This window comes from Asticcacaulis benevestitus DSM 16100 = ATCC BAA-896 (assembly GCF_000376105.1).
In the GTDB taxonomy this organism is placed as follows: domain Bacteria; phylum Pseudomonadota; class Alphaproteobacteria; order Caulobacterales; family Caulobacteraceae; genus Asticcacaulis; species Asticcacaulis benevestitus.
Genome location: NZ_AQWM01000012.1, coordinates 1 through 57671 on the forward strand (window position 1 = coordinate 1; position 57671 = coordinate 57671).

Annotated in this window: 40 protein-coding genes and 1 pseudogene (1 of these 41 running past the window's edge); 23 read left to right on the forward strand and 18 right to left on the reverse strand. The window is 56.9% G+C overall.

Translation table 11 applies throughout. From position 1 onward, the window contains the following. The 4 genes and pseudogenes from B060_RS0113040 to B060_RS24475 form a co-directional block, all read left to right on the forward strand. A pseudogene (locus tag B060_RS0113040) lies at window positions 1-269 on the forward strand (hypothetical protein); the annotation flags it as partial. A 17-nt stretch (window positions 270-286) separates the two neighbouring features. Next, on the forward strand, window positions 287-952 hold the full coding sequence (locus B060_RS0113045) for a response regulator (protein WP_244874632.1): 666 nt from the start codon (window positions 287-289) through the stop codon (window positions 950-952). Beyond that, window positions 949-1446: a response regulator transcription factor gene (locus tag B060_RS24470; RefSeq protein ID WP_018082236.1), complete on the forward strand. Its 498-nt coding sequence runs from the start codon at window positions 949-951 to the stop codon at window positions 1444-1446. Before B060_RS0113045 ends, B060_RS24470 begins: the two co-directional genes overlap by 4 nt. A gap of 50 nt (window positions 1447-1496) precedes the next feature. Further along, on the forward strand, window positions 1497-3086 hold the full coding sequence (locus B060_RS24475) for a putative bifunctional diguanylate cyclase/phosphodiesterase (protein WP_018082237.1): 1590 nt from the start codon (window positions 1497-1499) through the stop codon (window positions 3084-3086). Window positions 3087-3417: 331 nt separating this feature from the next. On the opposite strand, the gene B060_RS0113060 is transcribed toward B060_RS24475, so the two are convergent. Further along, on the reverse strand, window positions 3418-5532 hold the full coding sequence (locus B060_RS0113060; protein ID WP_081606849.1) for a TonB-dependent receptor: 2115 nt from the start codon (window positions 5530-5532) through the stop codon (window positions 3418-3420). Window positions 5533-5729: 197 nt separating this feature from the next. Here B060_RS0113060 and B060_RS0113065 point away from each other — a divergent pair, with 197 nt between their 5' ends. Then, the gene (locus B060_RS0113065; RefSeq protein WP_018082239.1) at window positions 5730-6650 is read left to right on the forward strand and encodes a LysR family transcriptional regulator; all 921 of its coding nucleotides are present in this window, start codon (window positions 5730-5732) and stop codon (window positions 6648-6650) included. A gap of 182 nt (window positions 6651-6832) precedes the next feature. On the opposite strand, the gene B060_RS0113070 is transcribed toward B060_RS0113065, so the two are convergent. From B060_RS0113070 to bufA2, 3 genes are read right to left on the reverse strand one after another with little or no spacing between them, the layout of a single operon-like run. Beyond that, the gene (locus B060_RS0113070) at window positions 6833-7558 is read right to left on the reverse strand and encodes an HvfC/BufC N-terminal domain-containing protein (protein WP_018082240.1); all 726 of its coding nucleotides are present in this window, start codon (window positions 7556-7558) and stop codon (window positions 6833-6835) included. Beyond that, window positions 7555-8418: an MNIO family bufferin maturase gene (bufB, locus tag B060_RS0113075; protein WP_018082241.1), complete on the reverse strand. Its 864-nt coding sequence runs from the start codon at window positions 8416-8418 to the stop codon at window positions 7555-7557. Before bufB (B060_RS0113075) ends, B060_RS0113070 begins: the two co-directional genes overlap by 4 nt. A gap of 55 nt (window positions 8419-8473) precedes the next feature. Beyond that, the gene (gene bufA2, locus B060_RS0113080) at window positions 8474-8758 is read right to left on the reverse strand and encodes a BufA2 family periplasmic bufferin-type metallophore (RefSeq protein WP_018082242.1); all 285 of its coding nucleotides are present in this window, start codon (window positions 8756-8758) and stop codon (window positions 8474-8476) included. Between the two features lie 260 nt (window positions 8759-9018). Here bufA2 and B060_RS0113085 point away from each other — a divergent pair, with 260 nt between their 5' ends. From B060_RS0113085 to B060_RS0113100, 4 genes are read left to right on the forward strand one after another with little or no spacing between them, the layout of a single operon-like run. After that, window positions 9019-9291, forward strand: coding sequence for a BufA1 family periplasmic bufferin-type metallophore (locus B060_RS0113085; protein ID WP_018082243.1), 273 nt, complete (start codon window positions 9019-9021; stop codon window positions 9289-9291). A 22-nt stretch (window positions 9292-9313) separates the two neighbouring features. Further along, on the forward strand, window positions 9314-10168 hold the full coding sequence (gene bufB / locus B060_RS0113090; protein ID WP_018082244.1) for an MNIO family bufferin maturase: 855 nt from the start codon (window positions 9314-9316) through the stop codon (window positions 10166-10168). After that, window positions 10161-10967 carry an HvfC/BufC N-terminal domain-containing protein gene (locus B060_RS24480; protein ID WP_018082245.1) on the forward strand — a complete coding sequence of 269 codons (807 nt, stop codon included), beginning with the start codon at window positions 10161-10163 and terminating at the stop codon, window positions 10965-10967. Before bufB (B060_RS0113090) ends, B060_RS24480 begins: the two co-directional genes overlap by 8 nt. Next, a complete protein-coding gene (locus tag B060_RS0113100) occupies window positions 10948-11409 on the forward strand; it encodes a DoxX family protein (RefSeq protein WP_026172815.1) in 462 nt (153 codons plus the stop codon). Before B060_RS24480 ends, B060_RS0113100 begins: the two co-directional genes overlap by 20 nt. Before the next feature lie 625 nt (window positions 11410-12034). Here B060_RS0113100 and B060_RS0113110 read toward each other — a convergent pair. Beyond that, entirely contained in the window at window positions 12035-12934 is a 900-nt protein-coding gene (locus B060_RS0113110; RefSeq protein ID WP_018082248.1) for a LysR family transcriptional regulator, read from the reverse strand. A 118-nt stretch (window positions 12935-13052) separates the two neighbouring features. Here B060_RS0113110 and B060_RS0113115 point away from each other — a divergent pair, with 118 nt between their 5' ends. Genes B060_RS0113115 through B060_RS0113125 form a run of 3 tightly spaced genes read left to right on the forward strand, consistent with a single transcriptional unit; the run spans window position 13053 to window position 14771 of the window. Beyond that, entirely contained in the window at window positions 13053-13604 is a 552-nt protein-coding gene (locus B060_RS0113115; RefSeq protein WP_018082249.1) for a carboxymuconolactone decarboxylase family protein, read from the forward strand. A gap of 57 nt (window positions 13605-13661) precedes the next feature. Then, the gene (locus B060_RS0113120; protein WP_018082250.1) at window positions 13662-14135 is read left to right on the forward strand and encodes a nuclear transport factor 2 family protein; all 474 of its coding nucleotides are present in this window, start codon (window positions 13662-13664) and stop codon (window positions 14133-14135) included. Between the two features lie 18 nt (window positions 14136-14153). Continuing rightward, the gene (locus B060_RS0113125) at window positions 14154-14771 is read left to right on the forward strand and encodes a pyridoxamine 5'-phosphate oxidase family protein (protein WP_018082251.1); all 618 of its coding nucleotides are present in this window, start codon (window positions 14154-14156) and stop codon (window positions 14769-14771) included. Between the two features lie 109 nt (window positions 14772-14880). On the opposite strand, the gene B060_RS0113130 is transcribed toward B060_RS0113125, so the two are convergent. Then, window positions 14881-16386, reverse strand: a complete 1506-nt coding sequence (locus tag B060_RS0113130) for a tryptophan halogenase family protein (protein ID WP_031220566.1) — start codon at window positions 16384-16386, stop codon at window positions 14881-14883. A 193-nt stretch (window positions 16387-16579) separates the two neighbouring features. Continuing rightward, window positions 16580-19429, reverse strand: coding sequence for a beta-galactosidase GalA (galA, locus tag B060_RS0113135; protein ID WP_035423164.1), 2850 nt, complete (start codon window positions 19427-19429; stop codon window positions 16580-16582). A 404-nt stretch (window positions 19430-19833) separates the two neighbouring features. Here galA (B060_RS0113135) and B060_RS24485 point away from each other — a divergent pair, with 404 nt between their 5' ends. After that, window positions 19834-20730 (forward strand): DMT family transporter, encoded by an 897-nt coding sequence (locus B060_RS24485; protein WP_018082254.1) that lies wholly within the window; start codon window positions 19834-19836, stop codon window positions 20728-20730. 15 nt (window positions 20731-20745) lie between these two features. On the opposite strand, the gene B060_RS0113145 is transcribed toward B060_RS24485, so the two are convergent. The 6 genes from B060_RS0113145 to iolG form a co-directional block, all read right to left on the reverse strand. Next, complete coding sequence (locus tag B060_RS0113145) at window positions 20746-23049, reverse strand: GH92 family glycosyl hydrolase (protein WP_018082255.1); 2304 nt, start codon at window positions 23047-23049, stop codon at window positions 20746-20748. A 109-nt stretch (window positions 23050-23158) separates the two neighbouring features. Then, entirely contained in the window at window positions 23159-26077 is a 2919-nt protein-coding gene (locus tag B060_RS0113150; RefSeq protein ID WP_018082256.1) for a TonB-dependent receptor, read from the reverse strand. Window positions 26078-26544: 467 nt separating this feature from the next. Then, entirely contained in the window at window positions 26545-27930 is a 1386-nt protein-coding gene (locus tag B060_RS0113155) for a family 4 glycosyl hydrolase (protein WP_201768089.1), read from the reverse strand. 13 nt (window positions 27931-27943) lie between these two features. Beyond that, a complete protein-coding gene (locus B060_RS0113160; protein ID WP_018082258.1) occupies window positions 27944-28876 on the reverse strand; it encodes a carbohydrate kinase family protein in 933 nt (310 codons plus the stop codon). Next, window positions 28873-30279 carry an APC family permease gene (locus B060_RS0113165; RefSeq protein WP_201768088.1) on the reverse strand — a complete coding sequence of 469 codons (1407 nt, stop codon included), beginning with the start codon at window positions 30277-30279 and terminating at the stop codon, window positions 28873-28875. The genes B060_RS0113160 and B060_RS0113165 overlap by 4 nt, the downstream gene beginning before the upstream one ends. Window positions 30280-30311: 32 nt before the next feature. Next, window positions 30312-31298, reverse strand: a complete 987-nt coding sequence (gene iolG / locus B060_RS0113170; protein ID WP_026172818.1) for an inositol 2-dehydrogenase — start codon at window positions 31296-31298, stop codon at window positions 30312-30314. A 248-nt stretch (window positions 31299-31546) separates the two neighbouring features. Between iolG and B060_RS0113175 the strand changes: the two genes are divergently transcribed. The 5 genes from B060_RS0113175 (at window position 31547) to iolB (ending at window position 38139) form a co-directional block, all read left to right on the forward strand. Then, window positions 31547-32434: a MurR/RpiR family transcriptional regulator gene (locus tag B060_RS0113175; RefSeq protein WP_018082261.1), complete on the forward strand. Its 888-nt coding sequence runs from the start codon at window positions 31547-31549 to the stop codon at window positions 32432-32434. 197 nt (window positions 32435-32631) lie between these two features. After that, the gene (locus B060_RS0113180) at window positions 32632-34572 is read left to right on the forward strand and encodes a bifunctional 5-dehydro-2-deoxygluconokinase/5-dehydro-2-deoxyphosphogluconate aldolase (protein ID WP_018082262.1); all 1941 of its coding nucleotides are present in this window, start codon (window positions 32632-32634) and stop codon (window positions 34570-34572) included. Continuing rightward, entirely contained in the window at window positions 34569-36413 is a 1845-nt protein-coding gene (gene iolD / locus B060_RS0113185; protein WP_018082263.1) for a 3D-(3,5/4)-trihydroxycyclohexane-1,2-dione acylhydrolase (decyclizing), read from the forward strand. Before B060_RS0113180 ends, iolD begins: the two co-directional genes overlap by 4 nt. After that, window positions 36410-37318, forward strand: a complete 909-nt coding sequence (gene iolE / locus B060_RS0113190; protein WP_018082264.1) for a myo-inosose-2 dehydratase — start codon at window positions 36410-36412, stop codon at window positions 37316-37318. The genes iolD and iolE overlap by 4 nt, the downstream gene beginning before the upstream one ends. After that, complete coding sequence (gene iolB, locus B060_RS0113195) at window positions 37315-38139, forward strand: 5-deoxy-glucuronate isomerase (RefSeq protein WP_018082265.1); 825 nt, start codon at window positions 37315-37317, stop codon at window positions 38137-38139. Before iolE ends, iolB begins: the two co-directional genes overlap by 4 nt. 679 nt (window positions 38140-38818) lie before the next feature. Here the strand turns inward: iolB and B060_RS0113200 are convergent. Both B060_RS0113200 and B060_RS0113205 read right to left on the reverse strand, forming a co-directional pair. Continuing rightward, on the reverse strand, window positions 38819-39604 hold the full coding sequence (locus B060_RS0113200; protein WP_018082266.1) for an FCD domain-containing protein: 786 nt from the start codon (window positions 39602-39604) through the stop codon (window positions 38819-38821). 55 nt (window positions 39605-39659) lie between these two features. Next, entirely contained in the window at window positions 39660-42377 is a 2718-nt protein-coding gene (locus B060_RS0113205; protein ID WP_018082267.1) for a glycosyl hydrolase 115 family protein, read from the reverse strand. A gap of 445 nt (window positions 42378-42822) precedes the next feature. Here B060_RS0113205 and B060_RS0113210 point away from each other — a divergent pair, with 445 nt between their 5' ends. Continuing rightward, window positions 42823-44337, forward strand: coding sequence for a tryptophan halogenase family protein (locus B060_RS0113210; RefSeq protein WP_018082268.1), 1515 nt, complete (start codon window positions 42823-42825; stop codon window positions 44335-44337). 225 nt (window positions 44338-44562) lie between these two features. On the opposite strand, the gene B060_RS0113215 is transcribed toward B060_RS0113210, so the two are convergent. Then, window positions 44563-47667 carry a TonB-dependent receptor gene (locus tag B060_RS0113215; protein ID WP_026172821.1) on the reverse strand — a complete coding sequence of 1035 codons (3105 nt, stop codon included), beginning with the start codon at window positions 47665-47667 and terminating at the stop codon, window positions 44563-44565. A gap of 847 nt (window positions 47668-48514) precedes the next feature. Between B060_RS0113215 and B060_RS24490 the strand changes: the two genes are divergently transcribed. From B060_RS24490 to B060_RS0113235, 4 genes are all read left to right on the forward strand, one after another. Continuing rightward, window positions 48515-49297: a GntR family transcriptional regulator gene (locus B060_RS24490; RefSeq protein WP_018082270.1), complete on the forward strand. Its 783-nt coding sequence runs from the start codon at window positions 48515-48517 to the stop codon at window positions 49295-49297. A gap of 198 nt (window positions 49298-49495) precedes the next feature. Beyond that, entirely contained in the window at window positions 49496-51787 is a 2292-nt protein-coding gene (locus B060_RS0113225) for an alpha-N-acetylglucosaminidase (protein ID WP_018082271.1), read from the forward strand. After that, window positions 51784-52896: an acyltransferase family protein gene (locus B060_RS0113230; RefSeq protein WP_018082272.1), complete on the forward strand. Its 1113-nt coding sequence runs from the start codon at window positions 51784-51786 to the stop codon at window positions 52894-52896. The genes B060_RS0113225 and B060_RS0113230 overlap by 4 nt, the downstream gene beginning before the upstream one ends. A gap of 132 nt (window positions 52897-53028) precedes the next feature. Then, on the forward strand, window positions 53029-53937 hold the full coding sequence (locus B060_RS0113235; protein ID WP_018082273.1) for a glucosamine kinase nucleotide-binding domain-containing protein: 909 nt from the start codon (window positions 53029-53031) through the stop codon (window positions 53935-53937). A 75-nt stretch (window positions 53938-54012) separates the two neighbouring features. Here B060_RS0113235 and B060_RS0113240 read toward each other — a convergent pair whose 3' ends face one another. After that, window positions 54013-55644: an alpha-L-fucosidase gene (locus B060_RS0113240; RefSeq protein WP_031220556.1), complete on the reverse strand. Its 1632-nt coding sequence runs from the start codon at window positions 55642-55644 to the stop codon at window positions 54013-54015. 105 nt (window positions 55645-55749) lie between these two features. Next, window positions 55750-57671: the 3' portion of a beta-galactosidase GalA gene (gene galA / locus B060_RS0113245; RefSeq protein ID WP_023447316.1), read on the reverse strand. It continues 583 nt past the right edge of the window; only the last 1922 of its 2505 coding nucleotides appear in the window; its start codon lies off the right edge, out of view — the gene reads right to left on this strand; its stop codon occupies window positions 55750-55752.

The window sequence follows — 57671 nt, forward strand, 5'->3', positions numbered from 1 at the left end:
CATGGCTGGCCAAACATCCTCGCTTCCACATGCATTTCACCCCCACTTCGGCGTCCTGGCTCAATCAGGTCGAACGCTTTTTCGGCTTGATAACAGGCGATCGCATCCGCTGCGGCGTGTTCAAGAGTGTCGCCGAACTCGAAGGCGCAATTCAAGACTATCTCGATCATCACAACGCCGATCCAAAGCCCTTCGTTTGGACCAAATCCGCTACAGACATTCTTGAAAAGGTCGCCAGGGGGCGACAGGCGTTAGAGTCACAACACTAGATCTCATCCGGCGGTGGCTGTCGAAGCTTGACTACACGGTAACATGCGCGAACTCTGGCCCCAGAGCGATGGAAATTGCCCGCCAGCAAAGACCGGATATCATTATCCTTGATATCTATATGCCGGGTCAGTCGGGCTACGAAGTCTTGGCGGAAATCAGGGCGGACGATGACCTGTGCTCGACACCCGTGATTCTCGCCTCCAGCGACGATAATCGACTACTCGGGCTGGAGGCTGGTGCCAGTGAGGTTCTGGTGAAGCCTCTGCAACGCGATCATCTGCGCCGAATTCTTGAGGTTTTCTCCGCGACCGTCGAAAGTGACATTCTGCTCGTTGACGACGACCCGGTTGCGGGAGACATCGTTCAGCGTTTTGCCGCTCGCGCTGGTCTTCGCGTGCAGCAGGCTTTGGACGCAACCGAGGCGCTTTCGCTGGCGCGCGCGCGTCGCCCAAAAGCCATCATACTTGATCTGTGCATGCCCGGCACGGATGGTTTTGAAATGATGGAGACCTTGTCGAAAGACGCAGCGCTGAAGCTGGTTCCCATCATGGTGCTGTCCGCGCGTGATCTCAATCCTCAAGAATATCTGAAAATTCGAGAGGCCGGCCATGTCTATTGCGCCAAGGGCAGATCCTCGCCACGAGAAATAATACAGAATTTAAAAGCCATGGTATCCCAATGAGCAAAGTTGTCGAAATGCCCGCCCCGAGTTCTCAGCGCCGAATCCTGATCGTCGATGACGTTGAGGACAATCGCATCGTTCTTGACCGGTTCCTGCGTCGCTCCGGTTATGCCACGGACATGAGCGTCGATGGTATCTCCGCGCTCAATGCGGTAAGCGCCTCCCCACCCGATCTTATTTTGCTCGACTGGATGATGCCCGGGCTGTCGGGCCTCGATACGCTCAAGGCCATACGCGAGCGTTATGACGAAAACCAGATGCCCGTTATCATGTGTACGGCCATAGGCGAGGAAACCTCGGTCGTCGTGGCGCTGAAGGCGGGGGCCAACGATTTTGTCATGAAGCCGATCAGCTATCCGGTCTTGCTCGCGCGCTTAAAAGCTCAATTGGTGCGCAAGGAAACTGTCATCCTGTTGCAGAAAGAGAAGGAAGATCTGGAAAGCATGCTCTTACAACGTACACGGGATCTGCTGAACCGGAAACAAAATCCTTAGTTTAATATGGGTTTAGGCGTATTTAAACCCAGCCAGGTAGTATTGATCCTATGAAACTCTCTTTCAAGACACAAGAAAGCAATATAGCACGCAAGTTTTTGCCAATACTTGCCGGCTACGGAACTGTGTTCGCGACGAGCTCCGTTCTGATTTTGCGACATCAGGGCGGCTCTTACGTTTCGCCCTTTGATATCGTCGTGGCCTCAGTTCTACTTGCAGGTATAGCTTTTCTGGGCTTCAACCAAATTAAACTGCTTGTTGACAACGGCAATCTGTCAAAAGCCGGGCTCAGTCTGGATGCCAAGGCGCACAGCGATACGCTTACTGGTCTCATGAATCGCGTCGCTTTCAACCGGGTTCTGGAAGACCAAGGTCGCGTCCTTGAGAACAGCGAAATGGCGATTTTGTTTTTCGATCTTAATCGTTTTAAGGAAGTCAATGACGGCCTGGGCCATAAGGTCGGCGATCTATTGCTTGCCGAGGTTGCACATCGCCTGACCGCTGCGTTGCCCGATGCAATCGCTCTCGCGCGGATGGGGGGCGATGAATTTGCGGCCATCATGCCCGTGACCGCAGATATTCAGCCTGAAGTCTTTGCCGATGCTGTGGTGCAGGCCTTGCGTCCTCCGTTCCGCCTGGAGGGGCATCTGGTGCATACGTGCGCATCCATCGGTATCTCCTATGGCAATCTGGCCTATGACGATGGCGATGAACTGCTCAAACGCGCCGACCTTGCCATGTATGAAGCCAAGAGCGCCAATCTGAACAGTTACCGTGTGTTCGATGATGGCATGGAAGAGAGGCTGTCCTTTAAAACACTGGTCCGTGCAGAACTCAGCAACGCCATTACTGCTGACGAATTGCAGATGCACTATCAGCCGATCATCTGCGCCAGAACAGGCGAACTGAAAAGCGTCGAGTCTTTGCTGCGATGGAAATCGGCGCGCCTGGGGGATGTGTCTCCGGGCATACTTATACCCATCGCCGAAGAAAGCGGGCAAATTCTAGAACTGAGTAACTGGGTGATCGATCAGGCCTTGATTGCCATAAAGACGCTGGGGAACGTCCCGGTTGGCGTTAACATATCGCCCGTGCAATTTCGGCAAAGTCGCTTTGTGACGATGCTTACCGATAAACTCCTTGCCTTTGGCGTCGATCCCGCATTGCTCTATGTCGAAATCACCGAAGGAGTGCTGATTTCGGATATGGCCGCCGCCAAACGCACAATTTCGCAGCTGCGTAACCTGGGCATCCGCGTCTATCTTGACGACTTTGGTACCGGATATTCCAGTCTGAACTATCTGCAAAGCTTTGAGATCGACGGCATGAAGATCGACAAATCCTTCCTGCGCAATATCGGCGAGCAATCACAGGCCACGCAAATTGTACGCGCGGTCATCGACATGGGGCACAGCCTAAACCTGAAGGTTGTCGCCGAAGGCATTGAGACGGACTGGCAGGCGAACCTTTTGCGGCTGCTAAATTGCGATCTGCTGCAAGGTTTCTATTTCGCGACCCCGATGTCAATGGAAGCTCTGATACAATACAGGCTCACGTCGAATGCCAATATCGCGGCTTTCCTTTCGAACGAAGACCCTCACTCCCGCCACGTTGACCTTCGCCTTATGCCAAGAAACTGAAACGCCAGTTTTCCATGCATAATAATACCAAAATTTATCGGAAAACAATTCCCTGTTAACAACGGGAACAGTCCGCGTCTTAATTTGGCGGCACATTTGGGCGCTTCACCTAAATTGGCAATTTCTTATCAAATAGAAGACAAACAGCTATCGGCGATAGCCAATGCCATTGTCATATTCACATCGCAAAAACGTGTTCGCGGCCGCTGGCTATGATGCAACCTGATAGGAACCTGCTCCGGCAGGGTGTTGAAGAATTGGCCCGGGGACGCCCATGAAGTTTCGTCGTTTCAAGGGAGACGTCATGTGCGAGCCCTTTCATTTTATTCCTTTAGCCAACCTTGTACACGAAACCAATGAAGACGCGGCGCACGTCAAAATGATCATAGCCGCGCTGATAGTAGGTCGAGGTTCGGTTGGTATAACTTTGCTTTGAGCCGTTTAGCAGGTCCCGGATGTTCATGTTGAGGTCCAGGCGTTTTGTCAGGTGGTGCTTCCAGGTCAGGTTCAGCGTGTTGGTGGCCGAATAAGTGCCCTGCGGCGTCAGGCCTGGGCCTTGCAGGTGGGCATCGAAGGTCAACACGTCCTTACCCTTGCTGTAGTTGAGGTTGAGATTGGCAGAATAGGACGTGCCGCTCTGGCGGTTAAGGCCATCCAGATCCAGCGCCTCCAGTCTCACAAAATAGGCACTGCCGTCCGCGCTCAAGTGAAAGGCATCCGACACGTCCCAGGCCAAGGACGCATCCACGCCGGCCGATAGCCCGCTGCCGCTGTTCGCCTTGCTGTTCAGGAAAGCGCCGTCCGCCGTAACGCTGCGGACATCGATCACCGTGTCGCGGCTCGTACGGTAGAACAGGCCGAGGTTGCGGCTCAGGCGATCGCGATCCGTCTCATAGACGAGTTCGAGGGCTTTCAGGTTCTGTGGCTTCAGGTTGGGATTGCCGATGAAGACGTTCTGCGCGTCCCAGTAGGTAGCATAGGGGCTCATGTCGCGCGGATCGGGCCGTTGCTGGCTCTGGCTGTAGCTCAGTTTCAGGTATTTTTTGGAGCTGAAGGTGTATTTCAGGTGCAGGCTCGGATTGACGGCCAGGAAATCGCCGTCCGGGATTGGTGACTGGTGTTCGGCATCAAGGCGCGTGTTGGTGGATTCCAGCCGCACGCCGAACAGGGCTTCCCACTTCTCCGCCCAAGTCATCTGACCGGTGACGTAACCCGCCTTCAGGGTTTCGATCACGCGATAGCGATGGGTGATATTGCCATCCACGGTCTCGGCGCTTGTGACCGGATCGATGCCGGCGAAGTAGTTATCAATATCGTTGCGGGTCTTCTCGTAGAAGAGGCCGAAACTGACCTGGCCTGTGGCGCCAAAGGGACGGGCATAGTCGAAATTGGCCTGGTCCATGTGCAGGCCATTGCGGTTGGCGATCCGGTTATAGGCGGTGGGCTGTACTGGATATATGTAGACATTGCCGGCGGACTTATCGACCAGGATGTCGGTGTCGCTGTGCTGCGCGCCGGCCTTGAGGACGATGTCGTCCTTCTGGTGGCTGTAGCTCAGGCCGAAACTGTTGTCGGATTGCTGGTTGGGGCCGTTGGAGATACGGTGATAGGTGTCGGTTGGGGTACCAGCATAGTAATCTGCGTGGAATTCATCGAAATAAGGCCGCGACCTGCGGAAATTATAACTGGCCGAGGCGCTCAAAGTATCCGTTTCACTTAGGTCATAGTCGGTGCTGATCGAGGCGTTCCACGTCGTGCGACGGATGAAGACTTCAGATGACTGGCTGTTTTCCCCGAAGCCACCGGTCAAAGGATCGGTCCAGTGGACATCGGACTGGCGGAACTTCAGCGAGCCGTCGCGACGTATCCCGGCCGTGGCATGCAGGGACAGTTTGTTGCGCGTGTAATCGCCGGCCGCGGTGATATTCCACAGGCCCTGATCGCTCATATTGCCGCGGACGGAGCCATGCGCGCCTGGCTTGCGGTCCTTCTTTAGCACTATGTTGACGATGGCGCCGCCATTGGCGCTGTAGGCGGCCGACGGGTTGGTAATGACCTCGACGCTGGCAATATCCGAGCCGGACATGGTCTGCAGAGTCACCGCGCGGCTTTCGCCCATCATGGCAGTGGACGGCTTGCCATTAACCAGGACGGTGACATTCTTATTGCCCTGGACCGAGATATCACCGCCGGCCGAGACTGACACGGTCGGAGTCGATTGCAGCACGTCTTGTGCGGTGCCGCTGTCGGCCGTGGGATTATTGGCTGTGCTGTAGACAGTCTTGTCGAGTTTCTTGACGACGTCCTTTTTCTTACCCTTGACGATAATGGTTGTCGGGTCGGGCGTGTCGGCGGCCGGCTCTGACAGAGGTCCCTCCTGGGCCAGCGCCGCGTTCGTTCCGCAGATCAGGGTGGTCGTCACGAGCAACGCCGTCTTCAATCGCATGAATATCCTCCGATATGCTTGCCAGGGGCGCAGGCATGAGAGACGGCCGCGTCAGGCAAGTTGAATTAACTTTTTGTTAGGGATTGGCGTTCGGCCACATTCTGTTCGGAAACGTGAATGCTCATAAATTACAAGCCTTTTTGCCAAGTGCAAACGATGATAATTGGGGATAGGTATTAGAAAAATTTGGGTATGATATGCCACGTTCGCCCTTGCCTCTGAATGCTCTTCGCGCTTTTGAAGCCGCTGCGCGCCACCTGAGTTTCACCAGGGCGGCCATCGAGCTGTGCGTGACGCAGGCGGCCGTCAGTCATCAGGTCAAGCTGTTGGAGGAGCGTCTGGGCGCGCCCCTTTTCATGCGCGTGCCGCGCGGTCTGCGGATGACGGCCGAGGGCGAGGCACTGCTGCCGGCCGTAACGGAATCTTTCGACCGTATGGCTGACCTACTGGAACGATTTGATGGCGGCTATATTCGCGAAGTTTTGAATCTCGGCGCTGTCGGTACGTTCGCTGTCGGCTGGCTCCTGCCGCGTCTGCCGCATCTGCGAGAACTGCACCCGCATATCGAGGTCCGTTTGTCGACCAACAATAACCGCGTCGATATTGCCTCTGAGGGGCTGGACTACGCCATTCGCTTTGGCAATGGCGCTTGGCACGACACCCTGGCCGAGCGGCTGTTTGAGGCACCGCTGTCAGTCCTGTGCCTGCCACAGATCGCCGAGACCTTGCGCGGCCCGCAAGACCTTTTCTCCCATACCCTGCTGCGCTCCTACCGAGCGGATGAATGGTCGGGTTGGTTCGAAGCCGCCGGGCTTGGCGTTGGGCCCGCCCTAACACGGGCCATGATGTTTGATTCTTCGCTAGCCATGATGGAGGCCGCCTTGCAGGGGGTGGGCATCGCTCTGGCGCCGCCCTTGATGTTCGAGCGGCTGCTGTCGTCCGGCCTGATGGTTCAGCCGTTCGACATCTATGTGTCGCGCGGCAGCTACTGGTTGACGCGCCTGAAATCGCGAACGGAAACTCCAGCCATGGCTCAATTCAGGAATTGGCTTGTGGAGACTTTGCGTCATACAAGGATGAATTCCAAGACTACGAGTACCGGCAGTGGCAGCGCTTAGCCAAGATTCGCTCGTGATTTAACACCTAGACTAGCCTGCTCGTTCCTGTACACTTCACGCAAATAGCACCTGGTTTACATTGTGTTGATCTATGGCCTGGCTGTGCCAATATTCACAGGTTTCAACGCGCTGCTTGGCAGCTGTCTCCTGAAACGGTAAAGTCGTTTGGACGCCTGCAGATTTCAGTAAATGCCGCAGATGAGGCCGCCGGATATCCATTGCCCCAGCCACTGTGAGGCGGTGAGGGTGGTCTCCATTTCGGGGTGGCGGCGTTCCAGATCGGCGCAGATGCCGGCGAATGACGCACCGCCTTGCAGCGCCACGATCGCCGCATATTCATCCGCTTCCAGGGTGCGAAACACGGGCTCAAGTCCATGCCGCCAGACTGTGAGCCCGGCCGCCCCGCTCAAGGTTTGAACCGGCGGTGGCGCCTCGTCACGAGACAAGGCCTGCCATATGGAAGCGGCGTTGGTGAATAGGGGCGTGTGGCGAAAGCCTGACGCAAGGCTGAGGCGGGCCACTGACCAGTCGGCCTGCGCCAGGGCGTTTTGATCGAGGGCTGGCGTATCCGCGGCGGAAAAGGCTTGTCTGAGGGCCCAGTCGAGCCAGGCGAGTTCCGGTACTTCAGCATCGTCAGGATAGAGGGCCGCCAGGGTCTCATCGAAACCCTGGCCAAACGCATCGAGCGTCCAGGACGTGGGGGGATGGGTGGTGATGTGTGCCAGTCCTGCGGCGTCAAAGGCCTCATCGCCGAGCCAGGACCAGACACGGCCGTAGGTGTCACGCAGAGCCTCCATCAGGCGACTGCGATAAGCGAAATGATAAACGGCCTCGCCGGCTGTAAGCGGCGACGGCGCGTCATCGAGAATGCGCTTAAAGAACCGGGCTTGCGTTGCGGCTAGAGTCATTCGGCGGGCTCTGCTTGAGGTGTCACAGAGACGGTACGGCTGGCGATGTCACGCGCGTGTGCGACTTCGGCCAGCAGATCGGCAAGGGGCGGAATATTGTCATCGCGCTCGATCATAACGGCCACCTGATCCAGGCGCGGGTAAAGGCGCTCCAGCAGATCCCACACCCCATCGGGAACGGGTTGGTCGTGTGTATCGATCAGCAGGGCTTCATGTGTCGAGTGACCGGCCAGATGGATCTGGCGCACGCGAGCTGCCGGGATGCCATCGATATAATCGGATGCTTTAAATCCGTGATTATGAGCGCTGACATAGATATTATTGATGTCGAGCAGAAGCTCGCATCCGCTGCGTTTGCAAACTTCCGACAGGAAGTCCCATTCCGTATAGCTGTCCTCGGGAAAGGTCACATAGGTGGAAGGGTTCTCGATGAGCAGGTTTCGGCCCAGCGCGGTCTGTGCCTGGTCGATATTGCGGCAGACGCGCTCAAGCGCTTCGCCGGTCAAAGGCAAGGGCAGCAGGTCATGGCTGTTGGTCCCGCCGATGCCTGTCCAGCACAGATGGTCGGATACCCACAAGGGCTCGATGCGGTTAGCCAGGGCGCGCAATCGGGACAGATACGCCGGATTGAGGCCGTCACTGGCGCCCAGCGACATGGATACCCCGTGCATGCAAACCGGATAGGCCTGGCAAATCTGATCCAACACCCATAGAGGCCGGCCGCCCTCGATCATGAAGTTTTCAGAAATGATCTCAACGAAGTCGACAGGCTGTCGCGCCTGCAAAAAATCCGCATAGTGCGGCGTTCGCAGGCCAAGGCCGAAGCCGGAAAAAGGGTGTATGGGCGTGATGGCGGACATAAGGCTTCCAGAAAAGAACGGCGCCTGACGAAGAGGCGGTCAGGCGCCTGGGGTATTACTTGATGTCGCCGATTGTGCCCTTTTTGGCCAGGCAGGTCTTGGCCGTGAGTTCCTTGAAGCCCTGGCCCTTGCAGTCGTTCATACCCCGGCAGTCATGAGCCGTGGTCTTGCAGTCGGATGTGCCCTTGCAGCTATTGATGCCGTAGCAATGAACCGTGTCCGCGGCCGAGATTGCAGCTCCGGAAGCGCCGGCGGGCGGCGTGGCGGCGGTCGCGAAGGTCGACATGGCCAGGAAGGCAGCGGCGGATGCAATGGCGGCGCCGGATTTTAACGTGATCATAGGGCAGTCCTCTCAGATGTGTGTAGTGCCGGAATGGCAATGAGGATTACGCCGGTCTGCCGGTGAAAGTTACACGCCTCTGGAAAAGTTTTTGTAACCGTCGATGCGGGCAGGGGCTGCGTCATCAGGGCCGTACTTTCATTCCCGAAAGCTCGAATTTTTTTCCTCGACCTGTAACCGGATGGCTCATCGCGGCGTAATTCTGACCATGGCCGCCTGAGGGGCGTGACCATTTTCAACCTGCTGAATGGAGATTGCGCATGACGTATTTAAAGACAGGCCTTACGGCGGCGGCCGTCCTTGCCCTTGTATCGGGTGCTGCCCTTGCGGCTGACAAGAAGCCGGTGGAAACCGAAAAGTGCTACGGGGTCGCTAAGGCCGGTCAGAACGACTGCAAGGCGGGCGCTGGCACCACCTGCGCCGGCACCTCCAGGATCAACTATGACGGCAAGGCGTTCAAGGAAGTGCCGAAGGGCACCTGTGTCACGATCAAAACACCCAAGGGCTACGGCTCTCTGACACCGAAGCCTTAAAGTCAGGCCGGAGACGTTCGCCATGATCCATAGCCCGACCGCTGGTGTTGGTTTGAAGCCGGAGCATTATGCCGAGGCAGCAGAAGACCTGCGCGAGGGGCTATGGTTCGAGGTCCATCCGGAAAACTACATGGCCGAAGGCGGTCCCAGACTGGCCTGGCTGGAGACAATCGCTTTACGTCACCCGTTGTCGCTGCATGGCGTCGGCATGTCGCTGGCCGCCGATGAGCTGCCGGACGACAATCACTTACGGGCCTTGAAACGGTTGATTGACCGCTTCCAGCCGTTTGCCGTATCGGAGCATCTGGCCTGGTCGACGCGACGTGGCGCCTATGCGCCTGACTTGCTGCCCTTTCCAAGAACCTCTCGCGCCCTCGATCGTATCGCTCACACTATCGACCACGCCCAGTCGATTTTGGGTGTCAGGCTTCTGATCGAAAATCCGTCGCTTTATATGCCATTGCGCGGCCACGATATGGACGAACCTGACTTCCTGCGTGAGCTCGTCCAAAGAACCGGCTGCGGACTATTGGTGGATATCAATAATGTCCACATCAGTGCCCATAATCTCGGCTACGACGCCGAACTGTATCTGGCGAAGATTCCTGTCGAGGCCATCGGTGAAATTCATCTGGCTGGTCACGAGGTTGATCCCGGACCGCGCAGTCAGATGTTGATCGACACCCATGCGGCGCCAATTTCTGACAGGGTCTGGGAACTCTACGAGCGCTTAATTGCGAGAATTGGCCCCCGGCCGACCCTGATCGAACGCGACGACAATATCCCGCTCTATGACGTTCTGATGAGCGAGCGGGACCGCGCCCACGGCCTGCTGACGGCCGCAGCGACGGTGAACAAGGCGTTGGCACATGTTTGAGCACAGGGCCGAGGCCTTTTATGACGCCTTCTCAAGTGCGCTGGCCGGTGACGATGCAGCGCTTTCTGCGTGGTGGCCGGACGCCGCGCAGGGCGTAGCCGGCCTGAGCATTTACCGGAATACGGTCTGCAAGGGTTTGTCAGATGCCATAGCCGCTTCTTTTCCCGCAGTATTGGCGGTCGTCGGCCCGGATTGGTTGCGTGAAGCCGCAGTGCTATTCGCGCATTCACATCCGCCAGCGCAGGCGTCTCTGATCCATTACGGCGACGCGTTCCCAGACTGGCTGGCCGAATTCGAGCCGGCGCGGCAATTGCCTTATCTGCCGGACCTTGCGCGGCTTGATCGGTTGTGGACCGAGGCGCATTTGGCGGCAGACAGAGTCTGCCTGGCGCCCGAGGCCCTAGGGGCGATGTCGCCGGATGGTTTTCACTATGTGTCTCTGCAACCGGTTCCGTCTGTTCGACTGGTCATGTTCGATACGTCCATACCTGACCTATGGGTAGCTTTGCGTGGACCAAAAGCACCTGACGAGCTTGAGCTCCTGGACGAAGCCCAGGCCCTATTGATCTGGCGGCCCCTAAGCGACGTCCAGACGAAATGCCTCAAGCCGGCGGCCTTCGCCTTTCTGGAGGCTTGCCGGCGTGGTGAGTCCGTTGCGGCCGCGGTCGCGATGGCCGCCACGCATATGCCCCTGGCGGAGATGCCTGAGATGTTCGCCGATCTTTTCTCAAGCGGCGTCTTTGCCGCCGTGATCCCACTTCCAATTGAAGGAGCCTGCCATGACCCCGCCAACCCATGAAAGCCCAGCCCTCTTAAGGCCAATCAATGCCATGGGGGAGGCCTTGCAGCGTTTCATACCTGATGACCTCATCCTGCTTGTGACCCGCTTTGGTGTTGCGGGCATATTCTTCCTGTCGGGTCGTAGCAAGGTCGATGGCGTCCTGCATATCACAGATGGCACCTACACCCTGTTCCGTGAGGACTATCATGTGCCTCTGATCCCGCCGGAGATCGCGGCCCATATGGCCACCTACGCCGAGCACGCCTTTTCGATCCTGCTGGTGCTCGGATTATTTACCCGGTTTTCGGCGCTGGCCTTCTTCGGCATGACGGCGGTGATCGAAATCTTCGTCTATCCCGACGCCTGGCCAACCCACCTCAGCTGGGTCGCGCTACTGATCCTGCTGATCGCCCGGGGCGGCGGTGCCTGGAGTCTCGACCGCTTGATGAAGATACGCTGACCCTGAAGGCCGCTCAAAGGCCAGTCGGAGTGCAAGACTAAAGGACTGAACCAATGCAAGGGGCATGGTTTCGAGGTGGCCAGCGCCAAGGCGTGTCTGGTCGCTGGTGGAAAAATCCCGCTTTAGGCACTGTGTGGCGTGATCTCCTCGGTTGGATCAAGGGATCGCGCCGCGCCAGCGCAAAAAGGCGATTTGGTTGTTATTCGGCTTTCGTTCGAAGCCGCGAACAATGGCTATGATTTTTTTGACGTGCCGATGTAACCGTTTTGTTCATCACAGCGTACTAAATTGAGGCACAACACAGGTGGACAGAATGTCAATCAGCGGCGATTACCCTCATCCCGTGACCGTCAACGGTTTTAGCTGCAAAAACTGCACCGACGTTGACTATGCGAAGAAGCATATAGACCCGTCTCATCCAAAATCAGGGCCTTACGACGTAAGTGCAAAGAGCGATCCCTCACGCACCCAGGCTGTCACCTTCGGCGGCAGTTTAAGCGGGACACTGGCATCCCCCTCTGCTTCACCCGTGACCTCAGCCCAGGCAACATCGCCCGGCCAAACGCTCAATATTTTGGCATAGAAGGCCTTAGCGGGTCGCAGGTCGTGTTGGAAAGTGATTGGGTCAAGCGCAGTTGAGGCGCGCCTTCAATTCCGGTGCAGCCCAGTCGAGGAAGGCACGGACCTTGAGCGCGATCGGGCCCTGCGCCATATGGACCAGATGGATCGGCCAGGGTTCGGGCTCGAACTTTTCCAGTACGATCTGCAGGTCACCGCTGCGGCAGGCGTCCGCCACCTGATACGACAGAACGCGGGTAAGGCCCAGGCCTGAAGTGGCGGCGTCGATGGCGGCAGGCGGGCTGTTGACCTTCACTCGTGAATGGATCGCCGCCGTGACGTCGCGTTTGCCGTTGCGGAACTGCCAGCCCGCCGCCGAAGCCAGGCTGTCGAGTGTTATACCGTCGTGATCGGCAAGCTCGGCAAGGGTCTGCGGACGACCACGCGCCGCCAGATAGGCCGGGCTACCGCAGACAACGCGCCGAGTGGTGCCCACCAGGCGGGCACGCATCTGGCTGTCGGACAACGGGCCGATGCGCAGCGCCAAGTCGATGTGGTCCTCGCCGAGGTTCAGGGCCTGATCGGTCAGTATAAGGCGGAGGTCGATATCGGGGTGGGCCTTGAGGAACGCCGTGGCGACCGGCAGGACGTGCATTCGCCCGAAGACGACCGGCGCCGTGACGACCAGTTCGCCGCTGGGTGTGCGGAACTCGCCGGCGATGGTGCGTTCGGCCTCCGAGATGTCGTCAAGAATCCTCCTGACGGCGGTCATATACGCCTCACCGGAATCCGTCAGAGCCAGCTTGCGGCTGTTCCTTGTGAAAATCTGCGCGCCAAGATGGGTCTCTAACTCCGATACCTTGCGGCTGAGGCTCGCCAGCGGCATGTGCAGTTTGCGAGCGGCCGCGGACAGGCTACCCGTTTGCGCAACCTCAAGGACGATCGCCATCGACTGCAGTCGGTCCATTTATATTTCCATATATTGGAAGGATTGTTCCCAATATTGCCATCTATTGCAATAAATTGGAAGTGATAACTTCTGGGTCTGCCGGACAGACGGCATGATCATTTTAAGGACATATCCCATGACCCGCCTTTCGACCCCCGCCACCGTCAATGAGGCCCCCGCCGCCTCGCAACCGCTTCTGAACGCGGTCAACAAGCAATTGGGCGTCGTGCCCAACCTGTTCCGTCTGGTCGCCAACAGCCCGGCCGCGCTCGAAGGTTATCTCGGCATGTCGGGTGCTCTCGCCAAGGGCGCGCTGCCGGCCCAGACGCGCGAACGGATTGCCCTGGCCGTCGCGCAGATCAATGGCTGCGACTACTGCCTGTCAGCGCATACCTATCTCGGCGCCAACCTGGCCCATCTCGATGAGGCCGAGATGCTGGCCAATCGCCGCGGGGGCTCGACCGATCCGAAGGCTGACGCTGCTGTGCGCTTTGCCGTCAAGGTCGCCGATAGCCGTGGTCATGTGGCTGATGACGACGTCCGCGCCGTCAAGCTGGCCGGTTATGACGACGCGCAGGTCATCGAAATCGTTCAGCACGTCGCGCTCAATACCTGGACCAACTACATCAATAACGTTGCCGGGACCGAGATCGACTTCCCGGTCGTGACTGCCAAGAACGTCGCTTAGGTCTGTGTCTTGCCGGCGGCATCGTGCCGCCGGCCCTTCCTGTTTTGGAGTTGCGCCATGAGCCGACCACCCCTGCCACCCTACAGCCGTCAGAGCGCCATTGCCAAGGTGCGGCTTGCCGAGGACGCCTGGAACAGCCGCGATCCGGCGCGCGTCGCTCTGGCCTATACGCCCGACAGCCGGTGGCGCAACCGGTCAGACTTCCTGCAGGGGCGGGGGGCCATCGAAGCCTTCCTGACGCGTAAATGGCAGAATGAGCGCGACTATCGTCTGGTTAAGGAACTCTGGGCTTTCAGCGGTCATCGCATCGCCGTGCGTTTTGCTTATGAGTGGCGCGACGCGGACGGCCAGTGGTTCCGCAGCTATGGCATTGAAAACTGGCAGTTCAACGCCAACGGGCTAATGGAGGTGCGCATTGCCAGTATCAACGACCTGATGATAGCGGAAAACGAGCGCAAGTTTCACTGGGCGCGCGGCGACAATGGGCGCCGGCCGGACGATCACGCGGGCCTCACCGAGCTGGGCCTTTAGTGTGGGAGACGCAGAACCATGTACACCAGCGATATCGCCTTCTCGCCTGCGGTTAAGGCGGTACAGACACGCAAGGGTTCCAGGCGCGGCTATGCGCACATGGAGGCGATGAGCGGCTGGCAGAGCGAGATTCCACCCGATCTGGCTGCTTTTATTGCCGCCCAGACGAGTGTCTTTTTGGGGACAGCCAGCGCCGATGGTCAACCCTATATCCAGCATCGTGGCGGGCCGCCGGGATTTCTGCATATACTGGATGCGCGCACCATCGCCTTTGTCGATTTCACCGGCAACAGGCAATATATTTCGCAAGGTAATTTGAGTGAAAATGCGAAGGCGCATCTGTTTTTGATCGACTACGCCCATGCCCGTCGAATCAAGATCTGGGGCACGGCCAGGATCATCGAAGACGATGCCGATTTGGTGGCCGGGCTGATGCCTGAGGGCTATCGCGTACGGCCCGAGCAGGTCATCCTGTTTACGGTCGAGGCGTGGGATGCCAACTGTCCGCAGCATATCCCGCAGCGGTTTGAGGCCGCGGATGTGGCGGCAGCCATCGAGGCGCGTGACCAGCGCATAGCAGAACTCGAAGAGCAGTTACGGTGCTATGCAGATGTGTCAACCCGGGCGAACCGGTGATTGGAACAACGGAATTGGTCGTTCGCAACCTTCCTTATGTAATTGCGTAGCGGGTCTCTGACGGCGTAGTCCGTACACCCTTTTTGCCTCCACCGTGAATAAGGTCGGTCTAAGGCGTTTGAGCTTTCTTTAACGCGACCGTATGGGCAGGCATTTCGCTCAATGTCTGCAGACATGTTTGATGAATTTGTTTCAAGGCTGCCAGCATACCCGCATCTGGGACCGCACCGACCAGTGGATCAAAGGTTTGCGGCACGAGGCCTTGGCCCAGCATGACGGACATCCAGTTCTCCTCCTGAAATACGGTTTGATTTGGAAAAGAGGTCAGGCCGCGCTCACAAAACAAGTCTATTTTTTCGGCCAATGATGAGGGAATGCTCATATGACGCAGATAATCCCACATCGGTTCGCCTTGGCGACCATTGACGTGATAATGAAAAATCAGAAAATCGCGGATCGTTTCAAACTCCTCGCTCATGACGCGATTGTAGAGCCTCGCTGACACGCCATCTATCCGGCGCGTCGGAAATACCGAGGATAATCGCGTGAGTGCGTTCTGAATCAGGTGAATACTGGTCGATTCAAGGGGTTCGAGAAATCCTCCCGACAGACCTATCGCTAGGCAGTTTTTAACCCAGAAGGCTTTACGATGCCCTGTCGTAAATTTCAGGACGCGAGGGTCTGCCATAGGGGGCGCATCAAGGGCTTGAAGCAAACTTGCTGCAGCAGCTTCGTCGCTGATGAAGTCGCTGGCGTAGACGTAACCGTTCCCCGTGCGATGCTGTAGAGGGATACGCCAGTGCCAGCCGGCACTTTGCGCGGTCGCTTGGGTATAAGGCAAAATGTCCTGACTCACCCCAGAGGGTATGGCCACGGCGCGATTGGCGGGCAGGTGGTTGGACCAGTCCTCAAAGGGGACGTTCATCGCCTCGCCAATGAGTAGAGCGCGAAAGCCTGAGCAATCGAAAAAGAAATCGCCCGCCACCTCGCGGCCATCGCTGAGACACAAGGTATCGATGCCACCGTCTTCAGCACTTCTTTTGGCATGGGTAATTGTCGCTTCAAGGCGTTGCACGCCGCGTGTTTCCGACAGACGGCGCATATAGGCGGCATAAAGGGCCGCATCGAAATGATAGGCATAGGCCAGGGTGGATTTGGGTGAGCTAGGATCCGCAGAGGGCCAATCGAATTTACCGGCATAGGCAGCCAGGGTGTTGAGGCTGTATTCGGCAAAGGCATGCCCCTGACCCATTTGCCGTGCCCTGATCCAGAAGGGGTGAAATGACTGGCCATTAATTTTGGCACCCGTGTATCCGAACGGATGCATATAGGTATGGCCGGGTTCACGCCAGCCGCGAAACTCGATGCCGAGCTTGAACGTGGCCTGTGTCGCGCGCATAAACTCGGCCTCATTTATGCCGAGGCTGTGGTTGAAAGCGCGTATGGGAGGGATGGTGGCCTCGCCCACACCAACTGTGCCGATTTCGGTGGATTCAATAAGGGTAATGGACATCTGAAGGGGTGAAAAAAAACGCGTCAGGAACGCGGCCGTCATCCATCCTGCCGTGCCCCCGCCAACGATAACCAGCCTTTTTATCTCGGAATGATCAGGCATCTTATGATCCTATTGCAAAGCGTTAAACAGACCCGGAGCGGCTGTGCTGCCGGCCGGCGCACCTGATATCAAAGGGGCCGGCCCAAGGCTGACCATAGGCGCTGGTGCCGTCGTTATTTTGTCGAATGACGCTTTGTGCCTGGGTGATAAGGTACGGTTGATAAGGACGATGGCCGATTACCCGTTTCATGACTCAAAACGCTTGGAATCGCTGACGGACGATCACGTTTTGCTGAAAGGCATAGGGCGTGTCCGCCAAGGTTCTGAATAGCAGGTTTACGCGCCGTTCGCCTTTGCCTGGTGGTAAGGCTACGCTTAGGAAACCTTCGGCAGGATCGGTTTTGGTGCCGATCAGTTTCGTTCCGTCATAGACCTCTACGGCGCCCGTGAGGCGAGGGAAGTCAAGACTTCCGCCCTCTGCTTGCACCTTGGCAAAAGGCGTGTAACGAGCGGAAACGAGTGTATAACCATCTCGGGTTTGGCCGGCTTGCAACTCACGTGGCCCGAAATCGTGCCACAACGTCATATTGACAAGCCTGTTTTTGAGCGCGTCTTCTCGCGTGATCTCTGGCGGTGCGTCATACCAATAATCAAGGACTTGAACGGATGTCGTCGTGGCCTGGCGCGACGGCGCTTGCGTCGGCTCGATCTTGACACGAGCTGTTGCGGTTTTTAGTCCTTCGGCTTGCGCCATTAAGATCAAATCACCTGCACGTGTCTGCGTCTGCACGATCACCTGAGCGAGGCCATTGAAAAGGGCGCGTTGGTTGCCCTTTTCCGGTGCCGCGCTATTGGGATCGCCATTACCAAGACCAATAATATCGCCGTTCGTGACGGAAAAATGCACCGTGTTCTGCGCGGTCGGCAGGGTGCGGCCACGGGCGTCAACCGCCTCTATGCGAAAGGCGACTGCGTCAAGTCCATCGCCCTTTGCCGTTTCCCGGTCTGGCGTGATCTTAAGCCCTACAGCGACGCCGGTCGTCTCCACGCTCGCTCTGGCGATGACTTTGCCGGCCTTATAGGCCAGCGCTTCGAGGCGTCCCGGTGCGTAGGGAACCTGCCAAAAATTCATCTCATACTTATCGACCACCTGTCTTCCGAGCGAGTGTCCATTCAGAAAGAGTTCAACATCATCGCTGTTGGCGCATGCCATGACCTTGATCGGCTGGCCCTCACGACCCTCCCAGTTCCAGTGCGGTACGATATGAAGAACTGGCTGTGTCTTTATCCATTGCGCCTGGTGAATATAGAAGGCGTCCTTTTCAAAGCCGCACAGGTCCATAATGCCGTACATCGAAGAGTTGGTCGGCCATCCCCATGGTGAGGGTTCGCCATGGTAATCGAAACCCGTCCATACGAAGCCACCGGCGATGAAATCACGTTCTGCGATCATCTTCCAGGATCCTCGGTGGGTGGCCCAGCCTTTCGGAGGATCGTCATAGCCAGACGTCAGACGTTTGTCCTGATCCGTAACATACGCACCGCGGACACTGTAGTTGCTGGTATCCTCTGACGACGTCAGAGCTATATCGGGATGCGCCTTGTGGAAAGCGTCATACTTGTCCTGCTGGTAGTTGAAACCGACGACATCGACGGCCTGAGATACATTGATTGCGGAGAACATACCGCTGTTCATGGCGGCGGTCACAGGGCGTGAGGTGTCGAGCAACTTCACCTCGTGCGCCATGCGCCGCACCATTTCATACCCGGCAGCCGAGCCTTGCATTGGTTCTTCATTGAACACCGACCACAGGATAATGCTCGGATGGTTGCGATCCCGTCGCACCATCCAGCGCACATGATCGATGTACTCCGGAGAGGGATTAAAGAGGCGGTTCTCGTCCATGACCAGCAAACCATACCGGTCGCAGAGATCAAGAACGATGCTGGAGGGTGCGTTATGTGTGCAACGCACGGCATTGCAACCCAGCTCTTTAAGACGCCGAATACGATAATCCCAAAGCGCATCTGGTATGGCGGTGCCTACACCGGCATGATCCTGGTGGATGCACACGCCTTGAATTTTGAGTGGCTTGTCATTCAGATAAAAGCCCGTTTTTGCATCGAACCGCGTCGTGCGAAAGCCGCAGGTCGTTACGAGCCCATCCACGCACAGGTCACCGTCCATGACGCAGGTTTCGACAGTATAGAGTGTGGGGCAATCTACACTCCACAATTCTGGGCTATCGTGTGTGAGGTTTAGCCGAGCCAGCCTTTGGTCGAGGGCCGTCACCGTAACGGATAGGGTCTCGGTGTCGATGACCGTGCCCTCTTTGTCTTTCAAGCTGACCTTTACAGATACAACTCTATTGCTTTTTGCCGTGCTATAAAGCGTGACCTCCACAGGCAATGTCCAGCCGGACGCCAGTTTCACAGGATGGGCAAGGACCCCATCGGTGACAATATGAACCGGATGGCGCTTGACGATTCGCACAGTGCGATACAGGCCACCGCCTTCGTACCACCATCCCTCCATAGACTCAGCATCAACGCGTATGGCTAAGGTGTTGAGCTCGCTGCCGTAAGTTGTAAAGGGCGTCAGGTCGATGTAGAGGCTGTTATACCCACTCCAGTTATGGGCGATAACGTTACCATTGTACCAGACGGTGGCATGGGTGGCCACGCCTTCAATCTGAAGCTCAATGTGCTTAGCCGTATCATCGGGCTCAAAACGTAAAACGTTGCGATACCAGGCTATGCCGCGCTTTCGATAGCCCTGTGCGCGGTTGTAATGTTCTTCGATGGGTTGAAAACTGACAAAATCATGTGGCAGGCGTACAATGGGCCACTCTGAATCGTCAAATGTCGGCGCCGCGGCGCCCCAGGCCTTGCCTGCCTTGGCATTATCGTAGGAATCGTCCTGAGATAAAATGGCGGGGAAGGGCACATCGCCTTCATGAAAGCGCCAGCCACTATCGAGCAGGAGGCTTTCACGCTGCGAAGGCGCATGGGCTTCGACAGCCGTTGCCGGATGACCAAAGGCCAGACCTGCCACAGCAAGACTACTGCCGCCTATCAAAAGGTCTCGTCGGTTTAGGGACATATGCGCCTCGAGCTTCCGCATGATAGTTGCCACAAGATAAGGAAGTCCGGGTAGCCAACCCTATGTGGTGTTGGGCCATAGAGTTTCATCGACGCTTTCTAACAAAGAGGGATAATGGGTGCAATAAATATTCCAATTTAATAATTCATAGAATACCGATTGCGAAGTGAGCCTATGTGCCATAATGTATAGACAGCCCAACGCAATGGATTTGTTAGCCCCTGGCTCCAGGGCTTTTGACCATGTGACGACGTTCGTTTTCTTTGCCGCCGATACGGTTGCAACCAGCCCCACGTGATCTCTCCCGACACCATGTTTAGTCTCTCTCGCATACCTTCACTTAACAGCATCTTTGACCTGAGGTTCGATAGGGCTCGGCATATAAGCCCTGTCTCGACCGTGTCATGAAGCGAGCAAGATCAATCTTAGGCTCAGGCATAGCCATTGCGCTTTTGGCCTACGCCGCATTCGCGTTGAGTGATGCCTGCGTCAAGGTGCTGAAGGGGCATGTTGTCGCCTGGCAGCTTGGCTTTTATGGCAGCGCCTTGTCTTTTCTGATTTTACCGTTGATGTGGCGGCCAGGAGACAGGCTCAGCGATCTCATACGTCCGCAGCGCCCGGCGACCTGGTGGTTACGAGGAGGCCTTGCGACCGTCAACATGTTCGCCAGCATCATAGCCTTCAGCCATTTGCCCATGGCTGAGGCCTTTGCTTTGATTTTCCTGATGCCGCTCCTTATCACCATTCTGTCCGTAATATTTTTACGAGAGCGAGTGAATGTGAAGGCGTGGTTCGCCGTTATCCTAGGCTTCGCCGGCGTATTGACAGTTTTGCGGCCTGGGTTCCGTGACATTGGGATTGGCCATATAGCCGCTATGCTATGCGGCTTGTCGGGGGCGGGGTTGTTCGTGCTTTTGCGCCACACGCGGGACAGAGAAAAGCGTATCACCTTGTTTGGCGCCGGTGTGCTGTGCCCAATGATCGTAAGCTTCTTGCTCATGCTGCCTGGCTACACCCCGCCTGATCTTTGGGAATGGCTGATTATTAGCGGATATGCCGTGCTGGCTGCCCTTGCTAACATGTTGATGATGTACGCCTCGCGGCTCTCGCCGGCCAGTCATCTTGCGCCGACACAATATTCCCAGATGCTGTGGGGGGTTGGCCTCGGCTATGTGCTTTTTGGCGATCATGTCGATGGCTGGACATATGTCGGTATCGGCTTGATATGCTTCGCCGGGCTGTGGCGTTTTGTGCCCAAGCAGTGGCTACGCGCGCTATTGCCCGTAGCCACTGGGCGATGAAAGCGTCCTGATATCCTAAACCACCGTGAACGAGGGTGGCCTTTCCGCCTTGTCGGCACCAAACTTAGGATTGGGTTTCGGTCCCATTTCGAACATCAGCACGCCGCCAGACATGAGTTCGGCATGGCTGATCCAGGAACGTGTGTGCGGTTTGCCATTCCATTTAACGCTTTGAATGTAGATATTGGACTCACTGGTTTTTGGTGCCAGAATACGCAGCGTCTTACCATTGACGAGCGGAATTTCGACGCTCGTGAAGAGTGGCGATCCGAAGACATAGACACAACTGACCGGATCGACGGGATAAAAGCCCATGGCGCTGAGAATATACCAGGCGCTCATCTGACCACAGTCTTCATTGCCGGCCAGACCGTCGGGCTGCGCGCGGTATTGTGATTTTAACAACATGCGAACCCGCGCCTGGGTTTTATAATGTGAACCGGTATAGGCGTAGAGATAGGCGATATGGTGGCTGGGCTCATTGCCGTGAATATATTGACCGATCAGACCCGTCATATCCGGCGGCGCGTCAGATGGCAGGTCGGAGGATGCATTGAACAGGGCGTCGATCTTGGCTTCATAGCCGGCTTCGCCGCCGAAGAGCGCCATATAGCTATAGATATCATGCTGGACGCCAAAGGTGGCTTGCCAGCTGTTGCTTTCCGTATAATCCCACCAGACCTTAGGGTCATGACCCATGCCGCGAGGGTCAAAAGGCTCGGCCCAGGCGCCTGTTTTTAAGCGGGGTCTGGCGAACTGCTTGCTCGTGTCAAATACGTTCGAATAGCTTTTGGAACGCAGGCGAAGCGTGGAGGCCGCCGCCTTATCGCCCGCTGCGTCGGCGATCTGTGCCATCGACCAGTCATCGTGGCAGTATTCGATGGTTTTTGAAACCGACTGATCTTCCTGATCCGCAGGGATGTAGCCCTGGGTACGATAGGCATCCAGACCCGAGGTTGAGGTCTTGAAGGCAAGCTCTTTATAAAGTCCCCAAGCTTTTTGCACGTCGATACCCGGCAAGCCTTTAACGATAGCTTCGGCGACTACCGAGTCAGAGTGCCAGCCGATCATGCAGTGGGTTTCCCTTCCCTGCAGTGGCCATATGACCGGACCGTAGGGGCTCTCCGCGCCCTGATCTATCAGGTTTTGCGCGAAAATCGCCGCCCGTTCCGGGGCTATGAGGGTCATCAGAGGATGCCAGGCGCGATAGGTATCCCACAGGGAATAGGTCGAATAGTTATCGCGCCCTTTCTGGAGCTTGTGGACTGCCGAATCCATACCTTGGTAACGCCCATCGGCATCGGAAAAGAGGGTCGGCGCCATGTGGGCATGGTAAAGGGCTGTGTAGAAGATCTTGCGGTCTTGATCATGGGGCGTTTCGACCCGGATGCGTGACAATTCAGTTTCCCAGGCCCTGTCTGCGGCCTGTCGCAAGCCTTCGAAATCCCAGTCTGGAATATCGTTTGTCAGATTGTTCAGGGCGCCGGCGATATCGACTGCCGATACCGCTACCTTGACCATCAGGGGGGCCTTAAGGCCTTCGCCGTATTTAAGGACGGCCTTAAGGCTATCACCATCGACGCGTTCGCCATCCACCGGCTTGTCTTTGCTAAAGAACTCCAAAGTCTCAAAGGGTTGAGATACCTTAAGGGCAAAGTGGAGAATCCGGCCCCCAGCCCACTGATCGACGCAACGTGTGCCCACAATCGTGTCACTGGCGACGCGTTCCATATGCGCGAGATAAACGACCGGACGCTTGTATACATCTTCACGTGCCCCATGTTGCCAATCCAGCAGCAAATAGGCAGGTTGTCCGGCCGGAAAGGTATAGCGGTGCAGACCGGCCCGGGCGGACGCCGTCAGTTCGGCGTGAATGCCGCTATCGGGGAGAGTAAGGCTGTAATAACCTGGTGCGGCGGTTTCCTGATCGTGGCTCATGCGCGTGCGATAACTGGCTTCCGGCGCCTCAAGCGTACCTGGCTTGAGGGTGACCTCACCTATACGCGGCACCACGAGCAGATCCATCATATCACCGACACCTGTACCGGAGAGGTGGGTATGGGAAAAGCCAAGGAGGCTTTTGTCCTCAATATAGTAGCCCGAAGAGGCGTCCCATCTGGCGTTATCCGTATCGGGCGAGAGCTGTACCATGCCGAAGGGCAGGCTGGCCCCTGGATAGACGTGCCCGTGCCCGCCTGTGCCGATCATCGGGTCGACGAAGGTCGTATAGCGTAGAGGCTTTGCGCCGGCGATCGCCCGAAATGGCAGGCTGGCGGCCACGCCTGTTGCGGTGGCTAGGAGTTGGCGGCGTGAGATCATGGTGGCGCTCTTGAACTCTGTTTGTGGCTAAAAAAACTCCGGACAGCCTTGCTGCCCGGAGTTCCGGTTACCTGGCCTGGCTGATCAGGCCCTGGGAGACGGTGCCGGTTTAGTAGGCGTACTTCAATGTCAGCAGAGCTGTACGCCCCGATTGGATGACATCGGCAATGGCTTTGGAGTTTTCACCGATATGGGAATAGTAGGTGTAGTTCTTGAACAGGTTGGCGATGGACAGATCAAGCTGAACGACGCCAAAATCATAACCTGCGTGCACGTCGAGATGCTGTACCGGCTCGACCCACAGATTATCCCACGAGCCGCCCTTGCCCAGTATGTCGTAGTTGGCGACATAGGCGCCGGAGTAATGGTAGGTGATGTCAACCGTGACCTTTTCGCGGGCGTAGTAAAGACCCAGATTGGCCGTCACGTCCGGAGCGTTCTGCATGCGCTCCTCGTGGCCCCAACTCGTGCCAATGTCGGCTTTAGAGGTTTGTAAGGCGAGATTGCCGCCGATAGACAGGCCATCGAAAGGCGCGGGCATGCCGTCAAATTTCTGCTGACCTTCAAACTCAATACCCAGGACCGAGGCATTGCCGCCATTCTTTGGCTGACTGATCAAAACCGCGCCGCTCCCCGAGGTCGCGCCGTTGATGTAGCCGGTGCCGCTGTCATAAATATAGTTGCTCAAGTCTTTGTAGAAAACACCAACGCCGTAATAGCCGCCGGTGCTGGTGCGCCATGTGCCGTTGGCATCGACATTGACCGCACCGATCGCTTTCAGGTCCGGATTGCCTTTTGTGATGGTTGTGGTGCCGGTGGACGGATCGTACTTGCTGCTGGAGCTACCCCCAAGCTGAAACATCGGCGGACGCGTGTAGCTCGTCCAGATCGAGGCACGATAGACCGTTTTGGCATCGGGGCGATAGTTCAGGAATACGCTTGGCAGAACCTTGGAGAAGCTGGCCGTATTGGACTGGTATGCACCGGGTACTTCAATCACGTCCGGTACTTCAATCACTTTGGTCGGATCCGCAGGATCCGGCACGGTCGTCATTTTCGTGGGATCCGGCTCGAACTTACGCACCCAGTAGGTATTCTTGACGTCGGTTGACTCGTATCGGATGCCGGGGATGATTTCGAGCGTATCCGTTGCAAACTTGGCCATCACATAGGCCGCGCTGACGGTCTCGGTGCCTGACAGTGTGTTACAGTTATAATTGGTAAGCACGCCCAGCGCGTTACCTCCGCCGGTACAGATGTCGCTAGCGGCATCCAGCTTTGCCTGTGTATCCGTTAGTGCATTGTAGCGTGCGGCGACGACCTGATGGTCGACGATAGGTACCAGATAATCATATTTACCGGGGAAGCCGGGATAGTAACCGACGATGGCCGCAGTATCGGCGCCGAGGCTGGAGGCTGGATTGGGATCTGTGACCGTATAGTCGCGATTGCTGACATCGCGGTTGCTCGTTACGTATTTCGCGCCAAAGGAGATCGATTGCAGCAGGCTTTGGTCGAAGTCGTAGCCGCCATCAAAGCGCGCTCCGTATTTTTCCTGCTGGCTGAGTCCGGATGTCACTTCATAACAGCAAGGCGCTGGCATGGTGCCCGGATTGAGGGCTGTATACTCCATGCCGGGTGTCAGGTGCGCGATCGGGAAATTATCCGCGCCATAGGTGACCAGCGTCGCAGCGCCGTAAGGTGCTGCACCACGGCTCGAGGAACCGGCCGGAATAGAGGTTGTCCACATTTCCAGATGGTTGGGACGGTCATTGCGGCCGAAGGAGTAGAAGACGTTCGGTTCAAAGTGCCACTTGCCGACGCGCTTCTTTACACCGAAGTCGAGCGTGCTGAGATTGGAGTGCAGAGGGTTGGTTTCATACCACAGGCGGTTGGACACCGCCGGGATGGTTGTCTGATAGAGGCCGTTGCCGGCGGCGATATAGCCATCCTTCAGACTACCGTTAGCATCCAGTGGGCTGGTGCCCTCATCGCGCACCGAGCCTTCACCCACGATTTGATTGAGGCTCGAATTTTGGGTCGTCCAGTCATGGGCGTAGGTCAGGTGCATATAATAGCTGGTATCGACGTCTGGTCGCCAATCGAGGGATACCGTACCTCCCCAGAGTTCGGTGTGGCCGCTGGAAACGCCGACATTGAAGCCTGTCAGGATAAGATCCTGAAGGGGATCCATGCCGGACGGGATATTGCCATTGCCGTCCACATAGGACAGGGCGTAGGCTCGGTCACCGCCGGATGCTTCCATGACGCCGCCGAGTTCCGAATTGGCGTAATGGCGCAGGTTGTAATAGGCGCTGACATAGACGCCGAAATTGTCATCGGCGCCGAATTTGCGCGAAAAGTCGGCCGCGGCGCCGAAACCGGTGCTGTCCGCACCCAGATCATCCGCCTGGCTTTCAAAATTGCCGCTTACCGAGAGTGAGCCCCTTTGCTTACCCTTGAAGTCGAAGGCCGTTGGCGTGCGGAAATCAATCGTTCCACCGATGGCGTCACCATCCATATTGGCGGTCGATGTCTTATTGAGAACAATTGTTTGCAGGCCGGAGGGCGGAATGAGGTTGAGTTGAACTCCGCGCGAATAGGGCTGGGCCTGAGCCACGGCCACGCCGTTGATCAGATTGACATTGTACTCCGAATTCATGCTGCGGATCGAGACATACTGGCCTTCGCCACGCGACGCGCCATCAATACCGCCGATGAACGAGTTGCCCGTCATCATGACGTTTACACCCGGCATGAGCCCGAGAATTTCTGCCGCATTGTGCACGGCTGTGCGTTGAAGGTCGGTTGCTGAAAGGACGGAAATTGAATTGTCCGACTTCAACTGCATTGTTTTCGCCGTGAAACGGTTGCTGACGATCACGACTTCCGTGCTGCCTGTTTCTGGTGTCTTAGCTTCAGGTGCAGCCTCCTGCGCCCATGCTGAACCGCACAGCAGGCCCAGGGTCAGTACGCCCGAGCCGAGCGCTGTGGCTCCCAAAAGCTTGGTGGTAAATGTCTTTCGCATGATCGTTTCCTGGGGCTAGAATTTCGTTATGGCATGTCCAGACGGGTGCTGGACGCAAGGTGAAACAAAGGATTACGGCGCTGACTTAACGGAGAGAGGTTCCGTATGCGGCAACGCCCGCAGAGGGTGTGTATGTCTTGCCACCTAGCCGAGGCGTCCAAGTTTCTCTGTGCTAGGTGGAAAAATCCGGGCGAAACGAGAGGCCGTTTCGTTGAGGTGGCACCTTGGAATGTTGGGTGTATTTGGCAGGCTTAGAGTCAAGAATGTGCCTGGAAGTTGGAATAAAAATTTCATAAAGTCAAAATAATTTATTTTTATTTCAAAAAAGTTGGGTCGCGCGAAGTGAGGTTAAGTAGTTGATTTGCAAGTAAAAAATAATATAGCCCTGAGCACATTTGCGCAGGGCTATCTGATATTCTTAGAAATGATGCAGAAAGGACACAAACATGTGTCGTGTGTCGTGCCCACTAACAGTGGATGCAGGTCGGATCCAAAAGGTCGTGCAGAAGGGGGTCAGACGCTTCCCAATCGCCGATCGCCGGGTGCAACAGGAAAGCTTTGCGAGCGATCAGTCGGGCCAGAGGATGAGAAAGGGCGTTGCCTTGATCGGCTGCCGCCGTCATCGCAGATTTAATGGCTGCCCGCTCGTAGGATTTTACGGCGTGAACCAAGCCTTTGACTTCGTCAGGCAAACGACCGAGCGGCTCCGGTATGATAGAGTTGCGGCTGATCTGGCAAGGTGTTTCGATAATGTCAGCGGCATCAAGATCGCTCAACGTGCCGTTATTGCGTGTGTTGACTATGATGCGAGAAGGGGACTCAGAACTCAGGGCGGTGATCACATCCATGGCTATCTTATGGTATCCGCTGGCGACACGGAAGGGGTCTTCATCAAAGGTTGCCTCAGCGTCGAAGGCCGAGCCCCCCTTCGCTTCGAGGCGCATGTAAGAGCCTGAGCGTCGATTGAGATAGGCGGCATAGGTAGCGATGGCGTCCTGATTGGATCCGGCACGCAGTTCGGCATCTAGGGTTTTCAGCAGCGCTTCATTGAGTTTTTCCACCTCGGCGCCGCGGCTTCCTCCATGCATCTTCTGTTTTTCCAGTGCCTTGCGACGATTATAATAGAAATACAGATACTCTGTCGGGATGAGGCCCAACTGGCGTATCATGTCGCCGTCAAATAAGGGCACATGATAAAAACTGGCCAGAAGCGCATCATCTGCCAGAACCTTCTCGGTGATGTCCTCGCCGCGAAGGTGAATTTTGCGAATCCAGCCCAGATGATTGAGGCCTATATACTCGCAATGTACCTCATCGTGGCGGGCGCCCAATGCCCTGGCAATGTGATGCATCAGCTCTGTCGGTGTGTCGCATATGCCAACGACCTTGGCATTCGTATGTGTGGACAAAGCCTGAGTGATGAGTCCGGCGGGGTTGGTGAAGGAGACAATCCAGCCTTCAGGGGCATATTTCTCAACGATACGCGCCTGTTCGAGTACAACGGGTACGGTCCGCAGCGCCATCGCCGCGCCAGCCGGGCCGGTCGTCTCCTGGCCTGGATAGTTGTTTTTAATCGCCGCCAGTTCGTCCGCCGCCCGTGAGGTGATGCCACCCACGCGGATGGAATTCATAATGTAGTCGCAGCCTTCGACAGCGGACTCTATCTTGTCGGCGACGGTGATCTTGAGTGAGCCACCTTCGCGGGCGACGATAGCCCGTCCCAAAGCCGCCATGAGCTGAACCCGGTTTTCGTCTGGATCATAAAGCGCCATTTCCTTGATGCCCAGGTTTTGGGCAATGTCATTGATGCCGAAAATGACGAGGGGTGTTCGGATGCCGCCTCCACCAATCAAGGATACCTTGCCGTTAAGCCCGTTCGTAGGTTTGGTCATAAAAACTCCTGTACATAGAGACTGGCGGCAACCCGTTCAGGGCGCCTGCGAATTGAGTGGATAGAGCACCGCTGACGCATGCCCGTTGCAGGCGAACGAGGGGCGAGGAACCGTCCAGAAGTCCGTCAATAAAACCGACATTGAACGCGTCGCCTGCGCCCGTGGTGTCGATGGCCTTAACGACGGGCGGGTGCGCATGATAGCGTTGGCCTGCGCTTTCTGTCATAGCGCCGCGTGCCCCCAGTTTTAACGTGGCTGCCGTAAATCCTAAGGCTTTCGTACGGCTGAAGTAGCCGTCTTCGTTCGCTTGGCCACACAAAAGCTCGGCTTCTTTTTCATTGGGCAGGAAATGATCTATATCACGCAAGGTGGCAGCGTTTACAGGATCGCCCAGCCAGTCAGGTTGATAGCCCACGTCCAGTGACGTGGTGCAGTTCGCCGATTTTAGGCGCGGGAGCACGTGTTCAGCCACCTCACGGCTAAGTGGCATGGAAAAATGAACATGACGCGCACGTGTGAGATTCGCCACGGCCTGATCAGACATCAAGTGTGCCCCGAGGTCTCGGTTCAGGCCTGTGTGGGTAAAGAAACTGCGATCCTGAAGAGTCGACACACTGACGGTCACGCCCGTGGCGCCGTCCATCGCACGTAAGCTGTCATGTAGAACGCCAAATGTATTGAGGCGGTTGTAAATCCACTGTGTGTCGCTGGTACCAATCAGTCCCATCAGAGTTACGGAGCGTCCGATCCGTGCCAGACCGCAAGCGGTCGTGGCTGCGCCGCCACCGAGCTCCTTGGTATAGTTGTCGGTCAGTACCTCTTCACCCGGGCGGGGCCAGCGGTCGAAACCGCTGAACACATGGTCGAGATAGATTTCGCCTACAACCGTTACATCCAGCGTTTTCATGACTTTACCTCAAAAGGCCAGTCTTTCTGATGAAAGGCCAAACCGAGGAAAATCGCTGCGCCCACGGCAAACAAACCCATCCCCATCACAATATAGATCAGCTTGGAGGTCGTGACGATATAGATCCAGCCTGCCAGCGAGATCAGCGCCGGTATCGGAAAGAGTGGCATCTTGTAGGGTTTGGCGCCTGGATCGGTGCCACTCAGGTGGTAATCCTGTTGGAATTGCTCTTGTAGCTGTTTTCGGCGAAATATTACCGCCAGGCACTGGAAACTATACTGAAAGAGGGTCTGGACCACGATAAGAACTGAAATGAGGGCATTCAGAGAGAGAAAACAGGCGATCGCTGAGGCAACACCCATGACAATCAAAGAGACCGTTGGGAAGTGGCCCTTGGGATGAACGGCGGCAAAAATTTTGAAAAATTTTCCCTCCAGCGCTGCGGCATACGGAATGCGTGAATATCCCAGCAAAACGACATAGGCCGAGCCCCATCCCGCGATCATGATCAGGATGGCGACAATAATGCCGCCCGTGCGTCCGTAAAGGTGGGCCATGAAGTCCGCCACGACAGCCTTCGATACCATGGCTTCGCGCCAGGGTACGACACCCAGGATGGACAGGTTCAGGCCACAATACAGCAAGGCGATCAGGACGATGGCCCAGAGGATTGATCGCGGAATAACCTTTCGCGGCTGTTTGACTTCACCTGCCAGCATGCACACATTGCTATATCCGCCGTAATCATAGACCGCAATCAAGGTTGTCGAGCCCAGCCCCATCAGGAACCCGGTGGTCATGTTGAAGGCGCCCGGCGGAAAATCAAAGGCGATGCGGGCATCAAAATGAGTCATGCCGGCGAAGATGATCCATAGCAATGAAGCAACCACTATGCCGGTTGTGATGAGAGATATGATCTGTATCTTACGGATGTTGCGATACAGGAGCCAGGTGTTTAGAAGGCAGAGAGCGGCCGCGGACAGCGTCAGCGTCGTGGCCTTAAGTTGTGGGAAAAGATAACTTAGATAGCTCACAAAGCCTACGGCGCCAGCGGCAACATTGAGCGGGCCATTCATGAGAGATTGCCACAAAAACAAAAAGCCAAACATGTTGCCAAGCTTTTTTTCGTCAAATAGGCGGCGCAAGTATTGATAGGAGCCGCCTGAATGCGGCATGGCGGCTCCAAGCTCGGCCCATACAAAGCCATCGCTAAGGGATATGATAGCCCCTAGTATCCAGCCGATCAGCGCTTGCGGTCCACCCATTGCTCCCAAGGCGAGCGGGATCGTAATGAAGGGACCAATACCCACCATGTTGAGCATATTGGCCGACAGGGCGCCCCAGAATCCCAGTTCGCGGCGTGGATTTAACGTAGCCGCGACCGTGATGTCGGCGGGGAGCACAGGGGGGACGCCTGCCATATCAGTTTGTCCTTTTAAAGATGTACAACCTGACCGGTTGTCGCGGAACGGGCAGCAGCCTCAGCCAAGGCGAGGGCGCGAATCGCGTCCCGATACCCGACGCACGGTTTTGAGGCACCGGTGATAATGTCAGAAAAATGATCGGCTTCGGCGCGATAGGCGTCTGCATACCGCGACAGAAAAAAGTTCTGGAAGGTGTCTGCCTGAGCGCCATCCTGGCCCCAGTGTGACACAGTGGTTTCCGTCAGATTGTCAGCTTTAAGCAGACCTTTTGATCCATAGGCTTCGATACGTTGGTCATAGCCATAACCAGAGCGACGTGAGTTGCTTATGACACAAATCTTGCCCGAAGCCGTTTTGAGTACGGTTCGCGCCGTATCGAAATCGCCGGCCTCCCTTATAGCCGGATCGACCAAACAGGCGGTGGTTGCGAAAACTTCGACGGGTTCTTCATCCAGCAGGAAACGCGCCATATCAAAATCGTGGATCGCCATATCCTTAAACAGCCCCCCCGACACCTTGATATAGGCGACGGGTGGGGGGGACGGGTCGTGGCTGACGATCAGCAAGGACTCCAGGCTACCGATACGCCCGGCGATAATCTGTTGCTTAAGCGTAGAGAAATGCCGATCAAAGCGACGGTTAAAACCCAGTAGAAGGGGGACGTTGTCGCCGCTCATGACGTCGGCAGCGCCAAGCGCTGTGGTCAGATCGAGATCGAGAGGCTTTTCACACATCACAGCCTTGCCAGCGGCAAGCGCCCGGCGTGTATGGTCCAGATGCTGATCCGTGGGACTGGCCACCACCACACCTGCTATTCCAGGGTCACTCAGAACGGCTTCTAAATTTAGAACATCTGCCCCGACCTGAGAGGCAAGAGTCCTGGCAGCGTCTGGCACAGGATCGACAATCGCCGTCACACGCATTTTGGCGTGGGCAGCAATATTTGTAGCATGTATACGGCCAATCCGGCCGGCTCCCAAAATGGCGACGTTTAACATGATCAGCAGCTCTGAGGTTAAAGGGTGGGCGTAAACCACAGATTTAAACGAAAAAGCCCGCCTGCCTAACCCTCAAAACGGCAGGGCAGGCACGGGCACAAAACAATTGCATTATTTGGAACAAATATTCCAAAACAAGTCAACATAGAAAATTATTTCACCAGGCAACTTATGCCAATGTTCAATCTATTATTGTATGGTATGCCAGAGGAAATTACCTCTAAGCAGGACCATTTTAAGGAGTAGCCATGAAGTCAGGCACGGCTGGAACAGCCAAGATCGCCCCTAAAAAAATGTCGCCCCCCCAGACCAGCGCGGATCTCAAGGCGCAGGTGATGGCTATGCACGACTCCTTCAGCAAACGTATGAAACAGATTGCAAGTTACGTTTTGGATCGCCCGGAAGAATTGGCCTTCGAAACACTGGCTGTCTTTTCAGAGCGCTCAGGCGTCCAGCCGTCCGCTATTGTCCGCTTTGCGAAAGCGCTTGGCTATTCTGGCGCCAGTCAGATGCAAAAAATTATCCGTGATGGGCTTCTTGCCAGTAACATGACGCTAGGCTACGGCGAGCGGGTCCGTCAGTTCAATAAAAAAGTCGGACAGACTCGTTCCACAGGAGGGGCCGAAATACTGGCTGAATATGTCGATGCGGACAGCCTTTCCCTGCAGAACCTGAAAGAAACCACGAGCGCGGATGACGTATCTGCGGCCGTCGCGCGGATAATTGAGGCCGATACCCTTTATATCGTAGGGTTTCGCCGGGCGTTTCCTGTCGCGGCATACCTGGCCTATTCCTTCCAGAAAATGGGCAAGCCCACCATATTTATTGAAGGTGTTGGTGGCTTTTCTCAGTCGCAGGCCCGTACCATTCGGCCTGTCGATATCATGCTGGCCGTAAGTTACCAACCCAGCGCCGAAGAGACCCTGGCTTGCGCCGAAATTGCTCATCAGAATGGCGCACCGATTATTTCCATCACGGATTCTATCGTCAATCCTATTGCGCGTATGTCTGTTCAGGCCTTCCAGGTGCGTGAATCTGAAGTGCGTGCTTTTCGTTCCTTGACCGCCTCTTTATGTCTTGGGCAAACCTTGGTTGTTGGCTACGCCTTCGCCTCAGCGGAAGCTGACAGCTTGTGATTATATTATAAATATGATCGCAAGAATGAAATGATAATTGCAAAATGAAAAAAAATAGAAAATATAGTTCTTAGTGGCGATGGGCATGATGCCCGAGACCGCCACCTTTATTGCGACCCTAACAACACCGGCCTTCGATGGTCACGGTGAGGAACAGGTCAGGGCAATAGGGCGGATTGAGGGAACGAGGAAGCCAAATGGACATTACAGAGCGGTCATCTGCCAACTACCTGCCTAACAAGGACCTCGACCTTATTACGCTGGGGCGTTCCAGTGTTGATCTCTATGGTCAACAGATCGGTGGTCGTTTGGAGGATATGTCCTCGTTCGCAAAATATGTCGGGGGCAGCCCCACCAATACGGCTATTGGCGCCTCACGCCTCGGCCTAAGGTCTGGCCTCATCACCCGGGTTGGTGCAGATCACATGGGGCGCTTCATTCTTGAACAACTCGTTCAAGAAAACATCGATACCCGAGGCGTGACAACAGATCAGGAACGCCTGACGGCACTTGTTCTCTTAGGCATCGTCAACAAAGACACTTTCCCACTGATATTCTACCGGGAAAACTGCGCGGACATGGCGCTCCAATCTGATCATCTCGACGCTGCCTGGATTGGTTCTGCACGCGCGCTTCTGATAAATGGCACACATCTGTCGTGTGATCCGCCACGTCAAGCCAGTCTGGAGGCGGCACGCCTGATACGCGAAGCGGGTGGCAAGCTGATTTTTGACATTGATTACCGGCCGGTTCTTTGGAACCTTCTGCCGAAAGACAATGGTGAACTCCGGTATATCGAGGAAGTGTCTGTCACCCAAACCCTGCAGAGTGTTGCTGCGCTTTGCGATGTCATTATTGGCACCGAAGACGAGATTCGTATTCTGGGCGGCCACGAAGATATGGGCCTGGCTCTCGACGCCGTACGCGCGCTGACACAGGCCCTGATCGTTGTGAAGACTGGCGCCAAGGGATGCACAATCTTGTCCGGCGAGCCGGCGAGCCGCATAGATGTGCCGGGGTTTGCTGTTGATGTGCTCAATGTCTTGGGGGCAGGGGATGCTTTTGCTGCCGGTTTTCTGAAGGCGTGGCTTACGGGGCAAGACCTGTACACCTGTGGTCTATGGGGGAATGCGTGCGGGGCCATCGTTGTCTCCCGTCACGGCTGCTCTCCTGCCATGCCGACGGACAACGAACTGACGTATTTTATGTCAGCCGCGCGTCATCCCTTGCCACCTGAGGCGCAGGCGCAACTCGACCACATACACTGGGCGAGCACCCGACGATCAAAATATGACGAATTGACCGTTCTGGCTATCGATCACCGCGATCAGTTTGAGGAAGTCGCTGCAGAACTCGCTGTGGGGACTGAGCGCATCTCGGACTTCAAGCAACTCGCCGTGAAAGCCCTGCATGCTACGGCAAAGGGTGCTCCGGGCTTCGGTGTTTTACTGGATAGCCGATATGGTTCGGTGGCCCTGGATGAGGCTGCCAAGCTGGGCTACTGGATCGGCAGGCCGATTGAGACCCCGAAATCTCGCCCGCTGACATTTGAGTCTTCAGCCGATGTTGGCATGGAAATCTTGCGCTGGCCACGCAACCAGGTCGTCAAATGCTTGATCTATTATCATCCTGATGACGATCAGGTTCTGCAGACTGCACAAGAGGCGCAGGTTTTACGGCTGTTTGACGCCTGTCGGCAGACTGATCACGAGTTGATCCTTGAGGTGATTCTGCCGCCGGATATCGAGGCCGGAGATGATACAGTGGCGCGTGCCATGCGACGTCTTTATGAGATCGGCATAAAGCCCGATTGGTGGAAACTTGAGCCAGCCACCAGCAAGGTCGCATGGGATAATATCTCTGCCGTTATTCAAGACTGCGATCCTCTCTGCCATGGGGTTGTTCTGCTTGGCTTGTCGGCCCCCTCCGAGAGTCTGGTTGAGGCGTTTCGGGTGGCTGCGGCCTATCCGTGTATCAAGGGCTTCGCCATCGGTCGCACCATTTTCCACGAGGTCGCGGTTGAGTGGTTCCGTGATCGCTTAAGTGACGAACAAGCGATTGCAGCCATGGCACAAAAGCTGTCTAATCTGGTCCATGCTTGGCGTACAGCGCGCCAGGTGTTGGAGCCAGCAGCGTGACATCAACCCGACAAACGGCGGCGCAGGCGGTTGTCCGCTTTCTTTCCAATCAATTCATTGACGTAGACGGCCTGGTGCTGCCCTATTTTGCGGGCGTGTGGGCAATCTTCGGTCATGGCAATGTGGCAGGGCTTGGCGAGGCGCTTTATGACGTGCGCGAAACCTTGCCAACCTACCGCGCGCATAATGAGCAGGCGATGGCCCATGCAGCCATCGCCTTCGCCAAACAAAAAGCCCGCAGGCAGGCCTTCGTCTGCACGACGTCCATAGGCCCTGGTGCGACAAACATGGTGACGGCGGCGGCGCTGGCCCATATCAATCGTCTGCCCGTCCTTTTTCTTCCCGGCGATGTCTACGCCAATCGCCGGCCTGATCCGGTGCTGCAGCAGATCGAAGACTTTGGCGACGCAACCGTTTCCGCCAATACCTGTTTCCGGCCTGTGTCTGCCTATTTTGATCAGATCACCCGGCCAGAGCAAATTCTCTCGGCCCTGCCGCGCGCGATGTCCACCCTGACCGATCCTGCCCGTTGCGGGCCGGTTACGCTTTGTCTCTGTCAGGACGTCCAGTCCGAAGCCTATGAGTATCCGGACAGCTTTTTTGACAAGCGGGTATGGACCATCCGCCGCCCTGCGCCCGACGCTGCTGAACTGGCAAATCTGGTGTCCCGTCTTAAGGCGGCGAAGTTGCCGGTCTTGATCGCAGGCGGGGGTGTAAAATACGCCCTGGCGGAGACAACCCTATCGGATCTGGCGCTTCGTCATGGACTGCTATTTGCAGAAACTCAAGCCGGGAAGGGGGCTGTACCCTGGGATCACCCGTGCAACCTGGGCGGCTTAGGCGTGACAGGATCACAAGCGGCAAACCTGGCGGTACAAAATGCGGATCTGATCGTCGGCATCGGCACGCGGTTGCAGGATTTCACGACGGGGTCGGCCGGTCTTTTCGGGGCGAAGGCCCAACTTGTTCAGGTGAATATAGCCGCGTATGACGCGCACAAGTTTGCGGCCGAGACGGTGGTTGGGGACGCAAAGGTAGTTCTGGAGGGCTTATCCGCCGCCCTGGACGGTTGGATGACAACCTCCTCGGAGAGCTTGCAGGCGGCTCGCAGTGCATGGACGACGACTGTAGACGCCGCCTTGCTGCCCCCCGTCTCGGGGCCGCCCAATGAAACACAGGTTCTGGGGGCGCTGTGGCGTCAGGCCGGCGATGATGCGATTGTTGTCGGGGCAGCCGGGGGCCTTCCTGGTGATATGCAAAAGGTCTGGAGAACAAAAACGTCGGGTGGATACCATATGGAATATGGATATTCCTGCATGGGGTATGAAATTGCCGGAGGTGTGGGCGTCAAAATGGCTTCGCCCGAACGCGAGGTTTATGTGCTGGTGGGCGATGGAAGCTACCTGATGATGAATGCCGAGATTGCCACGGCTGTGATGATGGGCATCAAAATCATCATCATTCTGATCGATAACGGAGGATACGGTTGTATACACAGGCTGCAAAAGTCTACGGGCAGCCAGCCCTTCAACAATCGATTTACAGAGTCTTATCACCGCACACTGCCGGCGATTGATTTCGTGGCCCATGCCCGCAGCCTTGGCGCCTATGCCGAAAAAGCCGCCACGATCGCTGAATTTGAGGCCGCCCTTGTCCAGGCACAGGGCCGCGACCTAACCTCTGTCCTTGTTATCGAATCGGATCCGGATTTATCCTCATCCCTGGGCGGTGCGTGGTGGGATGTGGCCATTTCGGAAGTGTCGCAAACAGCGGCTGTCCGTGAAGCACGTGGGCGCTACGATAAGAAACTTAATGATATCAGGAGGAGACAGCGCAAATGACGATTCGCTTTGGGGTCAGCCCTATCGCTTGGATTAACGACGACATGCCTGAACTTGGAGCAGAGACATCTTTGCAGCAGGTTCTGCAAGACGCCCAGGCGATTGGCTTTGTTGGCATCGAACTCGGAGGGCGCTTCCCTAAGGCGCCCGAAAGCCTGAAACCTCTTTTGGATACGTACAGTCTGGATCTCGTGGGGGGCTGGTATAGCGCTTCGCTCCTGACGCGCACCGCGCAAGAAGAGATCGAGGCCCTGAAACCCCATCTGGCCCTTCTTAAGGCTATGAACTGTTCTGTGTTTATCATTGCGGAAACAAGCAATGCGATTCATGGTCAGCGTGAGACACCTTTGCAGGTGCGGCCGCATTTAACTGAGGCGGAATGGCGTATTTTCGGTCAACGGCTTACGGAAGTGGCTGACTATATTTATGCGCAGGGACTGAAATTCGCTTACCACTATCATCTCGGGACTGTCGTTCAGGATAATCAAGATCTGGCAGCTTTTTTTGCCTTTACAGGCCCACGGGTTGGCATAACACTCGATACTGGCCACGCAGTCCTGGGAGGCATTGATCCTTTTGATGTCATCGATCACCATGCTGATCGCATACAACACGTCCATGCCAAGGATATTCGCCAGAGCATCTTTGATGAGACGGCGGGGCAGTCCGACAGCTTTCTGAATGGGGTGTTGGCAGGTATGTTTACCGTGCCCGGAGACGGCAGTATCGATTTCGCCCGCCTCTTTAGCGCCCTTGCAAACATAGGTTACGACGGATGGATTATTGTTGAAGCGGAGCAGGATCCGAAAAGGGCAGATCCGCGACTATATGCGCAAAGGGGATTGGATACCCTTAAGCACCTGTCACAAGTCGCGGGCCTTTCGGAAGTGGTGCTAAATCCATGAGCCATCTGCGGGTTAAATCGGCGCCTTGCGACGACTTTGGCGTTGTGATTGATATCACGCCCGAATCCGCAGGTTGGAAACACGTCGGTTTTCGTATGGTGAAGTTGCTGGCTGGCCAGCCTTACCGCGGACAGGAAGCCGGCCGTGAAGCTTGTCTGGTGGTCTTGAGCGGCGATACGCACATCACCGTGGGGGAAACAGACTTTGGTCACGTGGGGGGACGCAAGAGCGTATTCGAGGATGTCGCCCCCGGTGCTGTCTATGTGCCGCCGGATGAGCCGTATGTGGTGGTTGCTGAGAGTGCTGTTGAACTCGCCGTCTGCACAGCCCCTGGGAGTACGGGCATTTCAGCGCGAACGATTTCGCCGCACGAGATGGTGCGCAAGGTACGCGGCATGGGTACCAATACCCGATATGTCCGTAATATCTTGCCCGAAGATCAGCCCGCTTTTAGTTTGCTGGTGGTTGAGGTTGTCACACCAGGTGGCCATTGGTCGAGTTATCCTCCTCACAAACACGATAGTGCGAGACCGGGCGAGGAAACGGCGCTGGAGGAGACCTATTACCATCGTATCAACCCCCGACAGGGGTTTGCCTGTCAGCGCGTATATACCGATGACCGGCGCTTGGATGAGATGATTTTGGTTGAGGATGAGGACGTGGTGATGGTGCCGGAAGGCTATCATCCCGTTAGCGCGGCCCACGGCTACGATCTTTATTATCTGAATGTCATGGCAGGGCCAACGAGGTCGTGGCTTTTCCATAATGACAGCGATCATGCCTGGATGCTCTCAGATACGCCTCAATCGACGTCACGTTGACGCACCAGAGTCGACTAAAGTGCCCCCAATCTGCCCCCCAAATCACCAGGATACAGGCGAGTTTCATTGGAATTTCGAGGGCATCACACGGCGGAACATGCATATTTTAAGGGATTTTTCAACGTTAACGGACGTTATAGCAAGAGGCGCTGGTGCCGGCTGGCGGCACCCGTTTAATGGCGGCGATTTCATACCTAGCCATGCGTTATATTTCTTTCGTCTGGTTCGACAATCCAGCGCATCAGGATCAGGACGCTGGGACTTTCAAGGTGGTCTCACTCTACAGGTGTAGTTGAGTTGAAGGTTGAGTTGGGCGTAGTGCGGGCTTTTTTTTCCTACGAAATCTTTTAGCGCTCTAATTCTCAATTCGCGGATTGCAAAATATGCCACGACAGCGATGTAGACTGGTACAGCGCCAAGGCGGCAATGGTCTGTTTTACGGTCCGGTGCGTTTGTATACTATAAGGGGGCATATCGGCACGTCTCCTGTTTTCAAACAGTATGTTGGCAAATTATACGCCGGGACGCTGATCAAAAGGGCGTCGGTATAGATATCCGAAGCTTGATTGCCGACAGCGCGGTATACTTCATCGTTTGCTAGGCGGTCGCCAGCGGAAGATGGCTCCGTATCGTTGGTTCGCATCTTGACGGAGCCCCTATTGCAAGGACTGATCCACTTTTACCCCTTATCATCAAACGCGGCATTTGGTCCTGCCAGGAAGGTTTTGACATTTTCGATATGCTGCCACATGGCCACATAGGCGGCGTTGCCGTTGCGACTCTTCAGCGCTTTCAGGATCACTTCGTGATCGATGATCCAGTTGTCGCGATAATTGGCGTCCTTGACGCGCTTGTGCAGGGTTAGCCACATTGGGCTGTTGTCACGCCTGCGCCACAATTGATTGACCAGCAGGGCCAGTTCCTTATTCTGCGTCGCCTGGGCGATGGCCATGTGGAAAAGAATGTCGAAGGTCTCCTTAGGCTCGCCATATCGCGCATTTCGGTGATTGGCCAGGGCCTCTTCAATGACGGCAAGATCAGCGTCGGTGGCGTTCTCGGCGGCTATTTTAGCGATAAGACTTTCGATAATCTGCCGGGCTTCGAGCAGTTCGAATGGGGCCGCGGCGGGTTTCGATTCCAGCTCAGCCAGGGTTTCATAAGGTGTGTCTTCCGAAAGCGCGGATTGATAGGCCTTGCGTGTAATGTAGATGCCGGATCCCTGACGCGGCTCGACAAGTCCTTTGACATCGAGCATGACCAGGGCGTCCCTGATCACCGTGCGACCGACATCGTACCACAGGGCCAGGTCCCTTTCGGGCGGCAAACGGCCGGTGGAGCGAAACTCTCCGGCCCTTATCCTTTGAACAAGGTGATCGCCGATATCCTGATAGGCCCGGCGCTCTTTCGGGGTCTTCTTCCCTCCTGAAGAGTCAGGGTCATTCACAGGCGGTGCGATCGTATCCATAGTGATTTTCTGCATGAAGGTGGAAGACAAGGGAAACGCGGGTGGGACTCCGTGTTCACGGACCTGAGGGATCGGTCCGGATCGCGCCGTAGTGGGGGCGGGCACCGTCAAGATCGATCTCTATGCGGTCAATCATCAGGCCCGGGTCGACGGCATAAACGCTCAAAGTGTGTTCGCCAGCCGGCAAGGGTCTGAAATCAAATGTCTTGATCGCCGCGTTCGACAGCACATTGGCCCGCCATGGGTCGCTGCGCCCGATGGTCGAAACGTCAAGCAGTTGTAGGGGACCGTCATCTAACCTGACAAGCACCCTTAGGCCTTGATCGGGTGTCGTCGGATGCGTGGGCAGGGCGATGAGTTTAACCGTCCCGCCTGATTCCGAAGAGGTTGCGAAACGATAGGTGAGGGGCGCGCGTTTCGCAGCGTCGTCGAGTGAGGCTGACGTCAGGTTTTGCCGGGCGCGCAGCACGCTGCCCAGACTGCCCAGTTCACCGATGCGCTCCCAGTCGGCGCTAAGGGTGGCCAGATCCGGTCGCAGGGTGACACGCCGGTTATCTTCCGCCGTCAGGCTCATCGGCATTGCCGGCAATATGCGCACATAGACTGTGTGTTCAGCACCGCCGCACATAAGCTTCAGTGCTTTGTCGCCGGGGGGCGATGCGCCGTCATAGCTCAGACTAAGTTGTGTCTGATAATGGTTTTGCCCGTTCAGGGCGCCGTTTTGGTTGGAAAGGGTCAGGCCGGCCACGGGTGTCTGAAGCGACCAGTCCTGTGATACGGGCTGATGCGAGAACAGGGTCACAGGTCGGGTTTGAGGGCGTCCCGCGACAAAGGTCAGGGTGTTGTGATCATTGATCCACTGGCCTGAAAGCAACAGGTCGCAGCCCGTCTTGGGTGAGACGGTCCAGCTGGGCCACACGGGCTCGTCAAAAACCGGAAGGCGCCGCGGCGCCATATCCATGATGCCGCGCCATTTGCCGCCCAAAAGCGCATTGTAGCGCTCAGTGTCTTCGACGAGTTCTGCGTGGGCCGCCCGGGCGGTATCGACGTAGCTGTTCACAGAGGCGCGTTGCTCGCGGGCATAAAGGTCGGCCAGGTCGAGGTTAAGGATGCGCGCGTTCAGGTTTGCGCTCGCCCTGACGGGATAAAGGACGAGCTCATAAAAGGCCGCCTGCCGATCCGCAGGTAGGGTGGCGCCGATCGCTTCGGCCTCTACGGTCAGATCGCGATACGCCTTCAGGCGAGCTTCAGCTTCCTGCCCATCGAAGCTGACATAGTCCGTATGGCGGTTCGGCGTGACCCACTCGGCCTGACCGAAACCCATGAACTCCGGCTTGCGCTCGAACGCCAGATCATAATAGCGCCTCATCAGGCCGGCCAGAGCCTCGGCCTGTGTGTCGCCAAACTGTTCGCGCATAAAGTCGCGCAAATGCGCATCCGCTGGCTGGGTGAGTAGGTTGGCATCAAAGGCCAGGTCCAGGAAATACTGCGACAGATACTCGATCGGCTTGATATCGCCGACATTGACAATCCACATCCTGCGGGCGTTGGTATCGAAAGCGCGCTCCATTTCCTCGCGGATCAGGCCGGGCTGCGTAGTGCCGAGCCAGAGATAGTCATGCGGGCGGCCCCAATAGGAGAGATGATAATATACGCCGGCACCACCTGATCTTGCCTGTTCGGCCGGACCGGACAGGCGTCTCAGGTAGCCATAATTGTCATCGGCCCACATCAGGGTAACGTCGTCCGGAACTTTGAGACCGGAATCGTAAGCTTCCTGAAGCTCATGATAGGCCACATAGACTTGGGGCGTTGTCGCGGCCGGACGCTTGAGCGTTTGGGTCAGGAGGTCGCGCTGGATGTCGATGACATGTTCAAGGACCTGACTGCGTTCCTGTGTGGTGGTGGCGCCCTGCATGGGGCCATCGTGAATGCCGCGCAGCCCCACGGTGTAGATGCTCTCATAAGGCGCGCTCTGCTTGATCCGGTCTTTCCAGTAGGTGGCAATTTTTTTGCCATTGCGCGTGAAATCAAAAGCGCCGCTTTTGGATTCATCCCACTCGCGCAAATTATTGCGCATCATCGGTTCGGCGTGCGATGTACCCATGACGATGGCGTAGTCATGGGCCAGTTTCGGATTGGCGAGGTCGCTGTAAAAAGGCGTCGAGACGGTGTGCATGGCCGGCCACAGCGTATTGGCCTTCAGCCGCCACATCAGTTCGAAAACGCGCCTGTAGGTGTTTGGACCGATGTTGCCCTTGGCGGGGTCTTGCGTGGCGGCGGCCCAGGGTTCCAGGCCCCAGTCTTCATCGTTGAGGAAGATGCCCCGATATTGAACCGAGGGCGGTTTCGAAGTGAAGGCCGCCTCGGATACCGACAGGTGCGACTGTTGCCGGGGCGTTACGTCAGCCCACCACGACCACGGTGAAATACCCAGGCTTCTGGAAAGATCGACCGCGCCGTATATGGCGCCACGAAGATCGGAACCGGCGATCACCACATAGGTCGCCGCGCCATCACGCACAACAAAGCGACGGTAGACTTCCCATTGCCCGGACAGGTCATCGAGCGAGATATTGGCCCGCCGGGCGAGGGCCTGTACGCGCGGCGCGTTAGAAAGGCCCAGCAAAACGCAGGTGGTCCGGCACAGTGCCCGATCCCTTGCGGCCACGGGTGTCTTGCCTGTCAGATCGTGCAGGTCCCCCACCAGCATCTGTGCTGCCAAGGGCAGGGCGGCGTCGCCTTGATGGGCGTCATACAGGACCTCAGCCACGCGCTGTCCGTCATACAGTGTGACGTCAGCCTGAGCTTGAGCGAGAGGGCTAAGAGCGGCCCAGAGCAACGGGAGGAGAGCTGTAAAAAGACGAGGTTTGACGGATATCATGCGCTGTATTCCTTCCGTATTCCTCAGAGATGACATGATCGTCGCGAGCGCGACAGCGACCTGCGTTATCAGGCCATATTTTTTGGTCAACCATTTGTGGATTTAAAGACAATGTTGCGAACAAATACAACAAGAAATCTCAATGGGTTACGCCGATGCCCCGGCCTTAAGGCCGACAGGCTGCCTCCGGGGCGCCTGCCCCAAAGGTTACAAAGCCCTCGATCGCGTTGAAAATTATAGACAAATTTTTGATTCCCAGTATCATTCCGCATGATCTGGAGGGGCTGTTCTCCGGTGAGAAAAGAGCGCGCCGCGAGGGGCAGGGAGCGGAACAATGTCGCAAGGCACCATCAAAAAAGTCGTCATCGCGGGCGGAGGCACCGCCGGATGGATGACCGCGGCCTGGTTCTCCAGGATTTTGCGCGACGACTTTGAAGAGATTGTGCTGGTTGAGAGCGAGGAAATCGGCACGGTCGGTGTCGGTGAGGCGACGACGCCCTATATCCATGTTTTTAACCGCCACCTGGGGATAAGCGAAGATGAATTTGTCCGCTTCACAAAGGGCACGTTCAAACTGGGTATTGAGTTCGTCAACTGGGGACGTCAGGGCCACGCCTACCATCACTCCTTTGGCCCCTATGGCCGCGACTACGGCGCCTTGCCGTTTCATGCCGTCTGGCTGAGGCACTATCTCGAAAACGGCGCGGATCGGCTTGAAAATTACAGCCTTCAATCTCTGGCCTCGATCAACGGGCGCTTCATGCGACCGACCGGGGCCAATTCTCCGCTGGCCGAGATTGCCTATGCCTACCAGTTCGACGCCTCCCTATATGCGCGTTTTCTGCGCTCAATCTCCGAGGCGGCGGGCGTGGTGCGGCTGGAAGGCAAAATCGGCCGCGTCAATCTGGGAGATTCGGGCGCCATTGAGAGCCTCTCTCTGGAAGATGGCCGCTGTATCGATGGCGATCTGTTTATTGACTGCACGGGTTTCCGCGCCCTCTTGCTGGGTGAGGCCCTGGGGGTTGGCTATATCGACTGGTCGCGCTACCTGCCGTGCGATCGCGCCCTGGCTGTGCCGACTGCCCGTAAGGGGCCGCCGGCGCCCTACACGCGCTCCACAGCCCTGAGCGCCGGCTGGCAATGGCGTATTCCGCTGCAACACAGGGATGGCAACGGCCATGTCTTTTCAAGCGCCTTCATAGATGACACGCAGGCGATGGATGCGCTTCTGGCCAATCTGGACTCGCCGCCCCTGGCGGATCCACGGCCGATCCGCTTTACGACAGGCCGCCGTGAGACCTTCTGGAAAAAGAACTGTATCGCGGTTGGTTTATCAGCCGGCTTTCTGGAGCCCCTGGAATCCACGTCGATCATGCTCATTCAGAACGCCATTCTGCGCCTGCAATATCTCTTCCCAGACAAGGATTTCTCAAAGGCGGACACGGCCGCCTACAACGCGGCCATGGCGCGTGAGTACGAAGATATTCGCGACTTCCTCATACTGCACTATAAGGTGGGCACGCGCGATGACTCGGAGTTCTGGCGTTATTGCCGCCATATGGACATCCCCGAGGGGCTGCAAAACCGCATTGACCTGTTTTCAAGCCGCGGGCGTATCCCTGAGGAGCGTGGCGAGCAGTTCCGTACGCCGAGCTGGTTAGCGGTCATGATCGGGCAGGGCCTGATGCCGGCGGCGCCGGAACCGCTCAGCCTGAGCATACCTTCCGACGCCATGAAAACGTGGCTATCCGATTTGCGCAGTGTCATCGGGAACTGCCTTACCCGTATGCCCACGCATGAAGACTTTATTGCGCAACATTGTCAGGCCCGCCTATCTGAAAGCGCCTGATGCTCTGAAAGCACCTGAAAAGGGCAGAGCGGCATTCCTATAAAAAAAGGGCCTGGCAGATGAAACTGCCAGGCCAGTAAGGCGCGGGGGCGGGAGACCGGATCCGCGTCTGAGGGAGGATTCGCAAAGGTTACTTTGACGATTAGCCGTTACCGGCACGGCTAAAAGGAGGAGGCGTAACCAAAGGGAAAGGGTCACGCCTCCAAGTCAAGGAAACCTCCGGAGTTAGAAGATCGCCTTAAGCGTAACGGTGTAGGTGCTGCCGTCGTAGTCGATCCAACGAACCAGCTTGCTGTCATTTTCGTATTCAAAACGCTTCGAATTGGTCATGTTGTAAGCGTCCAGGGACACCGTATACTGATCATTGATGTTGTACGAAGCTGACAGATCGAGCTGACCACGCGCCTTGACGGAGCGTGCTTTGCCGCTGTAGGTGCCGTTAGCGTTGAGCGGATAATCCGAGCGCCAGTTATAGGTGGCGCGGACGCCCCATTTGGTGGTCTCGTAATAACCGATGGCGTTATAGGTGAACTTCGAGATGCCAGCGAAGGGCGCCAGCGCTGGGCTCTTCGCTTGGGTGAAGGCATAGTTGAAGTTACCGCCGAAGTTCTTCCAGAAGCCGGGCAGGAAGTCCAGATTCTGTTGAATGTTGAACTCAAGGCCATGCACGTAGGTCGGCTTGTCGAGGTTATAGCTGCCGGAGGCTTCGACGAAGACGATCTTCGAGCTGGTGCTTAAAGTCGTGGCGATACAGTTCGTACCGTTCCAGTTCAGAGCGCCATAACCCCAGTTCGAGCCATCAGCCGGGCAGAGAAGCGCCGGGTCGCTGGTGTCGGCAATGCGTCCCGTGATCTTCTTGTCGAAATATGCAAGAGAGATCAGGCTGTTGGGGCGGTTATACCATTCCAGTGACAGATCGTAGGAGTCGGCCAGATACGGGCGTAGATTGTTGTTTCCAATCCTGACCGTCGCTTTGTCGATTTCCAACGACGGTGTCGATGAGCTGCCGTTACGTAAGGGTTGCCCGAACTGAGAGACCGGCGAATACTGACGCGCCTGAGGACGAACGTAGGTCTTGTAGTAGGCACCACGCAGAACGAGATCGTCACGGATATCGGCCGCAAAAATAGCCGATGGCAACCAGTAATGATACTTGTTCTTGATCTCGTGCTGGCTGAAGTTTGCCAAGGCGCCTACGCTGTCGGCGAAGGCAGAGGTTTGATCCAGAGTCTGGATCGAGTTGTCGGTCGTCTCATAGCGCGCGCCAAAGTTACCACGGACACGATGACCGATGATCTGGGTATCGTATTTCGCCTGGATATAGGCCTGGGTAAGGTTGTTGGTGTTGGTAAAGTTGTATTTGCCAAAGGCGCTGTCGGCATAAAGGATATTCAAGCCGACGCTTGTCAGTCCGCCGCCATTGTAAGCCGTGACCGGTGTTACAGCGGACAGGAACTTCTCGGCGTCGATAACCTGCCAGTTCTTGGAGATCGCCGCGTCACCGCCCATGAAATCATTGATCGATGGTGCCGCGATCAGCATGTCCTGAGTGATTTTGGTCGTGTCGATGCCGTAAGCCATGTTACGGAAGCCCTTGGACTTGAAGCGGTTCTGCTCCAGACGGACGCCACCTTGGATGCTGGTGATCGGGCCAAAATCAATATAGCGCTCCAGATCAAACTGAGCCGAGTTTACCTGATTATAGGCGTAGCTCTCGGACCCGGAGACATTGAGGTTGTAGACGCCACCGGCCGTATAAAGGTTTTCAGGATCGCACGACGTCCAGTTCCACGCATTTGCTGCATAGGTGGGGGGGGTGTCCCCGTCACAAACTTTGCCATTCTTCACAGTGGAGGCCGTCACATCATTGAACGCGTAGTTGAAGATTGCGTTCTGAGGGCTCGGCGTCACATTGTAGGAGAAGTCGCCCAGCTTGCCGAGACCGGTGTTGAAATTGGCCGTAATGCCATTCGTTCCACCCGAATAGTTGGGATTGGTCTGCAAGTCGAGTTCCGTTTCGAGCGAGGAGCTCAAACTGTTCGAGATCGACAGGACGGCTGCAGCGCGCCACTTGTCATCACGCCAGTCGGCATTGGCAACCAGTCCCTTGGACTGTTGATGCTGTGAGTACAGGCGGGTCGATGACTTGGCCGGGAAGTTGGTCATCGTGATGTCGGAATAGAGATAACGGCCATCGGAGGTCGAGACCGGATCGCCATGGGTCGCCACGGTGCCCGCGCCATCCCACATCGAGTTGATCAGGAAATATTGTGTGGTCTTGGGCAGGTCGCGGTCCGTATAGAAGCCGACCACACCGAGCTTGGTGCTGTCGTTCGGCTTCCACTCTATGCCTGCCGATCCGGTCCACAGGTTGCCTTCGTTGGTGCGGGTGTACTGGCGCAGGGCGCTGTCATACCAGGCGCCGGCCTTGCCTTTGGAGCCCGTCGAGCTGTTGACGTACTGAGCTGCGTCAGCATCGGTCATGTTCAGAGCGCTGGCCAGGGAGCTACAGAAGGCTGCTGCTGAACTGGTGCAGGCCGTGGGGGAATAATAGGCGCCATATTGCGATGCGAAATCCGCGGCGGATTGCCCCGTGCCTTGAGCGCTGAGGGCGCTGTAGGTGTTGAAGCGCAGCGTATCACGACGGAAGTTTTCGTGCTTGTAGGCGAGCGTGCCGAAAACGGCGAGCGTCGGGCTGATATGCTTGTTATAGCCAACGGTAAAGGCTGGCGCCGCCAATTTGCCCAGCGCGTTATATTCGTAAGACGCCTTGGCGAATCCGCCATCCTTACGCGACAGGGCGGGAGCGATCTGCACGTCGATATTACCCGAAAGCCCACCCGATTGGGCGTTGGCCATAGGCGACTTTTCGATCATGAAAGCGCTGAAAATGTCAGAATTGAAGGCGCCCAGAGGGGTGGACGAATCGTCGCTCAGGGAAGGCGGATCCGCAAAGGCCTGACCATTCAGGGTCGTGCGGGCATACGAGCCTGGCATGCCGCGCAGGTTGATCGTGGCGTTGCGACCTTCGGCTTCGCGGTTGATCTGGACGCCCGGAATGCGTTGCAGAGCTTCGCCGACGTTCAGGTCGGGGAAACGGCCGAGGCCATCCGAGGAAATGCCGTCAGTGATTTCGATGTTGTTCTTCTTGGAACGCACGGCATCAGCGTAGCTCTTCTTGAAGCCGGTAACGACGACTTCTGTAGCTGCGGAAGTATCGGCTGGTGCAGCGTCCTGAGCGAAGGCGATTCCCGCTGTGCCGCTCATGAGTATGGTGGCGCAAAGCAAGACTTTTTTAAGCTCGCGGCGCCCGTTTATAGGCATCGTCATTATAGTTTCTCCTCTGATACCTCCGGCAGACTGAGCTGCTGGGGCCATGTCTTTCCCACTTATATCGACGTGGAACCTGTTTATTGAGCGCTTGACCTATTCGGCACTGAGAGTTTGATTGGCCAACCAATTACCTCAAAAAAAAGACACCATTGTTTTGGTGCGTTAAATCCATCTTTAAGAGCAACCTACACTGTCTTTTTACAGTTTAAAGTTATTCTCAAGCAGGGTTTGTTGAATGAATTCTTAAGGCCCCTGACACAATTCTAGCAGATACCGCGTCTCTAGTTAAGAAAGCTTGATCGCAAAGTTGCGGATTGCGGCCAAATTTTGCTCAACTGTGGCCACACTATGAAACCTTGCTGAAGGAAGTCAACGGGAATCGGACAGTTTTGTGATGTTTCCATTTCATATCAGTTGCAAGGGTTTTTCGCGCGTCAGGCTTTTTGCGTGGGTGAAACTAAAAGTCATATAAAAAACCCACATTATTTCAACGCACTAATTATCATACAAATTTGTGGCGTGGGGGCGAAGTGGTAAACCATTCCTGTGGAGGCTGTTGTATTTGAAACACACTTGCCTTGGGCTTCAGGGGCTTGCTGTCCGGCAAACGGACAAGTTTTGACGCGCCCGACTCAACACTTAGACGGCAGTTCTTTCTTGTTTTGCCCTAGTATATTTATGTGAGCGCTAACAAAAGCCCCGCTTGCGTGTCGCCAGGTCAAGCGTTAGTCTTGAACACTATACTTGTGAGGGCGGGTGCGTGGCGTCGTGGTTATCACCTTGACGGACGACGTATTAATTGTGACCGTATCTGCCCGGGAACAGAGACAGGAAAACCAACCCTATGGCACCTCATTCACCCGCTCTTTCGGCGCGTGTTGATTCGGACAAGGACGTTCGCGCTTACCGCACGGTAGGCGAATCGCTGCTTGAGCGTATTCGGAACGGAGAGTTCCGCATGCTGGGCAAGCTGCCCACCGAACGTGAATTGGCCGAGATGTATAATGTCGGACGGGCCGTGGTGCGCGATGCGCTGGTCATGCTGGAGGTCAAGGGGCTTATTCAGTCGCGCCAGGGCTCGGGTATCTACATAACGCGTCGCGCTTATGAATTGGACGCAAGTGACGCGGATGAAGCGGTCAAGGAGCGTCCCTTTGACACGTTACCGCCGTCCGGCCCGGCCGAATTTTTGCAATCGCAGCAGTGGTTTGAAAGTCATTTGTCGCGGTTGGCCGCCCTTTCGGCGACGGAAGACGACTTAATCGAGCTGGAACGTTTAAGCGAGGAATGCCGCGTCGCGCCGCACGCCGGCTCGCGCGCCTATACCGAAATGCGCTTCCACCTGAGCATAGCCCGCGCCACCCAAAATCCCGAACTGATCAGCCTTGCCCACCATCTTTGGCAACGGCGCGACAACAGCCCGCTGTGGCACAATTTCTATGCACCGGCGACGGAGCTTAAGAGTGACCGCTGGACCGCCGCACGTGAAAAGCTTGTGGCCGCGCTCAGGCGTCACGATGGCGACGCCGCCTTTGTCGCCATGTGGCAGTATGTTGACGAGATCAAAGACTTTCTGACCGAGGCCAACGCCATCCCGCCGGAAATCGCTGAGTCGGTGCGGTCTTGAGCGTACAATTGACGGCAGCCGGAAATTGACAGGCCAATTTTAGTTGATATAGTCAAGATCGCGTAATTGGTATGCCAATACGTCATCTTTAAAAGGATCCACAGAGTGCGGATGTGGATTGTCAGAACAAACATGCGTGTTAATTCAAGGTGGACTCTTGAGCGAGCTTTCATCTTTTATTGAACGGGGAGTCCCATCTTGCCGCACCTTAATCGCCGTCACATTCTTGTATCCGGTCTCTCGCTGGCAGCTGTCGGCATGGCCGCGGGCGCCGCGGGGGCTACAGAGACCACACCGGCCAGCGCCGGCGTTCTGAAGCGCCTGATCGGTTCGCGCGCGAAATCCATCACCTTCAAACTGACGCCGTCTGGGTCCGCAAAGCCGTGGTATGCGGTCTCGGCGCACGGCGGAAAACTGACCGTCGAAGGCTCTGACCCGGTGGCCCTGACCAAGGGCGCCTACAGCTATCTTAAATCCACCGGCGCAGCGCAAGTAAGCTGGGAAGGTGATCGCGTCGACCTGCCGTGGCGTCTGCCCGATGCCGCCCTGACGCGCACCGAAACGCCTTTCCGCCATCGCGCCTATATGAACACCTGCACCTTTGGCTACACAACGCCGTGGTGGACCTGGTCGCGCTGGGAGCGCGAAATCGACTGGATGGCGCTGCACGGCATCGATATGCCGCTGGCCATGGAAGGTCAGGAATATGTCTGGCAGGCGCTGTGGCGCGAAAATGGCCTGAGCGACGCCGAACTGGCCGCCTATTTCTCAGGACCGGCCTTCACGCCGTGGCAGCGCATGGGCAATATCGAGGGCTATGATGCGCCGGTGCCGCAGGCCTGGATCCGCAAGAAGCAGGTTCTGCAAAAGCAGATCCTGGGGCGGATGCGTGAGCTGGGCATGACGCCGATCCTGCCGGCGTTTGGCGGCTATGTACCGAAAGCCTTCGCTGAAAAGCACCCCGAGGCCCGAATCTACAAGATGCGTGCCTGGGAAGGCTTCCACGAAACCTACTGGCTCGATCCGGCCGATCCTTTGTTTGCCAAGCTGGCCGGTCGTTTCATCGCGCTCTATACCGAAACCTATGGCGAGGGGCAGTATTACCTGGCTGACTCGTTCAACGAGATGCTGCCGCCGATCGCCGCCGATGGTTCCGACGCCGCCAAGGCGATCTATGGCGATGCCACCGCCAACACCAAGGCCGTAGCCGAGGTCGATCCGGCGGTGAAGGCCAAGCGTCTGGCCGCCTATGGTGAGGCAATTTACGATTCGATCCGCCAGGCGCGCCCCGACGCCGTCTGGGTCATGCAGGGCTGGCTGTTCGGCGCCGACAAGGAATTCTGGTCGAGCGACGCCATCGGTGCCTTCCTGAGCCTGGTGCCGGACGACAAGCTGATGGTGCTTGATATCGGCAATGACCGCTATCCCGATGTCTGGACCCGCGCCGACGCCTTCAAGGGCAAGACCTGGATCTATGGGTATGTCCATAATTACGGGGGTTCGAACCCGGTCTATGGCGATCTCGACTTCTATCGCAGCGACCTCAAGGCGATCACCACGAGCGACAAAACGGGTAACCTGGCCGGCTTCGGGGTCTTCCCCGAGGGCCTCCACAACAACAGCGTCGTCTACGAATATCTCTACGATCTGGCGTGGGGCGATGTGCCGGTGGCGGATTGGCTTCAGACCTATACGCGCGCCCGTTATGGCCACACCTCGCCGGCCCTGATGCAGGCGTGGAACGATCTGCAAAAGGCGGTCTACCAGACGCGCTACTGGACGCCGCGCTGGTGGAAAAGCCGCGCCGGCGCCTATCTCTTCTTTAAGCGTCCGACGATCGAGGGCGCCGATTTCCCGGCTCTGCCCGGCGACTGGACTTTGCTGAAACTGGCGCTCACGGAGTTCCTGGCGCTCGGCAAGAGCTACGGTCATTCGCCGCTGTTCTGCAACGATGTGATCGACGCCACGCGCCATCTTGTCAGTGGTGACATGGATCGCCTGGTTCAGGTGGCCATTAAGGCCTATCAGGCCGGCGATCTTCAGGCGGGTGACAAGGCCGTGGCGGATCTGAGCGATCTCGCCATCCGGCTTGACGCCTTGCTCGGATATCAGCAGGAAACCTTGAGTAGCTGGATCGACGACGCCCGCGCCTATGGCGATACGCCGGCGGAATCGGCCTATTATGTCGAGAACGCCAAGGCGCAGGTGTCGGTCTGGGGCGGCAAGGGCAATCTCAACGACTATGCCTCGAAGGCCTGGCAAGGCATGTACAAGAGCTTCTATCTGCCGCGCTGGCTGAAGCTGTTCAGCGCCCTGCGTGCCGGCGGTTTCGATCAGGCGGCCTTCACCGTCAGCATCACGAAGTGGGAGCATGACTGGGTGAACGACGCTCAGGTCTATACCCGCAGTAAGCCATCCGATCCGATCGCTGCGGCGCGCGTCTTGCTTGGCCGCCTGGAAGGGCTTGAAAGTCTGGAAGGTAAGGCATGAAACCGGCGCGCTTCAAATCACTCGATGTTTTTCGTGGCCTGACCGTATGTGTCATGATCATTGTCAACACGGCCGGCGCCGGGGCGGAGCCTTTCGCCACCCTGCAACACGCTAAATGGTTTGGCTTCACCCTGGCCGACGCGGTCTTCCCGTCGTTCCTGTTTGCGGTCGGCAACGCCATGAGCTTCGCGATGAAGCCCGGTGTTTCCAATAAAGACTACTTGCTGAAGGTGCTGAAACGCACCGTGCTGATCTTCCTGCTCGGCTATTTAATGTACTGGTATCCCTTCGTTCATCAGCAGGTCGATGGCACCTGGGCGCTCAATCCGATCGGTGAAACGCGCATTATGGGCGTGCTGCAACGCATCGCCCTGTGCTTCGGCATCGCCGCCGTGGTCTGCCGCTATCTGCCGGTCAAATACCTGATTTTCCTCTGCGTGATCCTGCTGGTCGGCTACTGGTCGATCCTGATGGCCTTTGGCCTGCCGGGACAGCAGTTGACCCCGCTTGGCAATGCCGGCGCCCTGTTCGATCAGGCGGTGATAGGCATCCAGCACATGTATAAAAAGGGGCACGGCTACGATCCGGAGGGCTTGCTCAGCACCCTGCCGGCCATCGTCAATGTGATCGCGGGCTATCTCGCTGGTCTCTACATCATGCGTACAGGCGACAAGCCCAAGCTGGTGCGTAACCTCTTGATCGGCGGTGCACTCATCGTTGCGGCCGGCCTGCTGTGGAGCCTTGGCTTCCCATTGGCCAAACGCCTGTGGACCAGCCCGTTCGTGCTCCTGACCGTGGGCATCGACCTGTTGATCCTTGGCGTCCTGATCACCTATGTCGAGATCGCCGGCCAGACGCGCGGTACGAAGTTCTTCGAGATCTTCGGTAAGAACCCACTCGTCATCTACCTGTTCTCCGAGCTTCTTGTCACCACGATGCAACTGATCAAGATCAATGAAGAAGGGCTTTATGACTGGATCGGCATCCATCTCTTCCAGGCGGTGCTGCCCGGCGCCATCGGTTCCTTGGTCTGCGCCATCACCTATATGCTGGTATGCTGGCTACTCGGCTTTGCCATGGACAAGAAGAATATCATCATCAAACTCTAAACGGCTTACACTTCACGCGCGTTTCCATATCCACGATCGTTACGGACGATCACACCTGTTCCTTTATCTAAGCTATCATTTCTCACCGGTCGCAAGACCATGACGACAGCCTGAACTTCAAAGTTGATACCCATGTCACAGACCCAAAAGCCCCTCTACTATATCGGCATTGACGGCGGAGGCACACGGTGTCGCGCGCGCCTTACGACCTATGCCGGCCAGGTTCTGGGCGAGGGCAGCGGTGGTCCGTCCAATATTCGTCTCGGACTGGGCGCGGTCTGGCGCAATATCATGGTGGCGGTGGACGAAGCCTTGGTGGCTGCGGGCCTTACCCATGCGGATCTTCAGGACATTCATCTTGGTCTGGGGCTGGCCGGTATCACCTCGCCGACCAGCGCCCAGGTGACGATTGATTCCGGACCGGCTTTTGGCGCGATCTACGCTTCGAGTGACGCGCACGCGGCTTGTCTGGGCGCATTCTCCGGCCATGATGGCGCCATTCTGATTGCCGGTACAGGCAGTGCGGGCTATATCTTCAGCGACGGGATCGGCCAGTCGATCGGGGGCTGGGGCTTCGAGGTGGGTGATGATGGCTCGGCCGCCGGACTGGGGCGTGCGGCGCTGCGTGCGGCCTTGCGCAGTCACGATCAGGTTGCGCCGGTCTCCGACATGACCCGTGAGATCATCGCGGAACTCGGTGGTCACACCGCCGATGTCATTGCCTTTGTCACCACGGCGACACCGAGTGATTTTGGTGCCATGGCGCCAATGATCATGCGCCACGCCATGAACAGAGACGCCGTCGCCTTACGCCTTGTGCAGGACGTGGCCGACGAAGTGGGGCGCTACATTGCGCGGCTCCATGATCTGGGTGCGTCCAAAATCGCCCTGGTGGGCGGCATGGCCGAGCCGATCACGCCGTGGCTCAATCCTGCCGCCAGACGCCTGCTGACCGAAGCGGAACAGGACCCGATGGAAGGCGCTATTTTTCTGGCCAAGGGCATCGGCAACGGCTTTGCCTCGGTGGATATGTCTCAGTAGGGCTTGTCTGAGACAGATATCGGCACGGGCGCTCGTCTTGCGATGCCCGTGCGCGATTGACCTTCTGAAAGCGCTCTAGGCGGTCAGTCCTGTGCCCATGATCTTCAGGACGGGCGTGAAAGAGGGCCGGCTGTCGGGTAGCTTGACCGTCAGGCCGCCCAGCCCCAGTTCGAAATCGAGTGCCTGGCCGTGGCCCAAAAGCTCGACGCGTTCGATCCAGCCTTTGCGCTGAGACTGGCCTGCCGCCATGCAGGTCAGGACGACAAAACCGCTGTCAGGCCAGGCCTGCGAGATGGCGTAAAGAACGCCAGCCTTGGTGGTGAAACGTATATCTTCGTGGGTGAAGGGCTTAGCGTCGCCTTCGTTCATCATGCCTTCTACCGGCTTGAAGGGCCCCTCACCGTAGATGTCCCACGGCCGGGTGGCAAAGATGGCGTCACCGTTGACGCTGAGCCATGACCCCACGCCGCCTACGATTTTTTCTTCTTTTTCATCGATCGAGCCGTCGGCGCGTACCGGAATATTGAGCAGCAGGTTGCCGTTTTTCGAGACCACATCGCACAGGCGCTGAATGACCTGTAGGGCGCTCTTGTAGCCGTCACGTTCATACAGCGGCCGATCGTAATGCCAGTTGCCGATGCAGGTGTCGGTTTGCCAGGGCAGGGGGCGCAGATGGTCGGAAAAGCCGCGCTCGACGTCCTCCACAATGGCGCGGCGTTGCAGATCGTCGAGCTTCTTGCCATTGACGACGACGTCTAACTTACCATGCCAGTCGAGACTGCGATTGTAAAAATAGGCCGTCGCATCTAGGCCGGCCTGTTCCAGCGGCAAGGCGTAATCATCAAAATAAAGCAGGTCGGGCTTGTAGGTGTCGACCATGTCCTTGGTGCGGGCCAGCCATTTTTTGACAAAATAGGGGTCTTGCGGCGGCACGGTTTCCAGCCACTGACCGGAATGCGCGTCATGGTAGGCGTTCATCGCCTTGATCGTATCGAGGCCATCGGGTGGTGTCATATCGCCCTGACGCCCCGTGTAGAGTTCCTGGGGGTCGAGGCCCTCCCACCACAAACCCTTGCCGTCTTCCTTCTTCAGGCGATAGGCGTCATAGCGCAGGCCGTGCGCAGCGCCTTCCGGATCGTAACCGTAGGCGGTCTGTCCCCAGTGCCAGGCGTGAGAGAGGTGGTTCGATAGCCCGAAGCGCAGGCCGTGGTCCCTCGCCGCCTTGGCCCAGCCCGCCATGGTATCACGCTTGGGCCCGACCTTCGTTATGTTCCAGTCCTGATATTTCGAGTTGAACATATCGAAATTGTCGTGGTGGCCCGCCATGGCGACGAAGTATTTCGCGCCGGCCTTCTTATAGAGCCCAACCAGATGATCAGGGTCCCAGGCGTCAATTTTCCAATTCCTGAGAAATTCCATGAACCCGAACTGCGCCGGATGGCCGTAGGTCTTGACATGGTGATCGTAGGCTTTGTCGCCTTGCATATACATGCTGCGGGCATACCAGTCGCCGAATTCCGGGATGCACTGAGGCCCCCAGTGCGCCCAAAAGCCAAGCTTGGCGTCACGGAACCACTCCGGCGTTTGATAGCCGGAGGCGAGGGTTTGCCAACTGGCCGCCAATCGCTGGGGCTTGGCCTGGCTATGGGGCGCCATGAAACCACTCGCTGTCGCTGCCGCGATAATCGATCGTCTTGAAACGCGCATCCTTAGCCTCCGCACTTTGGGTCGGCGCATCTAATGATCATCAACCAATTTTGTAAACGTTCTAATTTGGTTGATCACAATAAAGTATGACAATTTAAAATTATGTCACCCTGGCAAGGATGTCAGGGTCAGACGGGCGGCGGGAACGCCGTCCGTCGTCGCGGTGACGATCACGGGCGCACCCACAGAGCCGCGCCTTGCGCGCACAACGGCTTGGGCCAGACCGTTGAAGAGATGACGTGATGACGCCTTGTCCGCCTCAAGACTGGTCGGATTTCCGTTGCCGACGCCGGCGATGCGGGCAGGCCCGGACAGGCTGAAATGGATGAGGTTGTCGGCGGTCGGCAAGGCTGTGCCCTGGGCGTCGAAAAGCTCGGCGCGAATGAGCGCGACATCCTGGCCGTCGGTGCGCAGGCCGGCCCTGTCCGAGGTGATCGACAATCGGGTGGCCGGGCCTGCGGTACGGCGCGCCGTCTTCATGACCACCTTATCGCCCTTGAAACCGTAAGCGACCAGTTCGCCCGGGGTAAAGGGTACGGACCATTGCACATGACCGTCTTTCGGCACGCTCTGAACACCCAGGGAGCGCTTGTTGAGGAACAGCTCGACCTTGTCGAGGTTGCTGTAGGCCCAGACGTCAATCGTCTTGCCTTCCGATCCCGTCCAGTTCCAGTGCGGCAGCAGATGCAGCACCGGCGCCGATTGCCACCAGGATTTGTAGTAATAGTAAATATCCTTGGGAAAGCCGCAGGTGTCCAGAATGCCGAAATGGGAGGAGATCTCGGGCCAGCGGTTGAAGGGCGTCGGTTCGCCGCGATAATCGAAGCCGGTCCAGACGAGTCCCCCAGCCAGATAAGGTTTGGCGTCGTAAAGTGACCACCAGGCGCTGGCCGTCAGGGCATAGGAGGGGGCATCCAGATCATAGGCCCTCACATAGCCTTTCACCTCATCGCGGACATACTCGCCACGTGTCGATACGGCGCTGGCGGTTTCGGTGCCGACAATCGGCATGTCGGGGTAAAGCTTGCGGAAGGGTTCGATGCTCGACTCGTGATAATTGAAGCCCATGACGTCCAGCGCGGGCGTGAGGCCCTGACCCTGATAGTGGTTCATGGCCGCCGTGATCGGCCGGGTCGGATCGAGAGACTTGATGAGGCGGCGCATATCCAGCGCGATCTTCAGGCCACGTTCCGTGCCCTGCTGAGCCGTTTCCTCATTTCCGATCGACCAAAGGATGACGCTTGGATGGTTGCGGTCACGGTGTATGAGGGTTGCGAGCTGGCTCAGGCCCTCAGGCGTCGCGGTCATCAGGCGTGTTTCGTCGATGACGAGCATGCCCAGTTCATCGCAGGCCTCCAAAATGGCTTCGTTGGGCATGTTGTGGGCGCAACGCCAGATGTTCGCGCCCATGTCTTTCAGTTGTTTGACACGCCAGTGATGCAGGGCGTCCGGCACGCCCGTGCCCACGCCGGCATGATCTTCATGGTTATTAGCGCCCCGAAGCTTCAGCCATTTTCCGTTGAGGAAAAAGCCTTCTTTTGCGTCAAAGCGGATGTCGCGCAGACCGAAGCGAACAGTACTGACATCCAGGGTCTTGCCTGCCTCGCGGATTTCACAGCGCGCCGTATAGAGGTGCGGATCGTCAAGAGACCACAGTTTCGGCGCTGCCAGATGCGAAGCCTGGGACACCTGGCTTTCACCATAGGCGTCAAGCTGCGCCGTTGATGTGACCGAGGCTACGGCGCGTCCCTCACGGTCGTAGATGTCGGTGACCAGATCGACCGCTCTTGGGCTGGCCGATGCGTTTTTGAGGGTCGCCTCCAGGCTGATGGCGCCGGACGTTTCGCCCCGAACGCACAGGCCCCATTGGGGGACGTGCACCTTGTCGGTTTTGACAAGCCAGACATGGCGGTAAATGCCGGCGCCTTCGTAAAACCAGCCTTCGCCCAGGCTGGCGTCAACCCGAACCAGCAAGATATTCGGCCCTTGCGGGTTTATATAGTTGGTGATGTCGACACTGAAGGGTG

Bases quoted from the DNA above. Each gene is read 5' to 3' on its own strand.
- B060_RS24470 (WP_018082236.1), top strand. From the start codon at position 949: ATGAGCAAAGTTGTCGAAATGCCCGCCCCGAGTTCTCAGCGCCGAATC.
- B060_RS24475 (WP_018082237.1), top strand. From the start codon at position 1,497: ATGAAACTCTCTTTCAAGACACAAGAAAGCAATATAGCACGCAAGTTT.
- B060_RS0113060 (WP_081606849.1), bottom strand. From the start codon at position 5,532: ATGCGATTGAAGACGGCGTTGCTCGTGACGACCACCCTGATCTGCGGA.
- B060_RS0113065 (WP_018082239.1), top strand. From the start codon at position 5,730: ATGCCACGTTCGCCCTTGCCTCTGAATGCTCTTCGCGCTTTTGAAGCC.
- B060_RS0113070 (WP_018082240.1), bottom strand. From the start codon at position 7,558: ATGACTCTAGCCGCAACGCAAGCCCGGTTCTTTAAGCGCATTCTCGAT.
- bufB (WP_018082241.1), bottom strand. From the start codon at position 8,418: ATGTCCGCCATCACGCCCATACACCCTTTTTCCGGCTTCGGCCTTGGC.
- bufA2 (WP_018082242.1), bottom strand. From the start codon at position 8,758: ATGATCACGTTAAAATCCGGCGCCGCCATTGCATCCGCCGCTGCCTTC.
- B060_RS0113085 (WP_018082243.1), top strand. From the start codon at position 9,019: ATGACGTATTTAAAGACAGGCCTTACGGCGGCGGCCGTCCTTGCCCTT.
- bufB (WP_018082244.1), top strand. From the start codon at position 9,314: ATGATCCATAGCCCGACCGCTGGTGTTGGTTTGAAGCCGGAGCATTAT.
- B060_RS24480 (WP_018082245.1), top strand. From the start codon at position 10,161: ATGTTTGAGCACAGGGCCGAGGCCTTTTATGACGCCTTCTCAAGTGCG.
- B060_RS0113100 (WP_026172815.1), top strand. From the start codon at position 10,948: ATGACCCCGCCAACCCATGAAAGCCCAGCCCTCTTAAGGCCAATCAAT.
- B060_RS0113110 (WP_018082248.1), bottom strand. From the start codon at position 12,934: ATGGACCGACTGCAGTCGATGGCGATCGTCCTTGAGGTTGCGCAAACG.
- B060_RS0113115 (WP_018082249.1), top strand. From the start codon at position 13,053: ATGACCCGCCTTTCGACCCCCGCCACCGTCAATGAGGCCCCCGCCGCC.
- B060_RS0113120 (WP_018082250.1), top strand. From the start codon at position 13,662: ATGAGCCGACCACCCCTGCCACCCTACAGCCGTCAGAGCGCCATTGCC.
- B060_RS0113125 (WP_018082251.1), top strand. From the start codon at position 14,154: ATGTACACCAGCGATATCGCCTTCTCGCCTGCGGTTAAGGCGGTACAG.
- B060_RS0113130 (WP_031220566.1), bottom strand. From the start codon at position 16,386: ATGCCTGATCATTCCGAGATAAAAAGGCTGGTTATCGTTGGCGGGGGC.
- galA (WP_035423164.1), bottom strand. From the start codon at position 19,429: ATGTCCCTAAACCGACGAGACCTTTTGATAGGCGGCAGTAGTCTTGCT.
- B060_RS24485 (WP_018082254.1), top strand. From the start codon at position 19,834: ATGAAGCGAGCAAGATCAATCTTAGGCTCAGGCATAGCCATTGCGCTT.
- B060_RS0113145 (WP_018082255.1), bottom strand. From the start codon at position 23,049: ATGATCTCACGCCGCCAACTCCTAGCCACCGCAACAGGCGTGGCCGCC.
- B060_RS0113150 (WP_018082256.1), bottom strand. From the start codon at position 26,077: ATGCGAAAGACATTTACCACCAAGCTTTTGGGAGCCACAGCGCTCGGC.
- B060_RS0113160 (WP_018082258.1), bottom strand. From the start codon at position 28,876: ATGAAAACGCTGGATGTAACGGTTGTAGGCGAAATCTATCTCGACCAT.
- iolG (WP_026172818.1), bottom strand. From the start codon at position 31,298: ATGTTAAACGTCGCCATTTTGGGAGCCGGCCGGATTGGCCGTATACAT.
- B060_RS0113175 (WP_018082261.1), top strand. From the start codon at position 31,547: ATGAAGTCAGGCACGGCTGGAACAGCCAAGATCGCCCCTAAAAAAATG.
- B060_RS0113180 (WP_018082262.1), top strand. From the start codon at position 32,632: ATGGACATTACAGAGCGGTCATCTGCCAACTACCTGCCTAACAAGGAC.
- iolE (WP_018082264.1), top strand. From the start codon at position 36,410: ATGACGATTCGCTTTGGGGTCAGCCCTATCGCTTGGATTAACGACGAC.
- iolB (WP_018082265.1), top strand. From the start codon at position 37,315: ATGAGCCATCTGCGGGTTAAATCGGCGCCTTGCGACGACTTTGGCGTT.
- B060_RS0113200 (WP_018082266.1), bottom strand. From the start codon at position 39,604: ATGGATACGATCGCACCGCCTGTGAATGACCCTGACTCTTCAGGAGGG.
- B060_RS0113210 (WP_018082268.1), top strand. From the start codon at position 42,823: ATGTCGCAAGGCACCATCAAAAAAGTCGTCATCGCGGGCGGAGGCACC.
- B060_RS0113215 (WP_026172821.1), bottom strand. From the start codon at position 47,667: ATGACGATGCCTATAAACGGGCGCCGCGAGCTTAAAAAAGTCTTGCTT.
- B060_RS24490 (WP_018082270.1), top strand. From the start codon at position 48,515: ATGGCACCTCATTCACCCGCTCTTTCGGCGCGTGTTGATTCGGACAAG.
- B060_RS0113230 (WP_018082272.1), top strand. From the start codon at position 51,784: ATGAAACCGGCGCGCTTCAAATCACTCGATGTTTTTCGTGGCCTGACC.
- B060_RS0113235 (WP_018082273.1), top strand. From the start codon at position 53,029: ATGTCACAGACCCAAAAGCCCCTCTACTATATCGGCATTGACGGCGGA.
- B060_RS0113240 (WP_031220556.1), bottom strand. From the start codon at position 55,644: ATGCGCGTTTCAAGACGATCGATTATCGCGGCAGCGACAGCGAGTGGT.